The sequence below is a fragment of the Streptomyces cyaneochromogenes genome (genome assembly GCF_003963535.1).
In the GTDB taxonomy this organism is placed as follows: Bacteria; Actinomycetota; Actinomycetes; order Streptomycetales; family Streptomycetaceae; genus Streptomyces; species Streptomyces shaanxiensis.
Map to the genome: position 1 here is coordinate 5415697 of NZ_CP034539.1, position 57178 is coordinate 5472874.

The window sequence follows — 57178 nt, forward strand, 5'->3', positions numbered from 1 at the left end:
TCGTCATGGCGCGCAAGGGCTCGTTGCCGAAGACGAACCTCAGGCCCGACCACACCTCGCGCAGCGTCCCCGCCGGGGAGGCGCCCTCGGTGTGCTCCTCCCGCTTCTCCTTGTGCCGGATGGCGAGGATGGTCAGCGCGGACGCCAGGTAGGACACGGCTCCGGCCAGCACCGCGACGGGCGCGGTCAGCCACTGCACCAGCACACCGCCGAGCGCGGGTCCGCCGATGGTGGCGGCGGACTGGCTGGTGCCGAGCGCCGAGTTGCCGGCGGTGAGCTGCTCGCGCTCCACCAGCCGGGGCAGATAGGCCTGCCCGGCCACGTCGAACAGCACGCTGCCGCAGCCGGCGAAGAAGCCGAGCACGTACAGCCAGCTGATGCCGAGCTGGTCGGTCCAGTACAGGACGGGCACGACGGACAGCACGAGGGCGCGGGCGAGGTCGGTGGCGACGAGGATGTTCTTGCGCCGGACGCGGTCCACGAGCACGCCGGCGAACAACGAGACCAGCAGGTACGGCAGTTTGACCACCGAGGTGAGCAGGCCGACCTGCGCCGAACTGGCGGCCAGGGCCAGCACCGCGACCAGGGGCAGCGCGAACTCGGTGATCTGGGCGGCGAACAGGGAGGCGGTCTGCCCGGTCCACAGCCGGGTGAAGTCGGCGTTGCGCCAGACGCTGGGGGTGGGCGGCGAGGTGGCTTCCCCGACGGTCGCGGCGTCGCTCATGAGGTGCTCCTGTAAGAGGGGTTGGGGGATCGGGTCACTCAGCGACGACGCCGTGCGGGCGGCCGGCGGCCGCGTCCTCCAGGCGGCGCGCGACCTCGGGGACGTTGGGCTGTTCGAGCATGCTGAAGTGGTTGCCGGGCGATTCGTCGACCAGGAGGGTGCCGCCGACGCGCGGCTGCCAGCCCATGTGCCAGCCCTCGAAGAGCTCGGTCTCGGCGCGGATCAGCACCGCGTCGCCGCGCAGCGGCTCGCGCGGGGTGTCGCGGTAGGTGAGCAGGGCGCGGGCGTGCCGGGTGTAGAGCTGGACCAGTCGGCGCAGGTCCTCGACCGAGCGGGCGTCGGCCCGTTCGTCGCTGGTGCCCTGGGTGAGCCGTACGACGTGTTCGAGGCGGGCCTCGGGGTCGAGGGCCTCCAGTTCGGCCTCGGTGACGTCGAGCCTGCCGGCGAAGGCGCCGAGGATGGCGGCGGACTCGCTGGTGGCATAACGCGGCGGGACCGGGTCGTCGATGCTGGCGCTGATGATCGTCAGCATGCCGACCTCCTCGCCGGCGGCCTCCAGCTGTCGGGCCATCTCGTAGGAGACCATGCCGCCCATGCACCAGCCGCCCAGGAAGTACGGGCCCTCGGGCTGGCGGGCGCGGACCTCGGAGAGGTACAGCGCGGCGATGTCCTCGATGCTGTCCGGGCGGGGCACGTCGGGGCCCGCGTACTCCGGCGCCTGGAACGCGTACAGCGGGCGGTCGGGGTCGAGGGCGTCGACGAGTTCGGAGTAGCAGAAGACGCTGCCGCCCAGCGGGTGCACCAGGAAGAACGGGGAGCGGGTGCCGCTGGAGCGCAGCGGTACCAGGGTGGACGCGGCCTGCTGCCGCTCGCCGCTGACGATCTCGGCGAGCCGTTCGATGGTGCCGCCCTCGAACAGCGCGGCGACCGGCACCTCGGCGTCGGTGATCTCGGGCAGCCGCATGATCACGCGCAGCGCGGAGAAGGAGTTGCCGCCAAGGTCGAGGAAGGCGTCGGTGACCCCGACCTCCGGGACTCCGAGGACGTCCCGCCAGATCGCGGCGATGGCCTCCTCCGTGGGAGTGCGCGGCGCGACGAAGGCACCGGCGGCGGTCTCCTCACGGCCGGGGGCGGGCAGGGCGAGGCGGTCCACCTTTCCGTTGGGGGTGAGCGGAAAGGCGTCCAGCACGACGAAGGCACCGGGCACCATGTACTCGGGCAGCGAGCCGGCTGCCAGCTCGCGCAGCTCGCCCACGCTCGGCGCCGCGTCGCCCTCGGGGGTGAGGTAGGCGGCGAGGCGGACGTCGCCGGGCTGGTCACGACGTGCCATGACGACAACCCGGCCGACACCCGGATGCCGGGACAGCACGGTCTCGATCTCACCGAGTTCGATGCGAAAGCCGCGCACCTTCACCTGGTGGTCGGATCGGCCCAGGAACTCCAGCCGCCCGTCGGGCAGCCACCGGGCCACGTCACCCGTGCGGTACATACGGGCGCCCGCCGCGTCGGCGTACGGGTCGGGCACGAAGCGGTCGGCGGTCAGGTCGCCGCGCCGGGAGTAGCCGCGGGCCAGCCCGTCACCGGCGATGTAGAGGTCACCGGGGACGCCCACGGGGACCGGGGCGAAGGACGCGTCGAGGACGTGGACGCGGGTGTTCGCGATCGGGCGGCCCAGGGTGACCGGCTCGCCGGGGCGTACCCGGTCCAGGGCGGACCAGATGGTCGTCTCGGTGGGCCCGTACGCGTTCCACACCACCGGGAAACGGGCGGTCAGCTCCTGTGCCAGGTCCTCGGGCAGCGCCTCGCCGCCGGAGACCACCCGCAGCCGCTCGTCCTCGCCGAGTCCGGCCTCGACCAGCAGCCGCCAGCTGGACGGGGTGGCCTGCACGACGGTCGCGCCGGAGCGCTCCACGGCCTCGCGCAGCCGGGGCCCGTCCACCGCGATGTCGGCGGCGACGACCAGCTCGGCACCGGCGAGCAGCGGCAGATAGACCTCCAGGGCGGCGATGTCGAACGACAGCGAGGTGACCGCCAGCAGCCGGTCCTCCTCGGTCAGTCGGAGGTCACGGCCGAAGGAGAACAGCAGGTTGAGCAGCGCCCGGTGCGGGATCTGCACACCCTTGGGACGGCCGGTGGAGCCCGAGGTGTAGATCGTGTACGCGAGGTGTTCGGGGCCCGCGTACGGCAGCGGATCGGTCTCCGGCCGGTCCCCCGCGACCGTACGGTCCACCTCGACGACGGCGGTCCCGTCGGGCACCGCGGGCGGGGCGAGCCCGACGCCCGTCAGCAGCACCGGCACCCGGGCGTCGTCGAGCATGTACTCGAGTCGCTCGCGCGGATACCCGGGATCCAGCGGGACGTACGCGCCGCCCGCCTTCAGCACCGCGACCAGGGCCACGATCAGTTCCGCCGAGCGCTCCAGGTGGACGCCGACCAACGTGTCCGGGCCCACCCCGAGAGCGCGCAGTTCATGGGCCAGCCGGTTGGCCCAGGTGTTGAACTCGCCGTAGGTCAGGACGGTGTCGCCGAAGCGCAGGGCGGTGCGGTCGGGGTGCTTGGCGGCGCGCTCGGCGAGCAGCTCGGGCAGGGTGCGGTCGAGGTCCCAGCCGGCCTCGGTGTCGTTCCACTCGGTGAACAGCCGGTCCAGGTCGGCGGCGCCCAGCAGCGGGGTGGCGTGCACGGCCGCGTGCGGGTCGGCGACGAGCGCGGCGAGGGCGCCGGCGTAGTAGCCGCCGACGGTGTCGATCCAGGCGGCGGTGAACTCGGCGGCGTCGTAGTTGATCCGCAGCCGGACCTCGCCGGTGACCGGGTCGGTGCCGAAGTTGGCGGTGAAGGGGAAGTTGGTCTGCTCGAAGAACTCGCCGCCTGTGACGGCGAGTTGGTCGAGTTCCATGTCGTAGCTGCGGAAGCTGCGGTGGTCGACGACCGTCTCGAAGAAGTGCGACCGGCGCTGGTCCTGAAGCATCTGGGCCATCGGGTAGCGGCGGTGCGGCAGCGCGCCGCTCTCGGCGCCGTGGACACGCCGGGCCAGCTCGGTCCAGGTGGTGGCGGTGACGTCGACGACGAGCGGGAGGGTGTTGAGGAACAGGCCGACGACCTGGTCGCCGTCGGCGGTCTCCGGGCGGCCGTTGCCGACCAGGCCGGTGACGACCCGGCTCTGCCCGGACAGCAGCGACAGCACCCGCGCGTGGGCGGCGAACATCACCGACTTCACGGGCACCCGGGCCTCGGCGGCCACCGCGCGCAGCCGCTCCCCCAGCCCTTCGGGCAGCGGCACCTCGTGCACGCGGGCCTCGCGTACGGCGGCGAGTTCCGGGTCCGCCTGCCGGGGCAGCGCGGTGAAGTCGGTGTCCTCCAGCACGTCCGCCCAGTACGCGCGGGACTCCTCGCTCGCCAGGGCCTCCTGTTCCAGGGCCAGGAAGTCCCGGAACCGGGTCGCCGGGGCGGTCGCCGGGTCGGGCCGGTCGGCCAGCCGGGCGTCGTAGCCGGTGATCAGCTGGGAGGTGACCAGGGACAGGCTCCAGCCGTCCAGGATCGCGTGGTGGAAGCTCAGGTTGAGCCGGAAGTCGTCGTCGGCGAAGACGTGCACGTGCAGGGTGAGCAGCGGGGCGCTGGTCAGCGTGAACGGCGTCGCCTTCTCCCGTTCGGTCCAGGCGGCCACCCGCCGCTCCTGCTCGGCCGGTTCCAGGCCGCGCAGGTCCTCCACGGTCAGCGGTGGCTCGACGGACGCGTGCACCAGTTGCATCGGTCTGCTGAACCGGGTCAGGTCGAAGGAGCTGCGCAGGATGTCGGAGCGCTCGATCACCCCGGCCAGGGAGGCGCGCAGGACGGCCTCGTCGAACGGGCCGGACAGCCGGACGGCGGAGATGTCGTGGTAGGTGGGGGTGTTGCCGTCGGCATGGCTGTGGAACAGCATGCCGGCCTGGAGCAGGGTCAGCGGATAGGCGTCGATGATGGCGGCGGTGTCGGCGCTGTCGTCGTGGGACGGCACGGGGTTCCTTCCGGAGTGGGGCGCGGGGAGCCGGGGCGGGGTCATCGGGACGTGAGGCGGGCGAGGTCTTCCGGGGACAGCAGGCCGAACGCGGCGATCTCCTGGCGGGCGGATCCGGCACCGCTGGTTGCGGCGCTCTCGCTGTTCTCGGCCAGCCAGCGGGCGAGGTCCTCGACGGTCTGCGCCGCGAACAGCCGCTGGAGCGGGATCTCGTGACCGGCCTCTCGGGCCAGGCCGACGATCCGGACGGCGTGCATCGAGTCGCCGCCGATCTCGAAGAAGTTGTCCCGGGTGCCTACCCGGTCGAGGCCGAGGACGCGCTGCCACAGCCCGGCGAGCAGTTCCTCCTGCGGGGTGGCCGGGGCGATGTGCTCGCCCGCCGTCCCGGCGTCCCGGTCCGGGGCGGGCAGGGCCCCCCGGTCGACCTTGCCGTTGGGGCTGAGCGGCAGCGTGTCGAGCACGACGAAGGCACTGGGCACCATGTGCTCGGGCAGCCGCTCGGCGAGGGCGGAGCGAAGCGCGCCCACCGACACTTCCTGACGCTCGGTCAGGTAGGCGACGATCCGCCGGTCTCCCGGCCGGTCCTCGCGGACGAGCACAACCGCCTGCCCCACGGCGTCCAGGTCCAGCAACGCCGCCTCGATCTCGCCGAGTTCGATACGGAAGCCCCGCACCTTGACCTGGTGGTCGGTCCGGCCGAGGTACTCCACGTACCCGTCGGCGTGCCGACGGGCCAGATCCCCGGTGCGGTACAGGCGGGCGCCCGCCTCATCGGCGTACGGGTCGGGCACGAAGCGGTCGGCGGTCAGCTCGGGCCGCCCGCCGTAGCCACGGGCCAGCTGCACCCCGCCCAGATACAGCTCGCCGGGCACGCCGATCGGGGCGGGCCGCAGCAGGGCGTCGAGAACGTAGGTACGGGTGTTGGCGATGGGAGTGCCGATGGGGACGGCGGCGCCGGTCCAGTCGGGGCGGGAGGTCCAGCGGGTGACGTCGACGGACGCCTCGGTGGGGCCGTAGAGGTTCTCCAGGGCGGCCTGCGGCAGGGCCAGGTGGAATCGGCGGGCCAGGTCCGCCGGGAGGGCCTCGCCGCTGCACACCACAAGGCGCAGCGAGCCGCAGTCGGCGGCCCGCCCCGCCGCGAGGAAGGCATCCAGCATGGGCGGCACGAAATGGCAGACGGTGACCCGCTCGTCCCGCACCAGCCCGGCCAGGTGGTCGGGGTCGCGGTGCCCGCCGGGGGCGGCGAGGACCAGCCGGGCGCCCGTCAGCAGGGGCCAGAACAGCTCCCACACCGACACGTCGAAACTGATCGGCGTCTTCTGCAGCACGGTGTCCGCGCCGGTCAGCCGGTACGCGTCCTGCATCCAGCGCAGCCGGTTGACGATCCCCCGGTGCGGCACCTGAACGCCCTTGGGGCGGCCGGTGGAGCCGGAGGTGTAGATCACGTACGCCAGGTGGTCGGGTCCGGCGACCGGTTCGGGCTCGGTCCCGGGGAAGCCGTCCCCGGCCCGGTCGTCCACGGCGACGACGGCGATCCCGTCGGCGGCGAGCGCCTCGCCCCCGCCGGAACGCGCGAGCAGCACCGGCACCCGGGCGTCGGCGAGCATGAACGCCAGCCGCTCCCGCGGATACCCGGTGTCCAGCGGCAGGTAGGCGCCGCCCGCCTTGAGCACGGCGAGCAGGGCCACCATCAGTTCCGGCGAACGGTCCAGGTGGACGCCGACCACGGTGTCCGGGCCGACGCCGAGGCTCCGCAGCCGGTGCGCGAGCGCATTGGCACGGCCGTGCAGCTCGGCGTACGTCAGCTCGCGGTCCGCGAACCGTACGGCGACCGCGTCCCCGTGCCGGGCGGCGGCCTCGGCGAGCAGCCCGGTCAGCGTGTCGCCGGCCGGCCAGTCCACGGCGGTGTCGTTCCAGGCGTACAGGAGCCGGGCACGCTCGTCGGACCCGAGCGGGTCGATGCCGGAGAGCAGGACGGACGGGTCGGCGGCGACGGCGGTCAGCACATTGGTGAAGTGCTCGGCGAACCGCTCCACGGTGGCCGTGTCGAACAGCTCCACGTCGTGGTCGAGCCAGCCGATCAGCTCCCGCCCGGTGTCGATCATCCGCAGGTTGAGGTCGAACTGGCTGTTCGCGGCGGACACCTCGACGAGTTCGCCGCTGAGGCCCGGCACGTCGAGGGTGCCCAGCTCCACGTTCTGGAGGGCGAACAGCACCTGCACCAGCGGCCCGCGCGACAGATCCCGCTCCGGGACCAGCTCGCTCACCAGCCGCCCGAACGGAACGCGCTGGTGGGCGAGAGCCTCCAACGCGCTGTCGCGCACCCGGCCCACCAGTTCGCCGAAGGCGGGGTCGCCGTCGAGGTCGACGCGGAGCGGCAGGGTGTTGAGGAAGCAGCCGGGCAGGTCCTCGAACTCGGCCCGCGGCCGGTTGGCCACGGGCGTGCCGACCAGCAGCCGCTCCTGGCCGCTCCAGCGGGACAGCACGACGGCATAGGCGGACAGCAAGGTCGTGAACAGGGTCGAACCGTGCGCCCGGGACAGCTCGCGCAGCGCCGCCGAGGTGGCCGCGTCCACGGTGATCCGGCGGCGGGCGCCCCGGTGGGCGCTCACGGCCGGGCGCGGCCGGTCGGTGGGCAGCTCCAGCACCCGGGGGGCGCCGTCGAGATGCCCGCGCCACCAGTCGACCAGGCCGTCGAGGACGGGCCCGTCCAGGTCGGCGCGCTCCCAGCGGGCCACATCGGCGAACTGAAGTGCTGGTTCGGGCAGTTCATCGCCCTGGTAGGCGGCCGACAGCTCACGCAGCAGCACCCCGAACGACCAGCCGTCGAACCCGATGTGATGCACCGTCAGCGCGAGCACGTGATCACCGTCGCCGATCCGCAGCAGCGCCACCCGCAGCAGGGGGCCGCGCGTGAGGTCGAAGGGTTCCCTGACGCTGTCCATCGCGGCGGCCACGGCGGCCGCGTCCGGGTCGGGGCGGTCCGACAGATCCGTGGTGCGTACGACGACCCGGGCGCCGGGCACGGCCCGCTGGCGCGGGGTGCCGCCCGGACCGGCCTCGAACACGGTACGCAGGACGGCATGCCGCTCCACCACCGTGTCCACGGCCCTTTGCAGCGCCGCCGACTCCAGCGGGCCGCGCAACCGCAGCACGACGGGCATGTTGTAGGCCGCGTCGCCGGGCCGCAACTGCTCCTCCAGCCACAGGCGTTCCTGGGTCCAGGACAACGGCGCGGGCTCGCCGGGGTCGGTGCGCGGAATGTCTCCGTACGGGGCTGTGCCCGTGTCGTCCTGCTCGTCCAGCAGGGCGGCGAGGGCGGCGACGGTCGGATGCGCGAACAGGTCCTGGAGGGTGAGCCGTTCGGCAGCCGCACCGGGGAACTCCCGGCGCACCCGGGCCAGTAGCCGGGTCAGCAGCAGGGAGTGGCCGCCGAGCGCGAAGAAGTCGTCGGTGGCACCCACGCGTTCGCGGCGCAGCAGCACCCGCCACTGCTCCGCGAGCCGCTCCTGCACCGGCCCGTGCGGGGCGACGAAGCCGCCGGTGGCGGCCTCGGCCCGGTGCTCCAGGGCGCGCAGGGCGTCCAGGTCGGTCTTCCGGTTGGCGGTGAGCGGCAGCGAGTCGAGGACGACGTACGCGGACGGCACCAGGTGGCCGGGCAGCCGCCGGGCCAGCGAGCCGCGCACCTCGGTGAGGTCGGGAGCGGCCCCGCCTGTGGCTGTTGCCAGTCGGGGCACCAGGAAGGCCACCAGGCGGTGGTCGCCGTCGCCGTCCGGCAGCGCGAGGACGGCGCTCTGCCGGATCCCGGGCAGCGCGTCGAGCGCGGCCTCGGCCTCGGCGGGCTCCACCCGGTGCCCACGCACCTTGGCCTGCCGGTCAGCCCGCCCAAGGTGGTCCAGCAGCCCGTCCGGGCGCAGCCGGGCGAGGTCCCCGGTCCGGTAGACCCGCTCACCGGTCCGCCCGGGGAACGGATCGGGTACGAAGCCGGAGGCGTCCCCCTCATCGCCGTACCGGGCCAGGTACGGCGTCCGTACGACGAGTTCGCCGATCTCCCCCAGCCCGGCGGGGCGGTCACCGGCGAGAACCAGCAGCTGCACGCCCTCGATGCCCGGGCCGAGTGGCACCGGACCGGCCGGGATGGTGTCGGCCGGCGTTCCGGCCCGGTGGGCGAGGTGCGTGGACACGGCCTGCGGGGTCTCGGTGGCGCCGTAGAGGTTCAGCAGGTCGGCGCCCGGGGCGAGCCGGGCCCAGGCGCGCAGGGTGCGGCCGGTGAGGGTGTCGCCACCGAAGCCGACCAGCCGCAGCGCGGGCCAGCCGGCCGTCCCGTCCGCCTGGTCGGCCAGGGCACGGGCAAGGGCCGGGGTGAGGTGGGCGACGGTCGGGGCGGCCGTGCCCAGCCAATGGGCGAGGGCAGCGGTGTCCCGTACGTCGGCGGCAGGGAAGACGGCCGCCCCGCCCGCCCACAGCGGGGCGAGGACGTCCCGCAGGAACGGGTCGTGGCCGAGCCCGGACAGCACGGCGAACCGGTCGCCGGGACCGAGTTCGAAGGCGCGCGTGTACCAGTCGAGGAAGTGGGTGAGCGGGCGATGAGTGCCGACGACCCGGCGGGGCCTGCCGGTGCTGCCCGAGGTGAAGGCGACATAGGCGTCGGCGTCGGGACCGGGCACGGCTGCGGGGGCGCCGTGGGGCAGCCCGCTCAGGGCGCGGTCGAGGGTCTCACCGGGCTCGATGCGCAGCACCGGTCCGGTGACGAAGCGGGGCAGCGGCAGGCCGGGGGCGCACGAGATCCAGGCCCGGGGGGCGAGGGCCTCGGCGCGGGCGCGCAGCGCGTCGTCGGGGTGGTCCGCGTCAAGGACCGCGAAGACCGCGCCCGCCTTGACGGCGGCCAGGATCCCGAGGACGACGGCAGGATGCCGGGCGGCGTGCAGGGCGAGCACATCGCCGGGCCGGATCCCGCGCTCGTGCAGCAGCCGGGCCAGCCGGTCGGTGGTGCGCTCGATCTCGGCGTACGACCAGACGCGGTCGCCGGCGATCAGGGCGGGGGCGTCCGGGGTGGTCGCGGCGTGCTTGGCCAGCCGGTCGGCGAGCGGCTCGGGCGCGGCGGGCGCCAGGTCGGCGCCGAGGTCGGGCAGCAGGGTGGCGGACCGCGCGGTCGCCAGGTCGAAGTCCCGTACGGTGCGGGCGGGTTCGGCCGCCGCCTGGGAGAGTACGGCGCGGAACTGGCCCAGCAGGTCCTCGATCCGGCCGGCGTCGAAGAGACCGGCGTCGAACACCGCCTCCAGCGTGTAGCCGCCGTCGGGCCGGGCGCCGGCGTACAGGGTGAGGTCGAACTTGTTGTCGATGTCACCGAAGGGCAGCTGCTCCACCGTGCAGCCGGGCAGGACCGGGGCGCCGACCGGCGGCAGCATGTTGAAGAAGACCTGCACGAGCCGGCCCCGGGACAGATCACGCTCCGGCGCGAGATCCGCGACCAGCCTGCCGAGCGGCACCCGCTGCCGGGCGAATGCCTCCAACGCGTCGTCGCGGACCCGGCCGAGGAGTTCGGCGAACGCCGGATCGCCCGCCGCGTCCACCTTCAGGGGCAGGGTGTTGAGGAAGCAGCCGACCAGCTCGCGGTCACCGGGGCCGCGCGTGGACGCCGGGGTGCCGACGAGCATCCGCTCCTGCCCGCTCTGCCGGGCGAGTACGACACCGAACGCGGTGAGCAGCGTCATGAACGGCGTCGCCTCATGGGCACGGGCCAGCTCCCGCACAGCCGCCCCGGCCGACGCGTCCAGCTCCGACCGGACCCGGGCACCGCGATGCCCGCGTACGGCGGGACGAGGGCGGTCGGCGGGCAGTTCCAGCACGCGGGGCACCCCGTCCAGGTGCTCTCGCCACCACGCCACCAGCTCGTCGGCGCCCGCCTCGCCGAGCCGCTCGCGCTCTGCCCGCACGGCCTCGGCGAAGCCGCGCCGGAGCGGCTTCAGAGCGGCGCCGGGGTCGGCGTACAGCAGGGGCAGCTCGGCGAAGAGCACCGCGAACGACTGTCCGTCCGCGATCAGATGATGGGCCGACAGCAGGAGCAGGTGCGCGTCGTCGCCGTATCGCACGGCCACGACCCGCAGCAGCGGCCCGTGCCCCAGGTCGAACGGCTCGCGCACGGCCCGGTGCAGCGCCGCGTGCGCCGCCGCCTCCGGATCGGCGAGCCCGCGCACGTCCTGGATACGGACCGGCACGGTCACCGCGGCCGGCACCCGCTGCCGGGGCTCACCGTCCGCTGCCTCGAACACGGTGCGCAGGGCGTCGTGGCGGGCCACGAGGGCGTCCACGGCGGCCTGGAGTGCGGCGACGTCGAGGGGGCCGCGCACCCGCAGGATCACCGGCATGTGGTACGCCGTGTCACCCGGGCGCAGCTGCTCCTCGAACCAGATCCGCTCCTGCGTCCAGGAGAGCGGGGCGGCCAGGTGCGGGTCGGTCATGTGGGGTCTCCCGGAAGATCGGTGCGGCCGGTGAGGTCGGCGAGGCCAGTGGTGAACAGGGCCGCGGTCTCGGCCAGCGCGGCAGGGCTCAGCAGGCCCTCGGGCGCCGTGACGGCGCCGGTGAAGGACCTCCCGTCGTCCCAGAGTTCGCACGTCAGCTCGGTCTGGCAGCCGAGGGCGGGCGCGGGCAGCGGCGCGAACCGCACCCCGTCCGCCTCGGCCGGGGCCGCCACCCGCTGCAGCGCCAGCAGGTTCTGGTAGAGCGGGGCGCGGCCGGGTGCCGGGCGGGGGGCCAGCGCGGCGACCTCGTCGGTGCCGAGGGCGGTGTGCGCGAAGACCTCCAGGAGCCGCTCGCGGACCAGCGCCAGCAGCGCCGGGCCGTCCAGGGACGGGTCGGCGGCGATCCGTACGGGCAGGCCGTTGGCGAAGTAGCCGACGGTGCGCTCGTGGGCGGCCGCGCGGTCCTCCACGACGGTGCCGACGGCGAGGTCGTGCTGCCCGGTGACCTTGGCGAGCGCCCGCCACCAGGCGGCGAGCAGCGGCACGAGCACGGGGTGCCGCGCACGGGCGGCCGACTCCCGCAGCCGGGCGGTGTTCCGTGGACCGAGGTCCAGGTGGTGGGCGATGACGGGCCGCGTCCACACCTCCCGCATCCCGGGGGCCTCGCTGCCGGGCCACTCGGGCGCGGTGAGCCCGGCCAGCCGCCCACGCCAGAACTCCCGCGCCGCCGCACGGCCGGGACGCTCCGCGTCGACGGGCGGCACGGAGACCGGCTCCGGGGCGTGGCCCGCGTAGGCGGCGGCGAGGTCGGCCACGAGAATCTCCTCGGACCGGCCGTCGTACACGATGTGATGCACGGCGAGCAGCAACAGCCGCCGCCCGGCCGCCGGTTCGACGACACCGGCGGCGAACAGCGGGCCGCTTCCCACGTCTCCCACCAGGGCCGTGAGCTCACGGGTCAGGGCCTGCTCGGAGACCGTGCCGCTCAGCAGCGGGGGCGGCGGCGAGGTCTCGGCGGTCCTCCGGCGCGGGCGGCCGCCTTCGCGGGGGAAAGTGGTGCGCAGTGCCGGCTGGGCGGCGGCGACCGCGGTCAGGGCGTGCCGCAGCCGGTCCAGGTCGAGGGGGCCGGTCACCTCGACCCGGCTGACCGCGACGTGGCCGGGGGCGCCGGGGGCCAGCCGGGAGGCGAGCCAGAAGCGGCGTTCACCGGGGGACAGGTCGGCCGGGTCGGCCGGGGCGTCAGCGGCCGGATCGCCCGGGACCGCGTCAGCGGCCGGGTCCGCGGACCGCCGGCCGGCCGCGACTGCCTCCAGGGCGGCCACGTTCGGGTGCTCGTACACGTCACGGGCCGACAGCTGCACCGCGAACAGCCGGGAGAGCCGGGCGGCGATCCGCAGCACGTGCAGCGAACTGGCGCCGGACGTCAGCAGGTCGGAGTCGGGACGCAGTCCGGGCGCCGCGAGGATGGCCCGTGCCTCGCGCAGGGCGGGGCTGACATCCGCCCCAGCGGCTTCCACCGTCCCCGCCCCGGCCGTAACCCGCTCCCGTACCCACGCCTCCACCGCCCGCAGATCCGCCTTGCCCGTCGGCCCCAGCGGCACCGTTTGCAGATGCAGGAAGCGGTCGGGGCGCAGGTACGCCGGGAGGGTCTCGGCGGCCGTGCGGCTCAGGTCTGTCTCCGGCAACGGCGCCACGTCCTGCGTCGTGTACGCGCAGACCGTCCCCGTGACCGTGGCGTGGTCGTCTCTCAGCGGGACGAGGTAGGCGTGCCGGATGCCGGGCAGTGCGGTGATCCGACGTTCCACTTCGCCGGGTTCCACCCGGTACCCGCGGATCTTGAACTGTCGGTCGGCCCGGCCGACGTACGACAGTCGGTCCTCGTCGTCCATACGGACCCGGTCGCCAGTGGCGTACGCGCGCACCGTGCCGCGGCCCGGGAGGGCGACGGCGGCGAAGCGGCGGGCGTTCTCCTCCGGCCGGTCGAGGTAGCCGAGGGCGAGTCCGTCACCGGCCACCCACAGCTCGCCCTCGGTGCCGCGGGCCACGGGGCACCGGGTCTCGGGGTCGAGGACGGCGAGCACCGTGCCGCGGACCGGGCGGCCGACCGGGATGCCGTACGGGTCGGCGGTGTCGGCGCGGCGGATGTCGTGCGTGCTGACGAAGACCATGGACTCGACGGGCCCGTAGCCGTTGGTGACGCGCAGGCCGGGGTGGTGGTCGAGGAGGGCTGCGAGGTGCGGCGGGGAGAGCCGTTCGCCACCGCAGAGCAGATGCCGTACGCCGGTGAACGCTCCGGGATCCTCGTCGACGATCAGGTTGACCAGGGAGCTGGTGAGCCAGAGCGTGTCGACACCGTGTCCGGTGACGAGGGCGCGCAGCCCATCGGGGGTGATCAGCGGCTCGTCGGGGGTGACGCACGAGCCGCCGTTCATCAGCGGCCCGAAGACCTCCAGCGCGCCGGCGTCCCAGTACGGCGCGGCGAGCAGCGGCATGACCGTGCCGGGTCCGAACGTGGCGTATCCGCCGTCGACGAAGGTCCGTACGAAGGCCCGGTGCGGCAGGACGACACCTTTGGGGCGGCCGGTCGAGCCGGAGGTGAAGAAGACGCAGGCGGGGTCGTCGGCGCCGACGCCGGGCAGACCGGTGTCGGATGTTCCAGTCCTTGCGGCGCCGGTGCCGGGCAGCAGGACGGCCGGGGTCCCCGCCGGGAGCGGGGCCGCGCCGCCGGTCGTGTCGAGGACCACGCGCGCGCCGAGGTCCTCGATCACCTCGCGCACCCGCCGGGCGGGCCAGTCCGGGTCCACGGCGGCGTAGGCGGCACCCGCCAGCAGCACGCCGAGCGCGGCCACGGCGAATTCCGCGCCGGCCCGGGCGATCACGGGTACGAAGCCGCGCTCCGCGGCTCCGGCCTCGGTGAGCATGTCCCGTACCGCGCGGGCGCGGGCGACCAGTTCTGCGTAGGACACGCGGGCACCGCCCGGTCCGTGCAGCGCGGTGGCGTGCGGGGACCGGGCGGCCTGCCGCAGTACCGCCTCGTGAGCGGTGGCACCGGCGGGGACGGGCTGCCCCGGGCCGACTGCGACCGATGCATGTGGCCCCGTCATGACGGACGGGTCGCCGCGCCAAGCGCTTCCGCCAATTCACCGGGGGTCGACCGCAGTACGGCGGTGAAGTCGGCCTCGATACCCCAGAGCTCCTCGACGCGCTCGACCACCAATACCGCGTGATAGGAGTCGCCACCCTGCGACAGGAATGTCAGGTCATCGAAAATTTCGGTACCCAGGATGTCGGCAAGAAGCAGCCGGACGCTTTCCGTGGTGATTTCCTGGGCTGCGTCGAGTCTGTTCACGTCACTTTCTCCACTGCTCAGCGGGCCGATCGGACGAGGGGATTCCTAGCTCCAGCCGCTGTCGCCGAGCGGGGCGTCGACGGCGCTTGCGGAACCGGTGTTTCCGGCCACTACTGCCGCCGGCGCACCGTCCGCGCCCCGCGCGGCGACCGAGTGCACACCACTGGCAAGCCCGGCAGTCACCAGGAGAGCAAAAACGGCAAACATGGACTTCTTCATGGAAACTTCCCCCAGAATCGAGACACCGCATGACCGGCCGACCGTAAAATCAGCCCTTTCACGATGTTGTAATCCCGCCTGCATGGTCGTCCAGGGACGTCGTCCCGCATGATGATGCGAACAGGAAACTGCAGGGGGGACGAAATGGACAAAATCCTTGAATCCGATCCTTCGTTGCTTCTCCGGGGACTCTCGCCGGACCATATTCGGCTTTATCACTGGGGAGCGACCCAGGCCTTTTTCACGGCGAAAGAAGCCGCGATGGTCCTGGACATCAGCGAATCCGAGGCGGCCGAGGCCATCGAAGCCCTGAAGGGATTCCACCTGATCGGCCAGGTGAACGACTCGGAAAATCTCGACGGGATGTGCGACCGCGGCCCCTGGTGGCGCGCCGTCCACCCGCACTTGGCCACCGCCCACATGGCGAGCGCGGAATCACGGCTGCGCCGGCGGCTCTACGAGCTGGACGCGCGGCGCGACTTAGTGACCGCCCTCGCCTCGTCCTACCCGGCTCGCCCCCACCGCGGGTCCCAGCCGCCCGAGGCGATCGAGGTGGTCGACTCGCTCGACGACGTGATCACACTGATCGAGCAGGCCAGCGCCGAGTGCGAGCAGGAGATGATCACCTGCCAGCCCGGTGGCGGCCGTCCCACGGCGGAACTGGAGCAGGCCGTGGCCCGGGACACCGCGCTGCTGGGCCGAGGGGTGCGGATGCGCACGCTCTACCAGCACTCCGCCCGGCGGCACGCGCCCACCCAGGCCTATGTGGACCGGATCGCCCCCGCGGGCGCCGAGGTCCGCACGATGACCGACCTGTTCGGGCGGCTCATCGCCTTTGACCGCAGGATCGCCTTCATCCCCCACCATCAACGCCGGGGTGGGGCGGTGGTGCTGCGCTCCCCCGCCGCCGTGGCGTTCCTGTGCGAGGCCTTCGACCGCGCCTGGGACCACGCCACCCCGTTCTGCGGGGCCGAACGCACCGAGGCCGCAGTCGACGGCCTGCGCCAGGGCATCCTGCGACTGCTGAGCAAGGGCCTGAAGGACGAGGTGATCGCCCGCCGTCTGGGCATCTCGCTGCGCACCTGCCGCAAACACATAGCGGACCTCTTCCAGGAGCTGCACGCCGAGAGCCGCTTCCAGGCGGGCTACCTCGCGGCCACCCACGACCTGCTGCGGGACACCCCCTAGAGCCAATGCCGTTGTCTTGGTTTGCGGGCGTACGGTAAGGGTCTGCTGACCTGGGTGTATCCGCCGGAGTTGGTGGATCGTGCGGTGGCGGCCTTTGGTCGTAAGGAGCACCGCAGGCGTCTGCTGCCGGCCCGGGTGATGGTGTACTTCGTGCTCGGGCCGGCCCTGTTTGTCGTCGGCGCCGTATCTGGAGGTGATGCGGCGTTTGGTCGAGGGCAGGGCCCGCAGTCCGTAGCCGGCCTCCGCGGCCTGTTCGCCGAAGAAGCGCCGGGACCGATCTCCTGCCGCGTCAGGCGCCGTCCGGTGGACGACACCTCGGCCAGGATTCCGGCACAGCCGCCCAAACACTCCCCGGGGAATGACCCGCTCCATCCCGTCGTCCCCAGGTTCCTGACGGACTGTTGCCTTCCAAGCGGCCGTCGGCCCGGATCACCGCGGCATCGAGAGGTGGCCTCCGGGCTGGATGACCTTGTCCGCTCCGAGCGGGCGAAGCATCACAAGGGCAACTCCGCGCACCACAACGAGGAGCCCACGCGCGCTCTCAGCTTGGGAAGCGACGGCGCTTGCGTGGCCGTATGGCCGCTGACCTGGGTAGATGCGCTACGCAGCGGCAGGGGTGAGGGTCTTTTGGCACCGCTGGTGACCGAGGTTGTCCGCTCTGAAGGGCACGCTATGGGCACGACGGGCGAGAGGTGGACGACCATGGAGGCGCGCCCCCGCTGCCCCCGCCGCGGGACGTGGGCTCGCGGCGCACGACCTGCTTCCCGTGCGGGCGCTCATGGTCGATCGGGCGTAGTAGGTGTTCGAGCCGACCGGCACGCTTTCACGTGATCAGCTGGCACCGGGGACGGAATTTCCGGGCGCTTCATGCCCGGCCCGGCGGTACTCGGCGTTGATGCGCTGAGCTTCCTCGAGCTGGTCCTCAAGGATGACGATGCGGCAAGCGGCCTCGATCGGGGTGCCCCTGTCGACGAGCTCGCGGGCGCGCGCCGCGATCCGGAGTTGGTAGCGGGAGTAACGGCGGTGTCCGCCCTCCGAGCGCAGCGGCGTGATCAGACGAGCCTCACCGATGGCTCGGAGGAAGGCCGGGGTGGTGCCGAGCATCTCGGCGGCCCGCCCCATCGTGTATGCGGGGTAGTCGTCGTCGTCCAGACGATCACTGAGGGGGATATCTGCTGTCATGTCACCTCGTTGTGCAACGCGTCGAGGGGCCCTGGTGCCGTACGGCACCAGGGCCCCGAAGGAAATTCAACACCATCTGTCGGCCCTAATGCTGTGCCGACCTTCTGTTTCCGCTACCAGCCCTGCAGAAGGGGGGTGCGGGGATCGCGGCTGCGTGACCGGGGACCACCTTCCAATCCGGGGTCTTGCGGTACCCGGGGCGAGTGCTTCTCGGACCGGGCGATCCTGATGGCGTCTGCTCCTCCGTCCTTATCTCCGAACTTGATGAACTGGTACTTGCGGTACTGCTCGGTGGTGCTGTTGGCGGCCCCTCGACCTGCGAGCCGCCCAGTGCGGTCCTCAGCCCCGTCACCGTCCTGCGAAAACCTTGGCTTCGGGACTCCAGAACCGCACTGACCTGCGAACCTCATGTACTGCAACCCGCCAGTTCGTGTCTGCCGGGCTTCGCTCGACCGATGTCTACGAGAAAAAGGCTAACCGCGCCAGAGCTCAATGTCTACTCTGGCAAGAACAGATTTAAGCCTTGTGGGGGAACAGGTAGCTTGCGACCTGCAGCAACGGATGGCGGCCTGGCGGTCCAGCCGCGGAGAACGGACGGCGAGACAGCCGTGAGGGCCCTGCCGACACATGTCGGCAGGGCCCTCACGGGGATCCTGATGGCGGTTTGCCGCCCGTCCTCATCCGTCCAGGGCGGCGGCGCCGAGCAATGCCGACGCGGACTGGAGGGGAGAGGGGACAGGCACTGGCGTGGCGTCGGGGTGGGCGTGGCAGGTGAAGCCGAGGCGGGTCATGGCCCGGATGACTTCGCCGCCGGTGAAGTCGCGGCGGTCCTGTCGGGTGATGACCTGTCCGACCTGCTTGACGGGGTAGCGGCGGCGGCCGATGGTCACGGACTCACCCGTGATGAGCTCGGGCGTGATGCCTTTCATCGAGGCCAGCACTCCGCTTTTGGTCAGGTCGAACGGGTACCGGGCGATGACACAGCGCATGATGCCCTCACAGGGAAGAAGAACGGGCTGGGAGAAGGAGAACCGGCTGATCGGGGGAGGCGATCCGCGAGGACGTCCCGTAGCCGGATCTGGTCCGTGTACGTAGAACTGCCGCGGTGGACGGCGAGTTCGGCCAGGGTGATCGAGCCCGTGCACTGGTCGTCTCCGTCGCACAGGAGGAGGCACTCGACACCGGCACTGGCCATGACGGACAGGGCGACCTCGACGGTCATGTCGTCACTGACCCGAGGCCCGTCCGCCGCCATGTCGTCGGCGCTCATGGGGGAGAGGACCGCCTGTCGTCGCTGCGTCTGAACCGGTGTCAAAGCGGCCTCCTCGGAGTTGGGTGAGTGTCTGATCGATGCCCCTAGGCCGCCGGGTCGAAGGCGGGCCGCTGTGCCCTGCGCCGCTTCGCCTGTCCGGTGGGGCGCCCTTGGGCGGAGCGGTCGCGGCGGCCTCGGAACGAGGGAGGCGCGGAGGACACGGCACGGCGGGGGCGTGCCACGGCCGGTGCGGTGATGACGACAGGAACACCGGAAGGGGCCTGGGCGCCTGTGATGCGGGTCAGCTCCGCCTCACCGGACCGTACGGCGATGATCTGCGGGGTGATGCCGGCCGACGCCATCAGGCGGTTCATGCCGCGGCGCTGGCCGGGGGTCACCAGGGTGACGACGCTGCCGGACTCTCCGGCGCGGGCGGTACGGCCGCCGCGGTGCAGGTAGTCCTTGTGGTCGGTGGGCGGATCGACGTTGACGACGAGGTCGAGGCCCGCCACGTGGATGCCGCGGGCCGCGACGTTGGTCGCCACCAGTACCGTCACGTGTCCGGTCTTGAACTGGGCGAGGGTCCGCGTGCGCTGCGGTTGGGACTTGCCACCGTGCAGGGCCGCGGCGCGGACGCCGCTGTTCAGCAGGTGCTTGGTCAGCCGGTCCACGGCGTGCTTGGTGTCCAGGAACATGATCACGCGGCCGTCTCGTGCCGCGATCTCGGTGGTCGTACGGTGCTTGTCCGCCTCGTGCACGTGGAGCACGTGGTGCTCCATCGTGGTGACCGCTCCCGCGGACGGGTCGACGGAGTGGACCACCGGGTCGGTCAGGTAGCGGCGGACGAGCAGGTCGACGTTGCGGTCCAGCGTGGCGGAGAAGAGCATCCGCTGCCCTCCGGGGCGCACCTGGTCGAGCAGCGCGGTGACCTGGGGCATGAAACCCATGTCGGCCATCTGGTCGGCCTCGTCGAGGACGGTGATGGCGATGTCGTCCAGTCGGCAGTCGCCCCGGACGATGAGGTCCTTGAGTCGCCCCGGGGTCGCGACGACGACCTCCGCGCCGGCGCGGAGTGCACCGGCCTGTTTGCCGATCGACATCCCGCCGACCACGGTGGCCAGCCGCAGACTCACGGAGCGGGCGTACGGGGTGAGCGCGTCGGTGACCTGCTGGGCCAGCTCGCGGGTGGGTACGAGGACCAGGGCCAGCGGCTGTCGTGGCTCGGCGCGGCGGCCCGCGGTACGAGCCAGTACCGCCAGGCCGAAGGCGAGGGTCTTGCCCGAACCGGTGCGGCCGCGGCCCAGCACGTCACGGCCGGCAAGGGAGTTGGGCAGGGTCGCCCCCTGGATGGGGAACGGTACGGTCAAGCCCTCGTGACCGAGCGCGGCCAGCAGCGGCGCGGGCAGGGCGAGGTCGGCGAACGACTCGACGGCGGGCAGCGCGGGCGTGACCGTCACCGGCAGCGCGAACTCGCCCTGGGGTGCGCTCTGCCGGCGATCGTTGCCCTTGGAGCGCCGGGGAGCCCCCGAGCGCTTGGCGGCGGAACCCCGGGCGCGGTCGTTGGTACGGGTCGTGCGGGCGGTGCGTGCGCGGTTCAAGCGGAACCTTTCCTCGATGTGAGCACGTAGGCACGTAGCAAGGAATTTCCGCAGCAAAATGAACGGCGCAGAGAATCGCGAGAACGAGCCGGAGATGATGGGCGCCGAGTCGTATCGACGGGGGGGATACGTCACCCTTTGGTGATGGGGTGGGTCTTCCCGTCACGCGCCCTGAAATGCGGCGAGCTGGGGCCCGCACCCCAAGGTGCGGGCCCCAGCTGCGAAGTATGCGTTGCTGCCGGTGTCAGGCGGGAACGATGTTCTCGGCCGTCGGGCCCTTCTGGCCCTGCGCGATGTCGAACGACACCTTCTGGCCTTCCAGCAGCTCACGGAAGCCCTGGGTGGCGATGTTCGAGTAGTGGGCGAAGACGTCGGCGCCGCCGCCGTCCTGCTCGATGAAGCCGAAGCCCTTTTCCGCGTTGAACCACTTCACGGTGCCAGTAGCCATTTCATTTCTCCTTCGGAGACGATGTCCGGAATTCACCCTGTGCGGATTCCGCGTCGCCGTGCTGATTACCCCGTCGGAAAATGAACCTTCTGGCAACCACACCTGCAACTGAGATCGACGTTAGCATGACGCGGTCGGCTCTGCGTGGTCAATGATTCCGCTCGGGTTGGCGGTCCAGGAATACTCGCCGTGTGCCGCACCTATTTCTCACTTCACGGATACAGATATTGATCCGCACGGATGCAGTGTTCCTGCCGAACCCTTCCGGCCACAGGGCCACGACCTCCGTCGATGAGCTGTGCGCCGCTGCCATCGTCATCAACGGATGGGACAACGGCGAACGCGCCGGTACCTCACTATCGCGATGAAGGTCACATCGGCCCAGAAGAGACGACGCCGATGGCAGCGCGTGCGGTCCGGGCGCGGTCGGCTTGCTCGCCGATGACGCCGTGTCACGTCGTCCTTCGTGTGCGGCATCTCCTAGTCGGCGCGTTCGGCGGTCCAGGTGATGTGCGGGGGCTCGACTCGTGCGCACAGGGGCCCGCCCTGCCCGTCGGTCAGACCGAGGCGTCCGACCAGCAGCCCGTCGCGTGCGGCGGCGGCGAGTACGTCGGCGGGTATGACGTCGAGCAGGAGCTTGGCACGGCGGAACATCGTGAAGGTGCCCGACTCGTCGACCGTGCCCCACGACAGGTAGATGAACCGCCGGCCCAGACGGTCCTGCACGTAGGGGCCTTTGACCTCGGTGCCGGTCGGCGAAGCGCTCGTGGTGCACTCCAGGGTCCATGTCGCGGACGGTGCGTCGCCGGGCTGCGGCGCGAGGAGTTCGGCCGGACGGTCGCGACGTTGCACGGCGACGTGGATGTTGCCGTACGCCGGGACCGTGCCGTCGACGGAGGCTGGGCAGGCTAGGCCGGGCAGGTCGACGGCGTCGATGCGGATGCGCATGGCGGCCATCATCCCCCAGGGGGCGTGTTTGCCTCGTGCGTTGACCACGGGGCTCTCACATGCTCCTGCCGGGACGGTGGTGGTGCCGCCGAACTGACCGATGCACCTGCTGCACGCACAGGGGCGCGCCAGCCTCAAATCAGTGTGGACAAGACAACACCAGGCCACTGACCTGGGGTTCCATCATGGAGCGGGTGACGAGAATCGAACTCGCGCTCTCAGCTTGGGAAGCGACGGCGCTTGCGGGACAACACGGTAGGTGACCTGCGGCAATTCATCGCGTGCGTGTTGTCGCGCGAGCCTGGGCGCACCGCTGTCGACCGTGATTGTCCGTGCTTGAGGGCACGCGGTGGGCACGAGACCGAGGAACGGCGGACCGAGTCCCGTCTCGGCGGACTCTTCGCTCGACTCGGCCGGATGGCGTGTCCGGCGCGAGGTGCGCTGCGCAGTTGCACACTTCTCTGACGAGGCGTGCACCTGACGGTGTCCCGACCGCATCCGGGCCGACGCGGCGCTACGCCCCCGTCCGCCTCCGGGGCGGGCGTAGCCTCGAAGGCGCCGAGGGCTTCTCGTGTGCCGGCTCATGTGCCGAGTGCCGTTCTCGGCGAACGACGACGCCGGGCCGGACCCCGTCCGGGCCCGGGGCAGGGTTCGCCTCATGACCGCGCACATGCCGGACCGCCCGGCGACCGCCCGCCCCGGGATGCCGGGCCGGCACGGGACGCCTCCCGAGATACCGTCCCAGTCGCGGCGCCGACAGGGGGCGTCGCCCGACAGGGGCGAGTTCGTCCGGCCGCTGACCCGGCGCCAGGTCGACGACCGGATGTGGGAGCTCGGTGAGTTGTACGCTCACACCTCGTCGAGCGAGCCGGGGATCTCGGACCTGTCGGACCAGGCCGGGTCCGATGCCTTCCGGCAGCGGCTCGCGGGTCATATGCGGCGGCCGGGGTTCGAGCTGCTCGTCGCGGAGGCCGTACGCCCCTCGGGCGCCACTCACCTCACGGCATGTGCCTACGGCTTCCCCGTGCGCGGCGCCGGCCCCTGGTGGCAGGGCCTCGACGAGTATCTCCCGGAGAACCTGTTCCGCGTCGCCGCCTCGGGAAAGCTCTTCGCGGTCGCCGACGTGCTCGTGGCGAGCCGGGTGCGCACCCATGACCTGACCCGCGAGTGGAACATCGCCCGGCGCCTGCAGAAGCGGTTGCTCGGCGACCACATCGGCGCGCTCGGCGTCACCCTGGTCGACCGCCGTGACCTGGACACCTACCGGGCACTGCTGGCCTGGGGCTGGCGCTGTCTCCCGGCCGAGGAGCGCGGGGCGTCCCGCTTCGCTCCGCGCCGCCTGCTGGTGCTGGCGCTCCGCTGAAGGCGGCGGACATTCTCCGGGGTGTGGCCGCGCTACCGTGACGTCGCGGGGGAACAACATCAAGCCTCGCGAGGTCGCTCTCCGGTGTGCGAGGAGGGCACTCTCGCGTTGCCTGATGAGCGGCTGCTCCGGCACGTTGGCTGAACCGGAGAAGCCTGGGCTGGGTCAGTCCCCAGGGGAACGTTGCTGAACCGGTCCTGCACACCAAGTCCCCTGCCTGGCCGAGCACACACGTCTGGGGCGCGGTTCTCTCAGAACTTTCTGCTGCTGGACGCACCGGTGATCCTGACCGATCGGCGTTCGGTCACCGGTTCGGTCACCGGCCTTCCCGTCGATGGTCGTCGACAGCCCCCGGTTGGGTGGGGCGGGCCTGGCCCGTGCTGGTGTCGATCAGGATCTGCACGGCCTGCTTGGGGTTGTCGGCACGGACCGCTTCGGCCATCGCGGCCCGCGCCGCCTCGGGAGGCGTGTCCGGCGGAACCACGAGCAGGGAGAAGTAGTCCTGGTCTCCTCGAGTCACGAGCGCGGTGTCGTCGCCCAGGGAGAAGGCGTCGATGTGCACGACCCGGTCGTCGACCGTCATCCGCGTCGGCATCTCGTCCCAGGCCCCGGAGTCCAGGCCGATCCGGGTGACCGGCCCGAGGCGCTCGGTCAGTGCGCCGATCAGGCCGGGCAGTTCGGTGGCGAGGTGCCTCGAACGGGGCCACCACGCACCGTCGAGTATGCCCTGGCGCTCGTGGGTGGTGGTGAGCCGCAAAAGAGCCGTTCCGGGGCGCACCGACTCGTGTACACCGTCCGCGAGGAGCCCTTCCGGATGCGGGGTGGGGGAGTCCGGCATCGCGCTCATCTGCCTTTCCGGGTGGGGCGAGCCGTCGGCTGCCGGTGTCGGCGGTGGCCGAGCGGCTGCCCGGAGGAGGGCGTCCTGCGTCTTTGCCCTCCTGGTGTCCAAGCTACTCCTGCCGGTCTCGGGCGCGGTCGTCCACTGCCGCGGTCATGAGCGGCCCGGCCTCCTCCTCGGTGATGTCGGGCGGCACGACCAGCAGGTCCCAGCGGCCGTGGCCGGGGGCGAGCAGGACGACGGTGTTCGGCGCGTGCGGTGCGACGGCCCTGCGCAGCCGTACGACCTGGTTGCAGACGAACATCCGGCCCGGTGCCGCGGACCAGGCGGCTGAGTTCACCGTGACACTGGCGATGTGCCCCCAGGCGCGCGGCAGCGCGGCGAGCAGCGGGGGAAGCTCCGCCAGGAGATCGTAGGAGCGGGGCCACCACGCGCCGTCGAGGCGGCGGGGCAGGGTGCCGTGGGGCGCAAGGCGCAGCCGGAGGAGGGGATGGGAGGGCGGCGGTACGGGCGGGACTGTGGTGATCATGAAATTCCTTGGGTGGGCTTGTTGCGCGGGCGGGCCCGGGCCGGTCACGAGCGGCGGTGTGGCGGGCCGAGACGGGCCCTGGTTCACGGCCTGCACCCGGCTGAGCTGTGCGAGGAAGTGGATCGCGGTGGCCGACGGGTCGGCCCGGCCGGGCACTCGGGTGCCGGGACGCGGGCGGCGGCAGCCGCGGTGGCTGACCTGTGGCAGGCGTCAGGCGGGGCCGCGTCCGGATCGCGGGCGTCGAGGGCGGGCAGCGGGGCCTGTCATGATGCGGCACCTGTCCCGGGCGTCGAGCCGCCCGGTGTCGTCCTGCGCCGGGAGCGAAACCGGTTCGGTCACCGGTATGCGGCGGGCCCTCGGTCATTTCACCCTACCGGGCGCAGCGCAATACAGGGGTCACGGACCGTAACAGTTGTGGAAGAAGGAAAGGCCGGCTGAGGGGTGCTGCGGTGCACCGCCCTCGCCTTCCCACTGCTCCACCTGCTCCCGCTCCCACCGGGCGCCGTCCTGGTCGTGCCGACGCTGTTCGGCCGCGACGAGCGCGCTCGCGGTGAGGCGGAGCGCGGGGTCGGCCGCTGCCGTCATCAGCCGTGCGGCCGACGCCGCGTCGGTCCCGGGCGGGACGACCAGCAGATCCCAGTGGCCGACGCCGTAGGAGTAGAGGCGGATCGTGTAGGGGTCGAACCCGGACGCGAACCACGCGGTCTTCACTGTGTCACCGGCGGCAGGCAGGTCGCACGGCGCCTCCGGCCAGGTGCCGCGGCGCACGGCGAAACCGGGCAACCTCCCCCGCCTTGCGTCGAACGCGTCGGTGAGTATGGGCAGTTCGGTCATCAGATCGCGGGAACGGGGCCACCAGGCACCGCACACTGGGCCGGGCGGAATGGTCGGCGGGCGCAGCGCGAGCCGGGCCGGCAAGGGCGGGGAGAAGCGTTTCTGCTCGGGGGCCGCATGTTCATCGGCGCGCGATGCCATGTCGCGGTCCTGTCCCCGGGCCGCCGTACGACGGACCGGTGCCGTGGTGCGCCAGGAACGACGCCGACGGGCCGCGGGCGTACGGGGAACTCCCGGTGTCCGCCACGCTACTCCGCCCTGGCGTTCCCGGACCGGTCCACGGACGCGCGTCCGTGGCATGGCGGAAAACGGGCCTCCCCCGGGGTTCCCACCCCGGGGGAGGCGGGCCTAGGCTGACGCAGTCCGGCCGTGCGCAGGAGTTTGCCGGAACGTCCACCGTTTCGGCAGCCCATGGGCCGCCTGCTCCCCGGCATACCGGGCAAGGACCGATTCGCCGCCACCGCAGGACAGTTGGCCCTGGCTCTCCTCGCCCTCCGGCAGCCTGCTTCGGTCACCTTCACCTCCCCTCGTCGCGAGACCCGCGCGGTGACATCCCGCCTGCCGTCGTGGGTCCGATGTGGGGCACCCGGCTCCCGACGGCGCGCCCGAGAAGGGGGGAGCGGCCGCCAAGGGGGCCTCAGGTGGCCGCCGTCGGGGCCGGGCGACCGGCGGCGGCCGTCGGAACGGCCTGACACTCGCGACCGAACGCGTCCAAGAACCCGTATGCGCATACTTGTGAAAACCACGTAGGTGCACACGGCACGGAAGGCGGTCCACCAGTTCGCCAAGGACTATGTCCTCTTCTGCGGACCTTCACGGAGGACGAGATCGAGGGCGAGACCCGCGGCCAATGGTACGAACGCCAGATCCGGGGTTCGGCGAACATCGACGGCGGCCTCCTTTCCACGTCCTCTCCGGCAACCTCGGCCACCAGATCGAGCACCACGCCTTCCTGGACCTGCCCAGCAACCGCTACGCCGAGGCAGCGCCCCGGGTGCGGGAGATCTGCGCCCGGTACGGGCTGCCGTACGTCACCGGGCCGCTCCGGCGGCAGTACGCGTCGATGTGGGGGCGTGTACTGCGCCATGCGCTGCCGTAGGCAGGGCTGCCACGGACTCACCGGGTACGTCACCCGGCCCCTCCGCCGTGCTGTCGTGTCCAGCGGCCCACCGCTCGACGGGAGGTGGTCGTTCCCTGCCAGGCGTCCTGGGCGCTCGCATAGGCGGGGAACCGGCCGAGCAGGCCGCCACCCAGCAGGACGAGGTCGATCCCGGGACTGGTGTGAACGACGCGTATCCAACCCTGCCGGGCACGGCAGTCGTCCCACGCCTCGTGCAGCGGCCCCAGGATGCTTCCGTCCGTGAAGGTCACCTCACTGAGGTCGACTATGAGAAAGATGCGCCCGCATCCGGCGCGGGCGCCTTCGAGGGCGTGCACCAGGGGTGCCACGGTGGTCAGGTCCAGCTCGCCGTGGGCGCGGACCATTCGGCATTCGCCGAACAGCGCGGGCGCGCGGGGAGGCTCGGTCGGCTCGGTCGGGTCAGCAGGGTCGGTCGGGTCGGGATGAGGGCACATGCGCCCCATCTCCTCTGTTCGGGTGGAGCTGCACAGTGCGCAGAGCCTCTGTTGCGCGGAACTGGCTGCACGGAGAGGGCCGAGGCCAAAGGCGACCGCACCACGAGCCTACTGGCATGGGGCGCCGTCCGGGATGCCTTGCACGAACAGGGCAGAGTGGCGGGCGTGGCCGGCCGGGTGCTGGACCACCTGCCCTGACGCCGCCGGGAACCGGTCGCGAGTGGATTCGCTTGGTCACGGCGTCGGCAGGCGCATGGCGAGCAGGGCCACGTCGTCGGTGCTGCCGGGCGGCATACGGGCGAGCAGTTGGTCGCACAGCGTGTCCAGCGGTGCCTGCGCGAGCGTGAGGGCGTGGCGGCGCAGTCGGTCCAGGCCGGTGTCGAGGTCGCTGCCGGGGATCTCGATCAGGCCGTCGGTGTAGAGCAGCAGGGTGGAACCCGGCGGCAGGGGCTGGGCCGCGTTCGGTCGGCCCGTGCCGGTGACCATGGGAGCGCCGAGGACCAGCCCCTGTCCGGCTTCGAGGTACCGCGCGTGTCCGCCGGGGGTCAGGAGGAGGGGCGGCGGGTGTCCGGCGCTGGTCCACCGCAGTGTCCAGGGGCCGGTGTGCGGGTGGCCTTCGACCCGGGCGAGGACGAGGGTGGCCATGGGGACGGTGGTGATGGCCGGCATGGCGTCGTCGAGACGGTCGACGACGGCGCCGGGCGGTCCGGTGTGGTCCCAGGCCAGTGCGCGCAGGATGCCGTGCAGTTGGGCCATGCCGGCCGCCGCGGTCAGGTCGTGGCCCACGACGTCACCGATGACCAGGGCGAGCGTGCCGTCCTTCAGCTCGAACGCGTCGTACCAGTCGCCGCCGACCTGGGAGCCGGCCGGGGCGGGCTGGTAGCGGGCGGCCAGCCGCAGGCGGCCGGGCTGGGGCAGCGGGGCCAGCAGGTTGCGCTGCATGGCTTCTGCGACGGCGCGCTGGCGGCCGAACCGCCGTGCGTTGTCGATGACCAGACCGACCCTGCGGCCGATGTCGCTCACCACCTCCAGGTCCTCGGTGTCGAAGGGGTGCGCCGGGTCGGTGCGCACCAGCGTGAGGGCGCCGGTGATCTGTCGCTTGGCGCCCAGCGGCACCGTGATGGCGGACGTCGCGTGCACCGTCCGCAAGAAGTCGCTGTGGACGGCGGCCAGGGGAGAGGCGGGTGGTGCGGCAGTCTCCGCCTCGTCCCGCTCGTTCTGCAGCACGGGATCGCCTCCGTTCAGCACCTGGACCAGAGGTGAGGAGGCCGCTTCCCCGGTCTCGGGAAGGCGCTTGCGCCCGCTCTCCAGTCCGGCGTCCCGGCCCGCCGGACCGGTCACCGCCACCCGGTGGACCTGCCCGGAACCGGTCCGGAGGTCCACCGCCGCCCAGTCGGCCAGACGGGGAACCAGCAGGCGGCACAACCGGGCGAGGGCCTCGTCGGTCTCCAGGGTCTGCCCCAATACGTCGGTGATCTCCGCGACCAGCGTCAGCCGCTCGTTGAGGTCCTCCAGAGCACTTGTATAGGCCGCACGTTCCCGGCGCGCGCTGCGGTCACCGGTGATGTCGGTGAACAGCACGACCATGCCCTTGAAGAAGCCGCCGTCCGTCAGGGGGGAAGCGGACCAGGAGATCGTGACCAGACGACCGTCACCACGCAGATAGCGGTCGCCCTCCCCGCGCGCGGCGGCCCCCTCGGCCAGCGACCGGAGCAGTAGGCACCGCTCCCGCGGGAGTGTGCCGCCGTCCGTGGCCCGGTGCAGCAGCTCGTGCGCGTCCTTCCCGCGCATGGCGGCGGCTGCTCGGCCCAGCAGCCGTTCGGCGGCCGGGTTGAGCGCGAGGATCCGTCCGGCCGGATCCACCACCATCAGGGCTGTGCTCAGCTGCTCGACGACCTGCCGCCAGAAACCCGGCTCGGCCGTCCGCCCCGACCACCCCTCACCTCCCGCACCGGGCACCGCGTCCTCCACCACACCGCCCTCCAGTCATGGCAGCCACCCACCGAAGACCGCAGGCGCATCAGGGGAACCTTCACACCGGTAACCGATCGTCTCCGTCAACCGATCGTCTCCGTCAACCGATGGTCTCCCGACAGGAACCCGCTCGCATGGCCGACACGGGGACCTGCCCGCCCCCACCCCCGCCGTGCCGCGTGCGTACGGCCAGCGGCGGGCAAGCTGACGTTCGCCGTTTGCTCCCGGCCGGTACGTCATGCCGTGGTGCCGGAAGATCTCTCCCTCCTGCCCGGCCGGCGGCAAGTCGTCCGTATCGATCGAGGGGGCTTTCCGTGCCTGTCCCCTGGCGTAGGAGGCCTTGACGTAGCCCGGCCCGAGAACCGCGTCGTCGAGGGGGACGAAGACCAGGCGGTGGCGGGTGGACAGCCCGGTCCGGACGGTGGCCATGGCCGGTGCGTCGGTGACCGTGCCCACATGGACCGCTTCGAGCATGTCGATCCTGTGCTGTTTCGGGCCGACCACGTCACGGTTGCGCCACCCGCGGATGTCGGCCGAACGGATCACGCCGCGCTCCTGTCCGAGAGCTCCGCCGGTGGTGCAACGACCCCGGCGTACACACACCGGTCAGCCGCGATCCTCCTCCTCGGCCTCCATGAGCCGAATTCCCTGATGCGTCAGCATGACGGTCGCGGGTGTGTCTCCATGGGCCCAGCGGACCGTGACGAGCCCTTCCTCCACCAGATAGGTGCAGGCCGCGGCCAGATCCTGCTCGGGGATCGCCAGATCGTCACGCAGCTTGGCCCCGGAGACGTCAGGGAGGCCGCTGCCTTCCATGCCCTCGTACAGGGTCTTCATGATCGCTTCGCGGTGGTTCTTCCGCTGGTGCAGTGTTGCCATGGTCGCCGCCACTCGTGCCGGGCTCCGAACCCGTCGCCTCAGGCAAGGGGAAGGCCACAGGTCACCGACTGACTCACTCAGTTCACTCTACTCCGGGCCGGGCTCGGGGGACCCGCTCACGATCACCGCTCATGACCAAGGCTTTTCGTATGCCGTGTGACGAGCGGGCACCGCCGCTCCCGGCTTTCCCGGCCCCTCCCCGCTTCCGTCACGGGCCTGTTCCGCCGTCAATAGCCCGGTCGCGGTCATCGGCGGACCGGTGTCCGCGCTCGCGGCGGCCATCAGCCGGGCGGCCGATGAGGCGCTGGTCTCCGGGGGGACCACCAGGAGGTCCCAGCGGCCCGCCGAGTAGGACAGCAGAACGATCCCGTGCGGATCCAGCTCTGTGGTGAACCAACCGACCTTCACCACATGGCCGTTGACGAAGATCCTGGGCGGGATGACCGGCCAGTGGCGGGGGTTGACCGCGATACGGGTGATCCGCCCCCACAGCGGATCCAGCACGTCCGCCAGGGCGGGGAGTTCGGCCGCGAGGTCACGTGAGCGGGGCCACCAGGCGCCGTCCAGTTCGGCGTGCCCCGCGGAAGGACCCTCGGACCTCAGCGCGAGGCGCGCGGTCGGGGCCCTGAAGGGAACGGCCCGTAGCCGGGGATGAGAGTTGATCGCGGACATGGCGCAAACCTGTCTCCGGACTCCCGCGTGAGGGCAGCGGCCCGGTGTCGTCGCTCGCCGGGAACGACACCGACGTGGAGCCGATGTGCGAAGTGCTCCCGATGAGTTCACGCTACTCCCGAAAGGAGCCGGGCGGACCGGACGGCGTGCCACAGGCCGAACTGCTCCTCTGCCAGGAAAGCGTTGCCGGTCGGCCGTGGCGGGTCCTCGGGCAGGACCGCCGTCGGTACGGGGACGGCCGGGATGGCCGTGGTGTCGAAGTCGCCGGGACGATCCACGCGGCGAGGTCCCACAGGGGCAGCGGGACGGCGCGTGTGCTCAGGTATTCCCTCGCGCGGGTCCGCGCGACGAATGCCGATCATCTCTTTCCACCGTCCGGCGAACAGGGCAGGTGCGGACTGTTGCCTCTGGGACGAATGTCCGGGGCGGGGCGCATGGGGCCGTTTCCCATTGGCAGTACGGTCCGTTGGGCCTGCCCGAGGAGTAGGCTGAAATCACCGAGGATATTTCGCACACCGGCTTCCAGGCTCGTGTCGTTTTCGGCGATTGAATACGCCGGGCCGGTAGCAGCCGGCCCGGGGCAGGGTTCGCGCCATGACTGCGACCATTTCCCTCCCGCCGACAGCCGAAGCCGATGACCGTTCGCCGCCCTCCTCGTCCTCGCTCCGTCTGTCGCTGGCCCCCGCCGGCCCCGCACCGGCTCTGCTGGACGGTGCATGGTGGCCCCGCTCCCGCGACCTCGCGGCCGAACTCCCCGCCCTGGCCGCCGTACTGGATCTGTTGTGGGGACGGATCACCCGAGTCACGGTGAACCCCACCCACTGGCCGGTCGTACCGCGCAAGGTGCCTGTTGCCGGGCACGTGGTGAAGGTGGGCTGGTTCCTGGCCGAGCAGGACCCGCACGAACTGCTGGTGCTCTCGTACCGGATGGGCCGCTGGAACCTCCTGGTGGTCCCGCCGCGGACGGCTCCCGTCTCGGCCGCCTGGCTGATGGCCGCCGCGAGCGACCCACTGGGCACGTCGACCGCGAGCCGGTTGATGGAGGAGGCGGCGCGCCTGCGGACGGTGTACGAGGCCGACCGGGCCGTGGAAGCGGTCTGGGACTCCGAAGGTGGCCATGAGGCGCGCGATCCGGCCGCATGTCACCGGACCTCGATCGAGCCCGCCGCGCTGCCGCATCAGCTGACGGGGAGGTGAGGACCGTGGAGACATTCGTGACCGTGATCGTGATCCTTGCGATGATCGCCCTCGGGGTGCTCCTCATCCACCTGCTCAACTCGCAGCACAGTGACCGCATCGCAGCCTTCCACTACGGCCGCTCCGGTACGCCTGTCCCGGGCCTGGGCCCCTCGGCTCGGCGGAAGGGCCGCGGCCGGGCGAGAGCGAGCAGCATCGCAGGCCGCGGTGCCCGTCGTGACGACGGGTCCGACCGACCGAGCCGACCGAACCGACAGCACCGCCCGAACTGACATCACCGCCCACAGCCCAAGACCCCGGTCGCAGCACCGCACATGGCAGGCCGGGGTCTCCCATGTCCTGTGCCCGCGAGCCCGGGAACGGCACAAGGCTGACAGGGAGGCCGATGAGCAGTCCGTCCGAAGCCGATCGGCTGGTTTCCGACCCAGATCGGCCCACACCAACCCACACCGGCCCCCGCCGACCCGACCCGTTCTGCCGGCCGGGCTTCCAACACCGCCGTCCGGGCCTCGGGCGGCACCGGCACCCGTCCAGGACACGATGTCCGCCGAGCACGGACCTTCCGTCCGACCCATGGCGCATCCCGGACGACCGATCCGCGATCCGCAACCGCGCTCGCCAACCCGGGCTGCCGGAGCGGCCGTTCACCCCTCACCCGCCCACGTCCCGTATCCGCGGCATGCCACGAGGGCCGAACCCGGCCCGAAGCCTGTCCAGCCCCGCTGCAACCTCCGCTGGGCTACTTCGTACGTCGAACCGAGGAGCCATGCCCCTTCCACAACTGAACGTCCACCGGCACGACCACGCCACCCGCGCACTGATCACCCTCACCGGAGAGATCGACCTGGCCACCGCCCCGCTCGTGCGCGCCGCACTGGCCGCATGCCTGCGCGACGGAATCCGCACCGCCGACGTCGATCTCACGGCGGTCACCTTCTGCGACGCCGGCGGACTCAACGCCCTACTCACGGCATCCCGGCTCGCCACCGATGCCGGAACGACCCTCCAACTGCACTACCCGCCACCGACCTTGGCCCGCATCATCGAGATCACCGGCTCAGGCTTCCTGCTCCACGACCCCCACGCCGTTCGACCACCGTCGCCTCGGGCTCCCGCCGCCGCGGGCGGTGCGCGATGACGGCCCCGCTCCGACGTGAGCCGCCAGGGGGCGCACCGACTCCCGCCCACGCGGTGCGCCTGCGCCGACTGAACCGCTGGCAGGCCGAGACCCTGCGGGAGGACCTGGCCGATCTGTACGTGGAGTCCTCCCGTGCGCAGGCAGGCCGGCAGTACCGGGGCCGGGAGGCGTTTCTGCGGCGGCTCACCCGTGACATCCGGCGACCCGGATTCGCGCTGCTGATGGCAGAGGACAGCGCCTTCGCCGGGTGTGCCTATGGATTCCCCGTACCACGCGAGGGGACGTGGTGGAGGGGGTTCGACGGGACCCTCCCGCAGAGCGTCGAACAGCTCACCGCGTCCGGCCACGTCTTCGCGGTCACCGAGATCGTGGTGCATCCCCACACGGACGACCAGGACCTCGCCCGGCGGCTCCAGCAACGCCTGCTCGCCGACCATCACGCCTCGCTCGGGGCGACGCTGGTCGACCAAGCCGACGTTCCGGACTGCGACGCCTTTCTGTCCTGGGGCTGGCAGGACATAGGGGCGATCCGTCGCCCGCCGGATCCCACGGTCCTGAGGCCATGGGCTCCTGTGCTGCTGCGGGCCATGATCCTTCCCCTCGGCCCACGCACGACTGCCCGCCCGGACGGCCTCGCTCACGAGAACCGCACCCAACGGCCCGACTGACCACCGGCGTACCGCCGGGCCGGGTGACAGCAGGGTCGCGCAGACACCGCGCACGTACGGTGCCCACCCAGCACTCACAGGCAGCAGTTGCGAGAAGCCGACGCCGGAGGCCGAGAGGCCCGTGAGGCTTAGGTGATGTCGGCTCCGTGGCTCCGGCCGAGCAGCGGCTGGGGGCACGGTGATGAGCCTGCTCGGACTCGGCAGGAGGGACCTGGCCCCAGCGACATCACGCTGTTCGGGCAGGGCAGCTGATCTCGGTGATCACCGGGGCAGCGTCTGAGTGACGCGCCACAGCCGACGCGGCAGCTCGCCCTCCTCGAAGGCATGGACCTCGTTCAGGGTCCAGCCGTCGGCAAGGGTGTCAACGAGGGCGCGGTCGAAGAAGTGCACGGCGAAGCCGCCGTGCTCGTAGATGTCGTCACCGTGGGCGATACCGGTGCCGTAGTGGGAGTCGCCAGTGTGGCGGACGGTATAGACGAAAGCGCCGCCGGGCCGCAGCACACGGCAGACCTCGCTGACCAGGGCGCGGATCTCCTTCGTGGACAGGGCCATGCACAGCAGCATGTGCGCGAACACCGCGTCCACCGAGGCGTCCGAAAGGGGCAGCGGGTCGCGAACGTCGTGCACGGCGGTTGTCACGCGACCGGCCACCCCCTGCTGCCGGGCTGCGACCCGCAGCTGGTCGAGGCCGGTGGCGGAGAAGTCGGTGGCCTGGATGATGAAGCCCTCGCGAGCGAAGTAGAGGGCATCGCGGCCGTGGCCGGCACCCAGTTCGACGACGCGACGGGCCCCGGTAGCACGGAAGACGCCAGCGGCGTGGACGGCAGCTGCCGACGGCTCCTCCCCGTACATGCCGGGGTGGGCGGTGTAGGTCTGCTGCCAGTGCGCCCGCTGCGCGTCTGCCAGGTCCTGCCCGTCATCCGTCACAGATTTCCTCCTGCCCGGTGGCGGGCCGCGCGGGCCCGCGATTCGTTCCCTCCCAATCTAATCCATGATTCCCTGAATTCAGGATTGGCTGTACTGTCGTGATGTGCTGACCGTTGCCTCCGACATCGAAGTGCTGGCCCGCTTCGGCCGTGCGCTCGCCGACCCCATCCGCTGCCGCATCCTGCTCGCCCTGCGCCAGGCCCACGCCTACCCGGCCGACCTCGCCGACCAACTCGGCATCTCCCGCACCCGGCTCTCCAACCACCTGGCCTGTCTGCGCGACTGCGGCCTGGTCGTCACCACGCCCGACGGCCGCCGCACCCGCTACGAACTCGCCGACGAACGCCTCGGCCGCGCCCTCGACGACCTGCGCGCCGCAGTGGTCGCGGTGGAGGCCGACAAGACCTGCCCGGACGCGGACACGAAGGGCTGCTGCTGATGACCGCGATATCCCTCGGGCCCTCCCCAGCCCGCCGCGAGGCGCTTGCCCGTCGGATACGGCTGCTGGTCGCCGTGACCATCACCTACAACGTCATCGAGGCCATCGCGGCCCTGACCGCGGGCACACTCGCCTCGTCCACCGCGCTGATCGGCTTCGGCCTGGACTCCGTCATCGAGGTCTCCTCCGCCGCCGCGGTCGCCTGGCAGTTCTCCGCCCGCGACCACGCGGTCCGGGAAGCCCGGGAGCACAGGACGCTGCGGATCATCTCAGTCTCGTTCTTCGCGCTCGCCGCGTACGTGACCGTCGACGCCGTCCGTGCCCTGGCCGGCACCGGCGAGGCGGACCGCTCCCTGCCGGGCATCGTGCTCGCCGCCCTCTCCCTGGCGGTGATGCCGTTCCTGTCCGCCGCCCAGCGTCGCGCCGGACGGGAACTCGGCTCGGCCTCCGCGGTCGCCGACTCCAAGCAGACCCTGCTGTGCACGTACCTCTCGGCCGTGCTCCTGGCGGGTCTGGTCCTCAACGCCACCCTCGGCTGGTCCTGGGCCGACCCCGTCGCCGCCCTGGCCATCGCCGCCATCGCCGTCAAGGAAGGCCGCGACGCCTGGCAGGGCAAAGGCTGCTGCGCCCCGACGGCTGTTCCCACGTCCACCCCGTCGAACGACGACGCGGACGCGTGCGGCTGCCAGCCCGGCTGCACCTGCTGCTCATGAACATCTCGTTGCAGACCACCCTCGCCCCCGTCCGAAGCGCCGATACTGCCCGGGGGATCGACAAGCGGGGGCGACGGTGGACCGGATATGGGCAGGAGGGCTGGCCGCCGGCCTTCTGATCGCGACCGTGACCGCCCCGGTCGGCGTGTCCGGGGCCGTGTTCCTTCTCCCGGTCCAGCTCACCGTCTTCGGCGTGCCCAACCCCGCCATCACCCCGACCAACCTGCTGTTCAACGTCGTCGCCGGACCCGGCGCCCTGTGGCGCTACCGCCACGGCGGCGCCCTGCGCGGCGACCTCGCCAGACGCCTGGTACTGGGCACCCTGCCGGGTGTCGTCCTCGGTGCCGCCATCCGCGTCTTCGCCCTCCCCGGCCCTGACGTCTTCCGGCTCCTGATCGCCGCCCTGCTGCTGCCGCTCGGCCTGTGGCTGTGCCTACGAACCCTCACCCCGGCCCACCACCGCCCGCCGCTCGCAGGTGAGTTGTCCGCACACACGCTCACCGGCCTTGCTCTGGCGGTCGGAGTAATCGGCGGAATCTACGGCATCGGCGGCGGCTCCCTGCTCGGGCCGATCCTCGTCGGACGCGGCCTGCCGATCGCGCGCGTCGCCCCGGCCGCGCTCGCCGCCACGTTCGCCACCTCCATCGTCGGCGCCGCCGCCTACGCACTGCTTTCGCTGGTGAGTCCAGGAGACGTCGCTCCTGACTGGTGGCTCGGGCTCGCCTGCGGCACCGGCGGACTGTTCGGCGGCTACATCGGCGCCCGCCTCCAACCCCGCCTTCCCGAACGAGCCCTACGCCTCCTGCTCGGCACCCTCGCCGCAGTCCTCGGCGCGCTGTACGCCTCGCAGAGCCTGAACTGAGCAGCCAAGAGCAGAGCCTGTCCTGACAAGCTGTCGGACTGCCGACGACCGCCCCCTTCGTCAGCAACGCGAACTTCCGCTTTGCGTACGCGATTTCACCAAGTCGACGCCATAGCGTGGTGCAGGTCACACGAAGTATGTCTCGCTATTCGAGATGGTCAACTGGATTGCTATGGGAAAGCGCCCGACAGTGGCGCTCAGGGCGCCCCTTTGCTGCGGGTTAGGGCACGCGGAGGATGCAAAACCCCGACCTTTCGGGCTCGGCATGACTCGGCTCGCAGGCGGGCTGAGTGGCCGCATCGCGACTGCACACGTCGACGCCGTGCCCCGTGTACGTGGTCCGCTGCGCGTCGAGCCTTCACCCCGGGCTGCGGCAACAGGGGCTCCCGGTGCTCGTTGACCTCGATAACCCCCGAGCTGCGGCGAAGCTCTGCCTGTATGCGCCAACCGCAACGCGATCACCCGGATCAGGGCCCTGTTCGACAGACCAACCCGTTGATCAGGTGCGCGGATGGCTTCTCGGTATTGATTAGTCGGTGGCTTCGACTCCCTGATCAACTCCGCGGCCCGGAGATTCGGTTGTGCCTGAACCCAACCGGACAGAAGGGAGCGGGGCCATGTCCCGTTCACTCCGCAAGAGATTCGCCGGCGCCCTGGCCGTCGCCGCCATGGTGGGTGGGTCGCTGACCCTGACCGCCACTGAGGCTGGTGCCGCCACCTTCCCTCCGCCTCGTCCCATCCCGCACGCCGCTTGCAACTCGCCCGTCTTCACCGCCTGTGTCGCGATCTCCAACCACAGCGTGGACGCGCACAGCTGGCGTATCAGTGTCACCGAGCCCAACGGCCACCGGTGGAACCGGTGCCTCCAGGGCAACCAGCCCGGCGAGACGAGCTACTACCCGAGCGTGTGGTTCTCCAACAGCGACCAGGTCTCGCTGACGGCCTTCCGCGGCGGGAGCTGCGAGGGATGGAGCCAGAACGACGACTGGTGGGGCGACTGGCGCTCGACCGAGGACCAGTACCACCTGATCGTCGTCAACAGGCACTGACCGCCGTACACCGCTCGCACCACCGGACCCTCTCCCCCCCCGTTGCCCCTCTCCCCGCAAGGAGCCACCCAAGTGCGTCCCCACGCTCTGACGACCCCCGCAGCAGAGCCCACAGTGAACGAGAAGCGCAGGAACCGCCGCTGGCCGGCGCCGGTGCTGAGCCTGGGTCTCGCCCCGCTCATCCTGCTGGCCTCGCCCGGCTCCGCCTCGGCGGACACCTGGTGCTGGAAGCCGGACGGCTACGACATCCGCAAGGGCGACACCACCTGGGCGAAGCCCCAGACCCAGGCCGCCAACACCTACCAGGACTGGGTGTGGCGCGGACCCACTTTCCGCTGCCCCACGAACTCACCCGGCTGCGGCTACCGCTGGGACGAGACGAAGACGACGGGCTGGCAGTGGTCGGTCGGCGTCAGCGTAAGCAACCCCGTCCCGTGGCTCAACCAGGTGCTGGCCAGCATCACCCCCTCCTACGGCCGCAACGGCTCCACGTCCACCACCTTCAGCTTCAGCACCAACCTGAACCCGGGGCAGTACGCCCAGCCGATCCAGGTCGTGGAGCGCCGCTGGACGAAGGGCACCTTCGTCGGCGCCTTCCGCACCGACCACTCCGGCTGCGGCAGGGGCGAGGAGCGGTACTGGTGGGACGGCAACCACGAGTGGGGCACCTGGCAGGCCAACCTCAAGGTCAACGACTACGGCACCTACAACATCTGGAACTGACGCCCCCAAGCCGGCCCGGCCCCGGTGTCCCTGCACCTGCACCGGGGCTGGGCCCCTGCCCGTTCGACCTCCGAACTCGTGAGGACCCCCAGCCGTGCACTCGCGCCGTCTCCCCCGCACCGCCCTTCCCGCAGCCGCCGCCGTCCTGTGCGCTCTGCTGGCCTCCTGCTCCTCAGGCAACGCATCGTCGGACGCCGCTGCGTCCCCGAGCGGGGCCGGTCAGGTGACGACCGTCTCGCCCGAGCCCACCGCCACCCCCGCCGTCACTTCCTCGCCCAAGACCCTGCCGCCTTCCCACCTGTGCACCGTCCTCGACCGGTCCGCCGCCCGGCAGGTGCTGACCGACCCGAAGCAAGCTCCCCGCCTCGCGCCCGACAAGGGCACGGCTCCGGACTCGTGCAGCTACACCTCCGGTGACGGGACGGCCATGCTGACCCTCAACCCGTCCGCACGCTCCTACGACGCCGAGGTCTCCGCCTCGCACAACCTGGTCCGCGACCCGGCGTCGGCGGGCATGCGCGACGTGAAGGTCACCGAGGTCACCGGCCTGGGGCAGGGCGCGTTCAGTGAGACCGTCCAGGTGGTGCAGCCCAAGCAGGACGTCGCCTACGTGGTGTGGCGCGCGGGTTCCAAGGTCTGGGTGCTCACCCTCGCGGAGACAGCCGGGGCGAAGGGCGCCGACCGCCTCGTATCGCTGGCCCGGCAGATCACTCCCCGGCTCCCGCACTGACCCCGCAGGCCCGCCGATAGGGCGCGTCCGTCACGTACGTCCGCCACTGTTCCCGCGTCAGGTCGGTGCCCGCCCGGGCGCAGACCCGCTTGATCGCCCATTCGGGAGCGATGTCGTACCGCTGGCGCGGCGCGTGCAGGCTGCCCGCGTACAGGGTCGTGCCATCGGGGGAGAAGGCCAGGGACTCGATGCCGTCGCCGGGAGTGGTCAGCGGGCTGCCGAGGGGCTGGCGGGTCGCCACGTCCCACAGCTGCACGCTGCCCGCGTCGCCGCCCACCGCCAGTGTCCGGCCGTCGGGGCTGAAGGCCAGCGCGTTCACCGCCTGCGGGCGGTCACCGAGCGGCGCCGGGAAGACGTCGCGCAGCACACCGGCACGCCGGCTCGCTGTCCCGTCCCACAGGGCGACCCGCCCTATGTCGTCGCCGACCGCGAGCAACGAGCCGTCGGCCGAGAACCCCACCGCGCCCACATGCGCACCCTGCACCAGGTCGCGGCTCGCGACCTCGGCCGACGGCAGCCTGGCGAACCGTGCATCACCGACCAGCAGCCCACCGTCGGGGCGGACGGCCAGGTGGACGCTGGCCAGGTCCGCCAGCACCGCCGTCCTGCGGCGAGCCGCGGTGTCCCACGCCTCGCCGTACAGGTCGCCGCCGGGCCGGACAGAGGAGCGGGCGGCGTACAGGGTGCGTCCACCAGGTCCGAGAGCGGTCTTCACCACCGCGTCGCCGGGCAAAACCATGGTGGAGCGGACGCGGTGACGGGCGACGTCCCACACCGTGAACGACTGCGCGACGACCTCCCGGCCGGGCTCCGAGACGCCGTACGCGAGCGCCGTGCCGTCCGGGCTGAACGCCAGTAGGGCGAGGGGGTGGTCAGGGATCCTCGGGTCGGGATCGCGAGGGACGGGCACCTTCACCGGGGGCAGGGTGCTTATCAGCCGGTCGTCGGCGGTGGCGCGGAGCCGGAAGAGGTAACGGCCGCCGGAACGCTGGGCCGTGGCGTACGTACGGCCGTCGGGGCTGAAGCACACCCCGTCCAGTGGGGTGCCGCGCCAGGATGGGGTGACCGCCGGGCCGAGGTCGAGGGTGTGGACGGTGTTTCCCTCCAGGTAGCGCAGGGTGCGGCCGTCCCGGTCCCAGGCAAGGCCGCTGTGGGGGCGCTGGTTGTGCAGGGAGTGCCGGGAGACGGGCGATTCGGGGGCCGTCAGCCGCCGCACCTGGATCTCCTCGCGGTCGGCCGTCGCCAGGAAGGCGCCGTCCGGGCTGAAGGAGGCCTCGTGCACCACGTTGCCGTCGAGTTCGGCGATCCGCCGGCCGGTCCTGGTGTCCCAGACCCGGAGCCCGGTGTCGGAGGCGGCGGCCAGCCGGTCTCCGCGGAGCGCGAGGACGGTCGTGTTCGCGTCCGCGTCGCAGATGCGGTCCTTCTGCCACTCGCCGGGCAGGGCACGGCGGCCGGGGATGTCCCACAGCTGCGGGGCCTGCCCGCCGGAGCAGACGGCCGCGCGCCGTCCGTCCGCGCTGAGCGCGGTGACCGTGATGCCCGGTGCCGGGGCCTCGAACAGCACGCGGCCGTCCACGAGCGAGCGCAGCCGCACCCGGTCGCCCTCGGTGACCAGGAAGGTGCGATCGTCGCCGCTGAAGCTGACGTCGGTGAACTGCGGCAGCGGGTCCGGACCGCCGGTCCAGTGCCCGGTGGCGGTGTCCCACAGCCGTATGCCGTCGGGGCGGCTGATCACGAGCACCCGCACGTCCGGGCTTGCCCCGAGCACCAGGCCGTCCGGCAGCCGGCCCGAGCCGGTGCGGTGGCGCGTTCTCACGTCCCAGGTGCGCCAGGTGCGGTCGGCGGGGCTCATCAAGGTGCGGCCGGAGGCGGAGAGGGAACGCCAGGCGGAATCGCCGGGCACGGGGTCGGTGAAGGTGTCCGTCTCCTGCTGGGCGAGGGAACCGAGCAGGGCGCGGCGGGTCTCGGGCAGCTCGGCGATGCGCCAGGAGGCCGCGCCCAGCAGCAGTGCGGTGCGGGGGTCGGTGGTGCGCAGCGCGTCTGCCACGTCGGCGACCTGGCGGGCCGCTTCCTGGTTCTGCTGGCGCTCGTTGTCCTTGTATACGTCCCAGACGGCGACGGCCGTCAGCAGGGCTACGGCCAGTACGGCGGACAGCGACACGGTCAGGAGCCGGTGCCGACGGCTGATCCGGGCAGCGGCTTTGCGCTCCGCCTCGCGGGCGTCCAGCGCGGCGGCCAGGAAGGCCCGCTCCGTCATCGTCAGCGCCGCGTCCGTGTCGCAGTGCGGGAAGAGCTCCTCGGCGCGGGCCAGGCGGGTGCCCCGGTACAGGGCGCCGGGATCTCGGTCGTGTTCCAGCCAGGCGCGGGCCGCGTCCGCGAGCATCCGGTGGTGGCGAAGCCGTTCGCGGTCCTCCTCGATCCAGCCGTGCAGCCGGGGCCAGCAGGTGATCAGCGCCTCGTGGGCAAGCTGGACTCCGTCCTCATCGGCGGTCAGCAGCCGGGCCCGGGTCAGCCGCTCCACCACCATCGGTACATCCGGTTCATCCCATTCATCCAACTCCGCGCGGGACAGGGGGCGGCGGGTGTCGGGGGTGCCCTGGCCCGGCTCCACCATCCGCAGCAGTAGCTGCCGTGCCGCGCGCGCCTGAGCCGGTGACAGGTCGCCGTACGCCTCCTCCGCGGTGGCGGCGATCGCACCTCGCACCCCGCCGGCGGCCTCGTATCCGGAGAGGGTGAGCATGCGGCTCTTGCGGCGGCGCCAGGTCTCCAGCAGGGCGTGCGAGAGCATCGGCAGCCCGCCGGGCTCGTCGAGAACCTCGTCCACCAGGCGGGCGGTGAGCGTCCGCTCGACGCGGCACCCGGCGGCCCGGGCCGGTCCGGTCACCGCCGCCCGCAGTTCTTCCGCCGTCATGGGGCCGAGAAGCAGCCCGGCGCCGCGCAGGGCGTCCGCGAGGGCGCGGTGCTCGGCGCAGCGGGCGTAGAAGTCGGCGCGTACCGCGACGAGCACGCGCAGTCTGCTGTCCGGGGTGCGGGCGGCGAGCAGCAGGTCGATGAAGCGGGAACGTTCCTGCGGATCGCGGCAGAGGGTGAAGACCTCCTCGAACTGGTCCACCACCACCCAGCCTTCCGGTTCGTGCTCGGCAGGGTTCAGCAGATGGCCGTACGTCGTGGCGGGCCTGGCTCCGGGGGTGAGGATCCGCAGGGCCGCCGCGTCGCCGCGGGCCGCGATCTCCTCCTGCAGCCGGGGGATCAGCCCGGCCCGCAGCAGGGACGACTTCCCGCTCCCCGAGGGGCCGAACAGCACCGCGAACCGGTGCTCGCACACCAGCTCCCCGACCTCGTCGACCACCCGGTCCCGGCCGAAGAACAGATGCCGGTCGTCCGGCTCGAACCGGGCCAGACCGCGGTAAGGCGCGGGCGCATCCTCGACGTCCTCCACCGGAGCACCGGTCGCCTCCGCCTCGGCGGCCTTCCAGCGCAGCTCCCACTCGGTGGGATCGCCCCCGCAGGCGCGCACATAACCCCGGACGACGGCGAGGGACGGCAGCCGTTCACCGGCGGCAGCCAGTGACAGGGCGGTCGCCGAGAAGCCCGCCGCCTTGGCCATCGTCCGATACGAGGGACTTCCGGCGGCCTTCCGCAGCTCCCTGAGCTCATGCGCGAGCCGCTGAACGGGTCCCGCCGCCGGGTCCACCGGTCTCTCGGGACGCCCCATGACACGCACCTCCGTATATCCTGGACGTCTTGGTGGAGGCCAGGCTGCGCGGCCTCGGTCTGGGGGGCTTCGGCAGCGTTCACGCCCCCCCGTGAGCAATCCCTACGAAGAGCCGGGGCTCTAGAGGATCCCGCATTCGTTGGCGCGGGTGAGTGCCTCGATGCGGTTGCGGGCGCCCAGTTTCTCCAGTGTTCGTTGCACGTACGTCTTGACTGTGTTCCGGGTGAGGCCGAGGGCCTCGGCGATCTCCGGGTTCGTCTCGCCCATCGCCATGCGGCGCAGGATGTCGTACTCGCGGCGGGTCAGTCCGCGCTCCCTGAGCCGTTTGGCCAGCAGGACATTCACGTCCTGTTCGAGGCTGGTGGAGATGACGCGCTCGCCGGCGTTCACTCGCCGGATGGTGTCCACCAGATCGGATCGCTCGGTGTCCTTGAGGATGACCGCGTGCGCTCCAGCGTCGAGGGCCGCGTTCAGCGCGGCGTGCTCGGGATACGCGGTGAAGATCACGACTTTGACGCCGGGGCGGTGGGCGCGTAGTTCACGGACCACTTCGGGGGCGAGCATGTCGGGCAGGCGCAGGTCGAGGAGGACGACGTCCGGGCGCAGGAGCTCGACCGCGGTGACGGCTTCTCGCCCGGAGCGGGCGAATCCCGCGACGGCGATCCACGGGGTGTTGCTGAGGGCCACCGTGACGCCGTCCAGGACGATGGGATGGTCGTCGACGACCAGGACGCTCACTTTCTCCTGGTCGTCTGTCGTCTCCCGGGGCAGGGGCTGCTGACCCGACTCCTCCCGGTTCATGCGGGGACCCACGCCTGTACCGTGACGCCGCCGTCCTCGTTGCGGCCCACGCTCAGGCGTCCGCCCACGCGTGCCAGTCGTTCGGACATGGCCTGCATACCCAGTCCTTCCGAAGTGTTCCCGGTCGGAAGCCCCACGCCGTCGTCGGCGATCCGCACCGTGACCCCGCCCCTGCCGGCGAACACGCTGACCACGACGGACTGTGCCTGGGCGTGCTTCTCCACGTTCAGCAGGGCCTCCCTCGCCGCGGCGACGAGCGCCCTGACGTGGGCCGGCGGCAGCGGCGGCACATCGGTGACCGTGATGAGCCGGGCAATGATGCCGGTGCGCTCCTGGAAGGCCCGGCAGTCGCCGCGCAGCGCCACACAGCCGGCGATCCGGTCCGGCGGAGCGTTCAGCGCGTGCAGCGACGTGCGCAACGCGGCTGCCGCCTCCACCGTCTGCTGCTCCAGGTCGCTGAGCCGTCCCTGGAGCGCGTCCCCCGGGGGTAGTTCCTCGGCCAGCCTGCGGATGCCCGCGCCGATCGTGAAGAGCATGGCCCCGACGGTGTCGTGGAGATCGAGGGCGACCCGTCGACGCTCCTCGTGTACCGCGATCTCGGCGGCGTGCCGGGCCCGCTCCGCGACGACCACCGCGGCCGCCGCGCGGGCAGCGGCCTGTTCGAAGAGCTGTGTCGCACGGTCGTCGTACGACGCCGCGTAGCGGTTGGAGCCGTACAGCACGCCGAGCAGCCGGTCCTCGTGGACCATCGGAACGGCGATCATCGAGGTCATTCCCTCGGCCTCCACCACGGACTTGAAGTGGTGGGTGATGCTCTGGGCGTGCTGGTAGTCGCGCACCCACTTCGGTGTGCGCTCGGCGAGGACCTGGCCGCCCAGGCCACAGCCGACCGGGACCACGAGGCCGTCCACCCTGTCGGTCCGCACGTTCAACGGGTGCCTCAGAACGATCTCGTCCGGGCCTTCCGGTTCGCCGACCCAGGCTGTGTCCGCGCCGCACACGGTGGGCACCGTCGCCACGATCCGGCGCATCGCGGCGGGGCCGTCGAGCAGGGCGAGGATCTCCCTGTAACCCTCGGTGAGCTCGAACAGCTCGTCAGATAGCGGCTGTCGATGCTGTCCGCCCACCAGACCAGTCATGCTCGGGCACCTCCCTGCTCGGCCCTTACTTTCCCATGGTCACTGGTTCCGTTTCCGGACGCCATCTCCATTTGGAGACCTCCGCATGGGGCTGTCGGGCGTCCTCGGGCCCGCCCAGGATGCGTCGGTACCCCAGGCCAGCCGCCCCAGACGGAAACGCAGCCCTCATGACACATGGCGCCACCCCTTGTCCCGACCACCGCGATCCCTGGCACGAACGACGCGCGGAGCCTTGGAATCGCCGGGACGAGCGGGTCGACGACCCCGTGGCCGACCTGCTCGCGTTGCGCGCCAGACGGCTTGGGCCGGTTCGGCCTGTCACGGCCGCTGTCCTCGGACTCTTCCTGCTCAACGCCGTACTCGCCGCCCTGGCACCGGAGTTCATGGGCATGGTCCTGGTCGGCCGGCTGTCCGTCGGCCTCGCCGGTGGCCTGGCGCTGTGTGCCGCCACCGCGGCCGCCGTTCGCTGGTACGCCCGTTACTCCGCCGCCTACGTCGACCCCGTCACCGAGGAGCTGAAGCGCCATGCGGGGGGTGCCCGATGAGCCTCGCCCTCGAACTGATGGCCGCCCCTTCCTTCCACGTCTTCACCGTCTTCGCGCCCTTCGTCTGCTGCGCGCTGTTCCTGGCCGTGCTGGTCATCTCGGGAGACGGCACCGACGGCGCCGACGGCGGCTTCTACCTCGGCGACCGGCGGCTGTCCCCGGCCCGGGCCGGGCTGGCCCTCTTCGGCAGTTACATGTCGGCCGCCACCCTTCTCGGTACGCCGGGTCTGGTGGCGTTGACCGGCTACGACGGCATGATGATCTTCCTCTTGGGGCCTGTCGTCAGCTGGATCGTCATCCAGTTCCTGATCGCCGAGCCGTACCACAGCACGGGCCGCTTCACGGTCGGGGACTGCCTGGCACGGCGGCTGAACCCGCGTCCGGTGCACGCGGCCGCCGGCCTGGCCACGCTCGTCATCTGCCTGCTCTACCTCATCCCCCAACTCGTCGGCGCCGGCGCCCTGGCCGCACCGGTGCTGGGTCTGACCGGGGTGGCGGCCGAGCGGAGCATGGTCGCTGCGCTCGGCTTCGTGATGATCCTTTACGTGGCCATCGGCGGCATGCGGGCCACCACCGTCGTACAGCTGCTGAAGGCGGGTCTGCTGGTGGGCGGTGGCCTGCTCCTGGCGTTCGGGGTGCTGTCCGAGGCCGGCTGGAACCCGGGCGAGGTCCTGCACCGGGCGGCGGTCAACAGTGGTGCCGGTGACCGGTTCCTGAATCCCGGGGCTGCCGTCGGGAGCGATGCGGTCAGCAGGGTGGACGGGTTGAGTCTGCAGCTGGCCATCGTGCTCGGCGCGGCCGGACTGCCCCATCTGCTGATGCGCATCAGTGCGGTGCCCACGGCGCGCGCGGCGCGCGGAACGGTCCGCTGGGCGGCTCTCCTCACCCTCGCGTTCTGCCTGCTGGCCGCGGTCATCGGCCTGGGGGCGGGAGCCCTGGTCGGACCGGCCCGCATCACGCGTGAGAGCCCGAGCGGCAACACCGCCACGTTCCTGCTGGCGGACCAGCTGGGCGGCACGGTGTTGCTGACCGTGATCTCCTGCGTGGCCTTCATGACGATCCTCGCGGTGGTGTCGGGGACGACACTCGCCGCGTGCGCCGCCGTGGCGCACGACCTGTACCAGGCTGCCTTCAGGCAGGGTCGGGCACCGGAGAGCCGGGAGGTCGGCTTCGCCCGCATCGCGGCCGTCCTGATCGGGGTGATCGCCACGGCGCTGTCCATGTACGCCCAGGACATCAACGTCACCACCCTGGTCGCGCTGGCGTTCGCCGTCGCCGCGTCGACCGTGTTGCCCGCGCTGCTGTACACCCTGTACTGGAGCGGATTCACGAGCAGGGGAGCGTGCTGGACCCTCTACGGAGGGCTCGTCTCCAGCCTGACACTGTGGGCCCTCTCGCCCGGCCTGTCAGGGAGCCCCACCTCGCTGCTGCCGAACTCGGACTTCGCCCTCTTCCCGCTCCGGTACTGCGGAATCGCCTCCATCCCCCTCGGGTTCCTGCTCGGCTGGCTCGGCTCCTTCCTCGACCACAGACAGCCTGATGTCCGGAAGTTCGCCGACCTCCAGCACCGCGTCGCCGTGGAGAACTCGACCGGAATCTCGCGTACGGGGCCCGGCGTCGCGAGGACCACCCCGGGCGACCCGGGCTCCTTCTTCACGGCCCGCTAGCCACACAGCCGTACCGCTTCATCCGAGGAGACACCCATGCTCAACCTCGCCGTCCTGCTGGAAAACACCGCACGCGAGGCGCCCGACCGCGACGCCGTGGTGCTGGGGGGCACACGGCTGACGTACGCGCAGATCGACACCGAGGCGAACCGGGTCGCGGCGGCACTGTCGGCCCACCGCATCGGCCCCGGCGACCGGGTGGCCCTGAGCTGCCCCAATCTGCCGTACTTCCCCATCGTCCACTACGGCATCCTCAAGGCCGGCGCGACCGTCGTACCTCTGAACGTCCTGCTCACCGAGCGGGAGATCGCGTACCACCTCCAGGACTCCGGAGCGACCGCCTACTTCTGCTTCGAGGGCACTGAGCAACTGCCGATCGCCGAGGCGGGGGTGCGGGCGTTCGAGTCGACGCCGGGCTGTGAGCAGTTCGTGCTGCTCCCCGGCACGCCCTCCGGTGCGGCCCGGCCGGAGAACCCGGGGACGACGACGCTCGCGGAGTTCACCGACGGGATGCCCGCCGCGTTCGACACCGTGCAGACGGCGGAGACGGACACCGCGGTCATCCTTTACACCAGCGGCACGACCGGCGCCCCCAAGGGTGCCGAGCTGACACACAGCAACATGGTCCACAACGCGCTGATGGCGAGCCGCCTGTTCGCGATGGTGCCCGACGACGTCCAACTGCTGGCGCTGCCGCTGTTCCACTCCTTCGGGCAGACCGCGCAGCTCAACGCGGGATTCGCGACCGGCACCACCATCGTGCTGATGCCGCGCTTCGACGCCCGCGCGGCGATCGAGGTCATGGTGCGCGAGCGCATCACCTTCTTCGCCGGTGTGCCGACGATGTACTGGGCCCTGCTGAACTGCGAGGACGTCACCGGATGCGACCTGGCCGCGATCGCGGAGAACCTGCGTCTCGGCGTCTCGGGCGGATCAGCCCTGCCCGTCGAGGTGCTGAAGGGCTTCGAGGAGCGCTTCTGCGTGCCCATCCTCGAAGGCTACGGACTCTCCGAGACCAGCCCCATCGCCACGTTCAACCGCATCGACCGGCCCCGCAAACCCGGCTCGATCGGGTTTCCGGCGTGGGGCGTCGAGGTGAGCGTCGTCCGCCCCGACGGCACGGAAGCAGACATCGACGAGCCCGGTGAGATCCGGATCCGCGGCCACAACGTGATGAAGGGATACCTCGACCGGCCGGAAGCGACGGCGGAGGCCGTCGACGAGCAGGGCTGGTTCCGTACGGGCGATGTCGGCAGGCGGGATGCCGACGGCTACCTCTACATCGTGGACCGCACCAAGGACCTCATCATCCGCGGCGGCTTCAACGTCTACCCCCGCGAACTCGAGGAAGTTCTGCTCACCCACCCGGCCGTCAGCCTCGCGGCAGTGGTCGGCGTGCCCCACGCCAGCCACGGTGAGGAGGTCAAGGCCTTCGTGATCCGCAAGCCCGGAGTCACGGCCACAGAGGCCGACATCGTGGCCTGGTGCCGGCAGAACATGGCGGGCCACAAGTACCCGCGCATCGTCGAGTTCCGGGACGGACTGCCCATGACCGCGACAGGCAAGATCCTCAAGCGCGAGCTTGCCGATCGACCGTCGGCCTGACCTCCATGGGGCGCCCTGAGACGCCGCTGGATCCCGGTGCCGGCCCGACAGCCCGCTTCGCCGACGAGCTGCGAGCCCTGCGCCGGGCGGTCGGCAGTCCCACGTACCGGCTCATGGCCCGGCGGACGCACCTCTCGGTGACCGCCCTTTCGCAGGCTGCCTCCGGCAAGCGGCTGCCGTTGCTGGAGGGTCGCCGAGGTGGCCGCGGCCGACCGTGGGGACGGCGACGAGCCGTACCTGGGACTGGCGCGGTTCGAGGCCGGCGACCGGAGGTTGTTCTTCGGGCGAGAGAGGCTGATCGAGGACCTTCTGGCGCTTGTGCGGGAGCACCGGTTCGCGGCACTGCTCGGCGCGTCGGGCAGCGGAAAGTCCTCTGCCCGCCGGAGCGGCCGCGATCTTCACGACGCGGCCCGCCTGAACCAGGGCGGTACGGCGGACCGGGGGGACGGCTGCGAAAGGCCGTCTACCCGGTCAGGGGCCCCGTGCGGAGGGGGGAACCGCGCGGGCCCTCTCCCTACGGGCCACGTGCCACGGGGCGGTGCCCGTCTGCAGATGGAGACCTCCGACTGGAGCTTCCGCACGGTTCCCGACGGGCGCAAGATCGCTCTGTGTAACAGAGGGTGACGTGGCGACGGGGGCTCGGATGCTTCTGAAACGCACTATGCAGGTCGGCCGCTATGGCACCGAGCACGGTCGGCGGATGACCGGCGATGAGGGCCGGGCCGACGTCGACGCAGAGGAGCGGCCTTCCCGCCCGCTCCGCCCCGGCCCGCGGCCGGCGAGGGTCTCGCCCCTCGTGACGGAGCTGCTCGACCGGCACTGGGCGCCCGTCCTGGAGTACGCGACGCTGTGCACGAATTCCCCCCAGGCCGCCAAGGCCCTCGCGCAGGCGGCCTTCCGGCGGCAGCTCGACAGCGCGGCCGGGCCGACCTTCCCGTGGCGCTGCCATCTGCTCGGCGCCGTCATCGAGACCGCTGAGGAGTGGGATGCCGACGAACGGCGCTTCGACCTGCGGGAGGGCCTGCGCACCGAGGCGGACGGGCAGGAGCCGTCCGCGATGGTCCTGCGGCGCGACCGGCATCTGCTCCTCCATGGCTTCCAGCAGCTTCCCGAACAACTGCGGTCGTTGCTGTGGCACACCGAAGTCGAGGCAGAGGACCTTGCGGAGGCCGCCTCCCATGCCGGACTGGACCTGGCCACGGCCCGCGCCAAACTTCGCGGTGCCCGCGCCCGGTTACGTGCCGTGTGCCGTCAGGCCCACCTCGACTTCGCGCCCGAGGAGGACTGCCGCCGCTACAACCGCCTCATCGACGTCGCCACCGACCGCAGTCAGGTCACGGAGGCCGTGCCGGACCTGCACCACCATCTGACGGAATGCGCGTACTGCCGAGCCGCCACGAACCAGCTCGACCAGACACCGGAGCGCCTGCCCTTGCTGCTCGCCGAAGCGGTGCTGGGCTTCGGCGCGGAGGACTACCTCACCCTCTGCCGAGCCCGACGCTCGTATGCGTCCACGGCGGTGCCCGCATCCCATGCGCCGCCACAAGCCCGGCCCTTGTACACGCCAGTGGCCCGCGCGACGATGCGCAGGGCTCGACGGGCAGCTCGTCGCCGAGCGGGCCTCCTCTTCGGCGGGATCGTCATCACCTCGGGGGTCCTCATAGGAGCAGTCACCGGAATCCTCCTCAGTGGCTCCCTGACCGGCCCCGGGGCCGATGCCGGGACAGCGGAACCCACCCCCACGCAGACCACGTCCCCCCAAGCCACCCCCGTCGGCAACCCGCCGACCCCGGTCCTGAACGCCCGCTTCCACAACGTGGCGACCGGTCTGTGCCTCGACATCGGGAACCGTGACGCGGTCGCAGGCGCCACCGCGGTGACCTCCACGTGCGCGCCCGTGGCCACCCAGTTGTGGGACTTGGGCCCGGACGGGCTGCTGCGCAGCCATGCCGACCCGGGCCTGTGCCTGGACTCGGCAAAAGTCTTCGAGCTCGAAATGCGTCCGTGCCCCGAGGCCGCCGATGACTGGGCCGCGGACTTCCAGTTCGTCCTGTCGGACGGCGGACTGCTCATCCCGGGCCGGAACAGTCGACTTGCGGTGACGCCGGCCGCCACTCGCCAGGTGGTGGGTGTTCCTGTCGTACTCAGGGAACTGGACGCGTCATTCCCGAGTGGGTTCGAGCGCTGGCTGACTGAAGCGGGCCCCAGGCCGTGAATGAATCAGGCCCATCCCTTCCGTGCTCATACGGGAACCCACGCCTGGACGGTGGCTCCGCCGTCCTCATTGCGGCCCATGCTCAGCCGTCCGCCCACCCGTGCCAGACGCTCGGACATGGCGGCCACGCCCAGCCCCTCACGTGTCCGTCCGGCAGGAGGGAGGCCCACACCGTCGTCGGCAATCTGCACGGTGACCCCCTTGGAGGCGGCGAACACACTGACCACGACGGATCGAGCCCGGGCGTGTTTCTCCACGTTCAACAGTGCTTCCTTCGCCGTGTCGGTGAGCGCTCTGACATGCGCTGACGGCAGTGGCGGCAGCTCGGTGACGGTGATGAGCCGGGCGACGATGCCGGTACGTTCCTGGAAGGCCCGGCAGTCGCCGCGCAGGGCCACCCCCAGCGCGACCCGGTCCGGCGGAGCATTCAGCGCGTGCAGCGACCCGCGCAGTGCGGCTGCGGCTTCGGCCGCCTGTTGTTCGAGGTCGCTCAGTCGACCGTGGAGCGTGTCTCCCGGGGGCAGTTCGGCGAGGAGACCGCGGATGCCGGCGCCGATGGTGAAGAGCATGGCCCCGACGGTGTCGTGGAGATCGAGGGCCACCCGCCGTCGTTCCTCGTGCACCGCCACCTCGGCAGCATGCCGGGTTCGCTCGGCGACGACCGCCGCGGCCGCCGCTCGTGCGCCGGCCTGCTCGAAGAGCTGTGTCGCCCGGTCGTCGTACGACGCCGCGAACCGGTTGGCGCCGTACAACACGCCCAGCAGCCGGTCCCCGTGCACCATGGGTACGGCGATCATGGCGCCTACGTCCTCGGCCTGCACCACGGGGTTGAAGTGGTGGGTGATGGTCGCCGCCCGCGTGTAATCCCTCACCCACAGCGGGCGGCGTTCGACGAGAACCTGCCCGCCCAGTCCACGGCCCGCCGGAATGACAAGTCCATTGACCTCGGGCGAGCGGATGTTCAGCGTATGCCTCAGGACAAGACTGTCCGTGCCGTGGGGTTCACCGACCCAGGCCGCGTCGACGCCGCACTGGACGGGCACGGTCTCCACAACCCGGCGTATCGCGGCGGCACCGTCGAACAAGGCGAGAATCTCTTTGTACTCCGCGGCGAGTTCGAACAACTCGTCGGGCGGCGGTGGCCTTTGTTGTTTTCGCACCACGGCAATCATGGTATGGCGCCTTCCAGGGGTCGAACAGGTCCAACCGGCCGGTAACAAAAGGGCTTTCAGTGTCGACTGCCGGCAGAACCTTGTTTCGGCTCTACGGCGGACCTTTCGGATTTGCCCCATTCTCGGCTGGCGTGGAGCGTGGTGCTGGTCGGGAAATGCCCCAGGGCATGGCAAATGGGACTCGCTGGGACGCAACTGGGTCGAAGCAAGGGGCCACAACCATCCCGACCTCGTTCGTTCTCCAACGCCATCTCCATATGGAGACCTCCGTCGGACAGGACGGAAAGTCCTTTGGCGGTCCGCCACTTAATGACCTTATCGAGCGTGAACCGCTGCCCGGACGACGCCCGAGGGCTGGCGTTCTTGCGGCTGTCCGAAGATTTCTGTCCGTCCAGCGATGGGGCGAATGCAATTCGCTGACTTTCGAGTGTCTGCCGGGTCCGACCGTCAAGCACTGGAGGTCCGTCCTGTGGACTGAGCTTCCAGGCACGGAGATGTGAAGCCCTGCTGGCCTCCGAGGTGCCTGGATAGCCGGCGCAGCGCAGGGGGCAGTGTGCGATTGTCAGTGGCTTCCCGTATCACTCGGTGTGCAAACGATCAGCGGCCGCGGGAGCCAGACCAGTGGGTGGGGTACATGACTGATCAACCGGTGTTCGTGCTGGGCGAGGAACTGCAGCCCCTGGAGCTTGCCGGGTTCGAGACCGAGGCGGAGTTCCAGGAGCTGCTCGCGCGCCACCCACGTGTATTGGACTTCGGCTCGCTGGCCGATGGTCGGCCGCTGCGGCTGGTGCTGGTGGCCCGGGAGATGGGGGTCTCGACAAGCACGGAACGCGGCCCGGCGTACTGGCTCGACCATCTCTTCGTCGACGCCGACGGCGTGCCGACCTTGGGGGAGGTCAAGCGGGCGACCGACACCCGGATCCGGCGCGAGGTCGTCGGCCAGATGCTGGACTACGCGGCGAACGCGGCCCGTTACTGGCCAGCCGCACTTCTGCAACGCTCCTTCGAGGACACCCGCGCCAAGGACGGCCGGTCACTGGAGGAGGCGTACGGGGACCTCCTCGGCGAGCGTTCCGCCGAGGAGTTCTGGGTGATGGTGGAAGAGCGGCTGACGGCCGGGCAGATGCGGTTGCTGTTCGTCGCCGACCGCATTCCGCTGGAGCTGCGGGCGATCGTCGAGTTCCTGAACCGGCAGATGCGGCGAACGGATGTGTACGCCGTCGAGCTGACCCAGTACCGAGGCGGCGGAGACCTCCGGGTCCTCGTCCCCCGCATTCACGGGGAGGTTGCCACGGCGGCGAAGTCTCCCTCTGACGGCCGCACCCGGCGGAAGACCACCCGGGCAGACATGGACGCGGCAATACAGTCGCGCCCCAATCCGGAAGTACGGCGCCTCGCGACCGCCCTGCTTGATCACGTATTCGCGTTCGGAGATCGCCGGTCTCAGCCGTCGAGGTGTCTCGCAGGAGAGGCTTCCGAAGGGCTCGGTTCCTTCCGGGATAGGTCTTCGGCGCGACCGTTTGACTCTGCATCTGTGAGATGCCGCTGCGCATTGAGGAAGTCGACTTTGATGAGCGCGCTGACTATCGTGCCGGCGCACGCAACGACGGCACCGACCAGACCATCCACGACCTGCTGCGCTGGCAGGTGCGGGTTCGGCACGATGTGGGACCGCCACGAGGTACGGGTGCGGCGCGGCGAACACAAGCACTTCCGGCGCCCTGAGGTCGGCGACCTGACGCTGGTCATCGACGTCATGTGATTCGGCGACGACGGCCAGCGGATGACGGTCTACCAGGCCGAGCCCCGCAGCGCCGACGAGGCGGCGCTCGGGAAGCTCGCCGCGCGCTGACCGGGTCCACCGATGCCGCCGTCATCGGATGACCGGCCGCCTGAGCGAGCCAGCAACCCCGCCCAAGGGCTGTCGCCGAGAGTGACCAGGACGAACCGGCGGCGCGGCGGGTCGGACACGAACGGCCGCCACGCCATCCCCGCGTCCGCTGTGAAGCTGTTCCGGCTTCGCAGGCCCACCAGGTTCTCGCTGGTGCGCAGGTGGCGGCAGTACAGCGCCTGGCTGTGCGCGTCGACGATCCGCAGCTGCGGCGTCCAGCCGTGGCCGGCGAGGTGGGCCAGGACGTCCTCGGCGAAGCGGCGGTTGCGCTCGGCCGGGAACCACAGGAGCTCCTGGTCCGCCAGGTCGGCCCAGGACAGGGCGGTGTGCTCGGCCAGCGGGTGGCCGGGGCGCAGCACCACGCCGTGCGGTTCGTCGTCCAGGGTCAGCGCGGCCAGGCCGTCGATGGGGTGGAAGACGCGCATCACCCCGAAGGCCAGGGCGCCGGTCCGCAACAGGTCGAGCTGCCGCTGGGAGTCGGCCTCGTCGAACTCGACGGTCAGGGAGCCGTCGTCGGCGAAGATCTGCTCGACGCGGGCCAGCAGGTGCTCCGGAACCGTTCGGCAGACCCCCACCCGGACCGGGCGGCGCGCGTCGCGCGCCTGGGCCAGCGACGCCTCGATCTCGGCGAGGGCGCGGATGGCGGTCGCGTACAGGATCCGGCCGCCCTCGGTCAGCTCCATCCCCTTGGGCCTGCGGTGGAACAGCGGGGCGCCGACGCGGCGTTCCAGGGCGCTGATCTGCTGGCTCAGGCTGGGCTGTGCGATCCGCAGCACGCGCGCCGCCTCGGTCATCGTGCCTTCCTCGGCGACGGTGACGAAGTAGCGGAGATGGCGAAGTTCGACGCCCCGGTGGTCGTGCACGGCCGCTCCTTCCTCTCGTGATAGGCCCGAGCCTATGGCTTGCCTCCGCACGGCTATTGGCATGAGTCGGATCTCGTGGGTTTTCCTGAGGCGGCCGTCCACGGCCTCGTCGGTCCGGTGATCAATCTCTGAGAGCTGAGGAACCACCTATGAAGATGGCCGAGTTCCCCGCGTCGGCTGCGCGGGACAGCGTGGCCGCGGCCCTGGCGGAGGACAGGGCTGCCGACGACATCACCACCTTGTGGAGCGTCCCAGCAGGCCCGATCGCCACCGCCGAGATCAGTACCCGCCAGCCCGGTGTCGCCGCCGGACTGCCCGTGGTCCACGAAGTCTTCGCCCAGACCGACGCCGAGGTCGAGGTCGAGACTTTGGTCGCGGACGGCGTGCGGCTGCGGGCCGGGGACGTCCTGGTACGGCTGACCGGATCGGCGCGCAGCCTGATCACCGCCGAGCGCACGGTGCTGAACTTCCTGCAGCGCCTGTGCGGCATCGCCACTGTCACCGACGGCTTCGTCCAAGCCGTGGCCGGAACCCCGGCGCGGATCCTGGACACCCGCAAGACCGCCCCGGGGCTGCGGGCGCTGGACAAGTACGCCGTCACCGCGGGCGGCGGCAGCAACCACCGGCTCACCCTGGCGGCGATGGTCCTGCTGAAGGAGAACCACATCGCCGCGGCGGGCGGGGTGACCGCGGCGATCAATGCGGTCCGGAAGGGAATGGCCGATTCCGGGACGAGCGTGCCGATCGACGTCGAAGTGCAGACCGTCGCGCAGGCCCGCGAAGCCATGGAAGCGGGAGCCGGCTGGCTCATGCTCGACAACATGGAGGTGGCCGACATCGAAGAAGTGATGCGAATGAGGGCCGGCCGTTCCGGCGGTTCGGAGATCCTCCTGGAGGCTTCCGGCAACGTCACCCTGGACCGGGTTCGCGCCATTGCCGATGCCGGCGTCGACCTCATCTCGATCGGCGCCCTGACGCACAGCGCACCCGCGCTCGACCTGACGATGCTGATCACGATGGACGCGGCGCCATGCCCGAGGTGACGATCGTCGACGCGTGCCGGCGGCAGGGTCAGGGTGGCAGTCCGACCGCCGTTGTCGACGACGCGCCCTTCACCGATGCCGAGCGACGGCGCATCCCTGCCGTGACAGGCACCTCGCACGCGGTCTTCATCACTGCGGTGGACGGCGAGGATCAGGCTCGACCGTCGTATCGGCTCCGGTTCTTCACCGGCGAAGGCGAGTTGCCCGCCTGCGGTCACGGCACAGTCGCCGCACTGGCGCTGCTCGCTCTGCGCTACAGCGGCGACGCCGATTACCGGGCCGCGCTGCACACCACAAGTCGCGTATTCGAAGGCTGGGTGAAGCGAGAACACGACGACCTGACGGCCACTTTCGACCCGGGCACGATCAGCCCGCGGGACGCCGGGGAACCCGAACTCCCGGCGATCGCGACCGCCCTCGGCCTGACGAGCGAAGCCCTTCCCGACGGCGCCTGCGTGGCCTCACCCGGCCGGCCACGGCTCCTGTTACCCGTGCGATCGCGCACCGTGCTGGCCGAACTCCGTCCGGACTTCACGGCACTGCGCCATGCCTGTGACCGCTACGGACTGCTGGGCTGCTACGCCTACTCGATCCCCGATGCGGACGGTCGGGCGGCGGCCCGGATGTTCGCCCCGTCGATCGGCGTCCCCGAGGATGTCGCCAACGCCAACAGCACCGCATGTCTGGCCGCGTATCTCGCGGATCAGGGCGTCACCGGCATCGCGGTCGACATGGGCGATCACCTCGGCCATCCGTCCACGATCACGGCCAACGCACAACGCAGCGCGTCCGGCACCCTGATCCGCCTGGGCGGCGCCGCACAAATCGCGCGCGCCGTCCGCCTTCCCCGGCTCGGCTGACACGAAGGCGACTCGCGGTGGTCAGCAGACCGACAAGGACGGCCGCCGACGCTCGTCCGGGACCAATCCGTAAGTCAGATGCACTCATCCCAACACTGGAGGTTCCATGCCCAAGGGCTACTGGGTCAGCGTCTACCGCACCATTTCAGACCCTGAGAAGCTGGCTGCTTACAACAAGCTGGCCCGCCTGGCCGTCGATCCCGCGGGCGGCCGGACCATCGTCCTTGGCGGTCGGGTCGTGGCGTACGACGCCGGAATCGCCGAGCGCACCGTCCTGGTCGAGTTCGACAGCTTCGAGCAGGCGGTCGCGGTGCGCGACAGTGCGGCCTACCAGGAGGCGCTGGCCGCCCTCTCCGACGGCGTCGAGCGCGACTTCCGCATCGTAGAAGGCATCGACTGACCGAGGCCCAGTCGGATCTTCACTGAAGCTATGGCAGAGAGCACCACTCGCTTTGAAGCCGGGCCTCCCGTTCAGAGGCCCGGCTTCGCGCTGCGGTGCCTTGTTCTGGTGTCCATTTCCCGTCACTGCCCGCAACTGGTGAGGGTGATCTGTCCTCGGAGCCAGTCACTTCCGCACATTGGTCAGTGAGTGACGCGGGCCCTCGTCAGAAGGTAAACGGGGCGAAGGGGCGAACCGCTTGGATCATGAGGCCGAGCAGTCGGTCGAACTCGGCCCGTTCGTCCTCGGTCATGAGCTGGACGGCGTTGCCGAGGGTTGTCTGGGTGAGCTGCTCCATGAACGGGGCGAGGAAGAGCTGGAGGGCTTCCGGCGCTTCTTCCACGGTGCGCATGTACTCCTGGTACCGGATGAGCCGTTCGCGCATCTCTTCGAATTCGACGCTGGTGGCCGGTTGTTCGGTGGGAGTCAGGGACGGGGCGGATGGAGGAGGCGGCGCCGCTCCCGCGGTCTCGGCCCTGCTCGGAGCCCCGTGCGTGGGCGTATTCGTGCAACTTAGGGCACACAGAGGGCACGGAGCCCTCGAATTGGACTAAGGGCTGTCCCGTAAATGATCTCCGGTTCTCGGTGATGCGGTCTCCCGTTGCGTGGCGTCGCCCGCCTATCCGGCGAGGGCGAGGTTGTGCAGGCTGGCGATGCCACGCATGGCGTGGTGGACGCCGTCCCCTCTGAGTCGGCAGTCGCGCAGGATCTTCCAGCCCTTCATCCGGGCGATGACATGCTCGACGCGAGCGC

General features: G+C 71.3%; 50 protein-coding genes and 2 pseudogenes (2 of these 52 running past the window's edge). 23 read left to right on the forward strand and 29 right to left on the reverse strand.

What is annotated here, in order from left to right:
- The 6 genes in view from EJ357_RS24600 to EJ357_RS48430 are tightly spaced (at most 45 nt apart) and all read right to left on the reverse strand, a layout consistent with a single transcriptional unit that may run on beyond the window.
- Positions 1-724, reverse strand: the 5' portion of a protein-coding gene (locus tag EJ357_RS24600; protein WP_126393707.1) for an MFS transporter. The gene continues 614 nt to the left of window position 1, outside the view; 724 of the gene's 1338 nt are visible here — the first part of the coding sequence; it begins with the start codon at positions 722-724; its stop codon lies beyond the left edge, outside the window.
- Between the two features lie 34 nt (positions 725-758).
- Positions 759-4715, reverse strand: coding sequence for a non-ribosomal peptide synthetase (locus EJ357_RS24605; RefSeq protein WP_175647506.1), 3957 nt, complete (start codon positions 4713-4715; stop codon positions 759-761).
- 41 nt (positions 4716-4756) lie between these two features.
- Complete coding sequence (locus EJ357_RS24610; protein WP_126393709.1) at positions 4757-11176, reverse strand: non-ribosomal peptide synthetase; 6420 nt, start codon at positions 11174-11176, stop codon at positions 4757-4759.
- Positions 11173-14280, reverse strand: a complete 3108-nt coding sequence (locus EJ357_RS24615) for an AMP-binding protein (protein ID WP_126393710.1) — start codon at positions 14278-14280, stop codon at positions 11173-11175. Before EJ357_RS24615 ends, EJ357_RS24610 begins: the two co-directional genes overlap by 4 nt.
- Positions 14277-14525 carry a phosphopantetheine-binding protein gene (locus EJ357_RS24620; RefSeq protein ID WP_175647507.1) on the reverse strand — a complete coding sequence of 83 codons (249 nt, stop codon included), beginning with the start codon at positions 14523-14525 and terminating at the stop codon, positions 14277-14279. The genes EJ357_RS24615 and EJ357_RS24620 overlap by 4 nt, the downstream gene beginning before the upstream one ends.
- 45 nt (positions 14526-14570) lie before the next feature.
- On the reverse strand, positions 14571-14744 hold the full coding sequence (locus tag EJ357_RS48430) for a hypothetical protein (protein WP_175647508.1): 174 nt from the start codon (positions 14742-14744) through the stop codon (positions 14571-14573).
- A 261-nt stretch (positions 14745-15005) separates the two neighbouring features.
- Between EJ357_RS48430 and EJ357_RS24625 the strand changes: the two genes are divergently transcribed.
- Positions 15006-15932 (forward strand): helix-turn-helix domain-containing protein, encoded by a 927-nt coding sequence (locus EJ357_RS24625; RefSeq protein WP_175647509.1) that lies wholly within the window; start codon positions 15006-15008, stop codon positions 15930-15932.
- An 84-nt stretch (positions 15933-16016) separates the two neighbouring features.
- Positions 16017-16763 (forward strand): transposase domain-containing protein, encoded by a 747-nt coding sequence (locus EJ357_RS24630; protein ID WP_267132862.1) that lies wholly within the window; start codon positions 16017-16019, stop codon positions 16761-16763.
- Here EJ357_RS24630 and EJ357_RS24635 read toward each other — a convergent pair whose 3' ends face one another.
- The 6 genes from EJ357_RS24635 to EJ357_RS24660 all read right to left on the reverse strand — a co-directional run bounded on the left by EJ357_RS24635 (position 16764) and on the right by EJ357_RS24660 (position 21360).
- Positions 16764-17114, reverse strand: a complete 351-nt coding sequence (locus EJ357_RS24635; RefSeq protein ID WP_126393714.1) for a helix-turn-helix domain-containing protein — start codon at positions 17112-17114, stop codon at positions 16764-16766.
- 677 nt (positions 17115-17791) lie between these two features.
- On the reverse strand, positions 17792-18103 hold the full coding sequence (locus tag EJ357_RS24640) for an SCO5918 family protein (protein ID WP_126393715.1): 312 nt from the start codon (positions 18101-18103) through the stop codon (positions 17792-17794).
- Complete coding sequence (locus tag EJ357_RS49515) at positions 18067-18384, reverse strand: CBS domain-containing protein (protein ID WP_228472579.1); 318 nt, start codon at positions 18382-18384, stop codon at positions 18067-18069. Before EJ357_RS49515 ends, EJ357_RS24640 begins: the two co-directional genes overlap by 37 nt.
- A gap of 86 nt (positions 18385-18470) precedes the next feature.
- Complete coding sequence (locus tag EJ357_RS24650; RefSeq protein WP_126393716.1) at positions 18471-19964, reverse strand: DEAD/DEAH box helicase; 1494 nt, start codon at positions 19962-19964, stop codon at positions 18471-18473.
- Between the two features lie 244 nt (positions 19965-20208).
- Positions 20209-20412: a cold-shock protein gene (locus EJ357_RS24655; protein ID WP_028799214.1), complete on the reverse strand. Its 204-nt coding sequence runs from the start codon at positions 20410-20412 to the stop codon at positions 20209-20211.
- 480 nt (positions 20413-20892) lie between these two features.
- On the reverse strand, positions 20893-21360 hold the full coding sequence (locus tag EJ357_RS24660; RefSeq protein WP_228472580.1) for a DUF5990 family protein: 468 nt from the start codon (positions 21358-21360) through the stop codon (positions 20893-20895).
- A 658-nt stretch (positions 21361-22018) separates the two neighbouring features.
- On the opposite strand from EJ357_RS24660, the gene EJ357_RS24665 reads away from it, so the two are divergent.
- On the forward strand, positions 22019-22723 hold the full coding sequence (locus EJ357_RS24665; RefSeq protein WP_126393717.1) for a hypothetical protein: 705 nt from the start codon (positions 22019-22021) through the stop codon (positions 22721-22723).
- 316 nt (positions 22724-23039) lie between these two features.
- On the opposite strand, the gene EJ357_RS24670 is transcribed toward EJ357_RS24665, so the two are convergent.
- From EJ357_RS24670 to EJ357_RS24680, 3 genes are all read right to left on the reverse strand, one after another.
- Entirely contained in the window at positions 23040-23561 is a 522-nt protein-coding gene (locus tag EJ357_RS24670) for a DUF5994 family protein (protein ID WP_126399950.1), read from the reverse strand.
- A gap of 112 nt (positions 23562-23673) precedes the next feature.
- Positions 23674-24090 carry a DUF5994 family protein gene (locus tag EJ357_RS24675; protein ID WP_126393718.1) on the reverse strand — a complete coding sequence of 139 codons (417 nt, stop codon included), beginning with the start codon at positions 24088-24090 and terminating at the stop codon, positions 23674-23676.
- Between the two features lie 396 nt (positions 24091-24486).
- Positions 24487-25065 (reverse strand): DUF5994 family protein, encoded by a 579-nt coding sequence (locus tag EJ357_RS24680; RefSeq protein ID WP_126393720.1) that lies wholly within the window; start codon positions 25063-25065, stop codon positions 24487-24489.
- 709 nt (positions 25066-25774) lie between these two features.
- Between EJ357_RS24680 and EJ357_RS24685 the strand changes: the two genes are divergently transcribed.
- Positions 25775-26023, forward strand: coding sequence for a fatty acid desaturase (locus EJ357_RS24685; RefSeq protein ID WP_407698415.1), 249 nt, complete (start codon positions 25775-25777; stop codon positions 26021-26023).
- Between the two features lie 29 nt (positions 26024-26052).
- On the opposite strand, the gene EJ357_RS24690 is transcribed toward EJ357_RS24685, so the two are convergent.
- The 6 genes and pseudogenes from EJ357_RS24690 to EJ357_RS48435 all read right to left on the reverse strand — a co-directional run bounded on the left by EJ357_RS24690 (position 26053) and on the right by EJ357_RS48435 (position 30302).
- Positions 26053-26499 (reverse strand): STAS domain-containing protein, encoded by a 447-nt coding sequence (locus EJ357_RS24690; protein ID WP_175647511.1) that lies wholly within the window; start codon positions 26497-26499, stop codon positions 26053-26055.
- Positions 26500-26733: 234 nt separating this feature from the next.
- Positions 26734-28473, reverse strand: a complete 1740-nt coding sequence (locus tag EJ357_RS24695; RefSeq protein ID WP_228472581.1) for a SpoIIE family protein phosphatase — start codon at positions 28471-28473, stop codon at positions 26734-26736.
- A gap of 192 nt (positions 28474-28665) precedes the next feature.
- Positions 28666-29019: pseudogene (locus tag EJ357_RS24700) on the reverse strand (PRC-barrel domain containing protein); the annotation flags it as partial.
- Positions 29020-29079: 60 nt separating this feature from the next.
- A complete protein-coding gene (locus EJ357_RS24705) occupies positions 29080-29352 on the reverse strand; it encodes a hypothetical protein (RefSeq protein ID WP_126393721.1) in 273 nt (90 codons plus the stop codon).
- A gap of 129 nt (positions 29353-29481) precedes the next feature.
- Positions 29482-30024, reverse strand: a complete 543-nt coding sequence (locus EJ357_RS24710) for a DUF5994 family protein (RefSeq protein ID WP_175647512.1) — start codon at positions 30022-30024, stop codon at positions 29482-29484.
- A 107-nt stretch (positions 30025-30131) separates the two neighbouring features.
- Positions 30132-30302, reverse strand: coding sequence for a hypothetical protein (locus tag EJ357_RS48435; protein ID WP_175647513.1), 171 nt, complete (start codon positions 30300-30302; stop codon positions 30132-30134).
- Between the two features lie 316 nt (positions 30303-30618).
- On the opposite strand from EJ357_RS48435, the gene EJ357_RS24715 reads away from it, so the two are divergent.
- The 4 genes from EJ357_RS24715 to EJ357_RS24730 all read left to right on the forward strand — a co-directional run bounded on the left by EJ357_RS24715 (position 30619) and on the right by EJ357_RS24730 (position 33027).
- Entirely contained in the window at positions 30619-31221 is a 603-nt protein-coding gene (locus EJ357_RS24715) for a DUF5994 family protein (RefSeq protein ID WP_126393723.1), read from the forward strand.
- 5 nt (positions 31222-31226) lie between these two features.
- Complete coding sequence (locus tag EJ357_RS24720) at positions 31227-31493, forward strand: hypothetical protein (RefSeq protein ID WP_126393725.1); 267 nt, start codon at positions 31227-31229, stop codon at positions 31491-31493.
- 494 nt (positions 31494-31987) lie between these two features.
- Entirely contained in the window at positions 31988-32359 is a 372-nt protein-coding gene (locus tag EJ357_RS24725) for an STAS domain-containing protein (protein WP_126393727.1), read from the forward strand.
- The gene (locus EJ357_RS24730; RefSeq protein ID WP_175647514.1) at positions 32356-33027 is read left to right on the forward strand and encodes a hypothetical protein; all 672 of its coding nucleotides are present in this window, start codon (positions 32356-32358) and stop codon (positions 33025-33027) included. Before EJ357_RS24725 ends, EJ357_RS24730 begins: the two co-directional genes overlap by 4 nt.
- 261 nt (positions 33028-33288) lie before the next feature.
- Here the strand turns inward: EJ357_RS24730 and EJ357_RS24735 are convergent, their stop codons facing one another.
- The gene (locus EJ357_RS24735) at positions 33289-33954 is read right to left on the reverse strand and encodes a class I SAM-dependent methyltransferase (RefSeq protein WP_126393729.1); all 666 of its coding nucleotides are present in this window, start codon (positions 33952-33954) and stop codon (positions 33289-33291) included.
- Between the two features lie 103 nt (positions 33955-34057).
- Here EJ357_RS24735 and EJ357_RS24740 point away from each other — a divergent pair, with 103 nt between their 5' ends.
- The 6 genes from EJ357_RS24740 to EJ357_RS24765 all read left to right on the forward strand — a co-directional run bounded on the left by EJ357_RS24740 (position 34058) and on the right by EJ357_RS24765 (position 38470).
- A complete protein-coding gene (locus EJ357_RS24740; protein ID WP_126393731.1) occupies positions 34058-34393 on the forward strand; it encodes an ArsR/SmtB family transcription factor in 336 nt (111 codons plus the stop codon).
- A complete protein-coding gene (locus tag EJ357_RS24745) occupies positions 34393-35106 on the forward strand; it encodes a cation transporter (RefSeq protein WP_126393733.1) in 714 nt (237 codons plus the stop codon). The genes EJ357_RS24740 and EJ357_RS24745 overlap by 1 nt, the downstream gene beginning before the upstream one ends.
- A 76-nt stretch (positions 35107-35182) precedes the next feature.
- A complete protein-coding gene (locus EJ357_RS24750) occupies positions 35183-35968 on the forward strand; it encodes a sulfite exporter TauE/SafE family protein (RefSeq protein WP_126393735.1) in 786 nt (261 codons plus the stop codon).
- A gap of 617 nt (positions 35969-36585) precedes the next feature.
- Positions 36586-37017: a hypothetical protein gene (locus tag EJ357_RS24755; RefSeq protein ID WP_126393737.1), complete on the forward strand. Its 432-nt coding sequence runs from the start codon at positions 36586-36588 to the stop codon at positions 37015-37017.
- Between the two features lie 72 nt (positions 37018-37089).
- The gene (locus EJ357_RS24760) at positions 37090-37740 is read left to right on the forward strand and encodes a hypothetical protein (protein ID WP_126393739.1); all 651 of its coding nucleotides are present in this window, start codon (positions 37090-37092) and stop codon (positions 37738-37740) included.
- A gap of 94 nt (positions 37741-37834) precedes the next feature.
- Positions 37835-38470, forward strand: a complete 636-nt coding sequence (locus tag EJ357_RS24765; RefSeq protein WP_126393741.1) for a hypothetical protein — start codon at positions 37835-37837, stop codon at positions 38468-38470.
- Here the strand turns inward: EJ357_RS24765 and EJ357_RS24770 are convergent.
- The 3 genes from EJ357_RS24770 to EJ357_RS24780 form a co-directional block, all read right to left on the reverse strand.
- Positions 38448-42185, reverse strand: coding sequence for a WD40 repeat domain-containing protein (locus tag EJ357_RS24770; RefSeq protein ID WP_126393743.1), 3738 nt, complete (start codon positions 42183-42185; stop codon positions 38448-38450). The genes EJ357_RS24765 and EJ357_RS24770 overlap by 23 nt on opposite strands.
- A 120-nt stretch (positions 42186-42305) precedes the next feature.
- Entirely contained in the window at positions 42306-42998 is a 693-nt protein-coding gene (locus tag EJ357_RS24775; protein WP_228472582.1) for a response regulator, read from the reverse strand.
- Entirely contained in the window at positions 42983-44125 is a 1143-nt protein-coding gene (locus EJ357_RS24780; RefSeq protein ID WP_126393745.1) for a GAF domain-containing sensor histidine kinase, read from the reverse strand. Before EJ357_RS24780 ends, EJ357_RS24775 begins: the two co-directional genes overlap by 16 nt.
- 167 nt (positions 44126-44292) lie before the next feature.
- On the opposite strand from EJ357_RS24780, the gene EJ357_RS24785 reads away from it, so the two are divergent.
- The 5 genes from EJ357_RS24785 to EJ357_RS24800 all read left to right on the forward strand — a co-directional run bounded on the left by EJ357_RS24785 (position 44293) and on the right by EJ357_RS24800 (position 50157).
- Positions 44293-44670 carry a DUF485 domain-containing protein gene (locus tag EJ357_RS24785; protein ID WP_175647515.1) on the forward strand — a complete coding sequence of 126 codons (378 nt, stop codon included), beginning with the start codon at positions 44293-44295 and terminating at the stop codon, positions 44668-44670.
- The gene (locus tag EJ357_RS24790; protein ID WP_126393749.1) at positions 44667-46337 is read left to right on the forward strand and encodes a solute symporter family protein; all 1671 of its coding nucleotides are present in this window, start codon (positions 44667-44669) and stop codon (positions 46335-46337) included. Before EJ357_RS24785 ends, EJ357_RS24790 begins: the two co-directional genes overlap by 4 nt.
- Before the next feature lie 36 nt (positions 46338-46373).
- On the forward strand, positions 46374-47942 hold the full coding sequence (locus EJ357_RS24795; protein WP_126393751.1) for a long-chain-fatty-acid--CoA ligase: 1569 nt from the start codon (positions 46374-46376) through the stop codon (positions 47940-47942).
- A 198-nt stretch (positions 47943-48140) separates the two neighbouring features.
- Positions 48141-48566: an nSTAND1 domain-containing NTPase gene (locus tag EJ357_RS50550; RefSeq protein ID WP_323377639.1), complete on the forward strand. Its 426-nt coding sequence runs from the start codon at positions 48141-48143 to the stop codon at positions 48564-48566.
- A gap of 76 nt (positions 48567-48642) precedes the next feature.
- The gene (locus EJ357_RS24800; RefSeq protein ID WP_175647516.1) at positions 48643-50157 is read left to right on the forward strand and encodes a ricin-type beta-trefoil lectin domain protein; all 1515 of its coding nucleotides are present in this window, start codon (positions 48643-48645) and stop codon (positions 50155-50157) included.
- 26 nt (positions 50158-50183) lie between these two features.
- Here the strand turns inward: EJ357_RS24800 and EJ357_RS24805 are convergent, their stop codons facing one another.
- Positions 50184-51320: a GAF domain-containing sensor histidine kinase gene (locus EJ357_RS24805; protein WP_175647517.1), complete on the reverse strand. Its 1137-nt coding sequence runs from the start codon at positions 51318-51320 to the stop codon at positions 50184-50186.
- Between the two features lie 643 nt (positions 51321-51963).
- Here EJ357_RS24805 and EJ357_RS24810 point away from each other — a divergent pair.
- The gene (locus tag EJ357_RS24810) at positions 51964-53091 is read left to right on the forward strand and encodes an MmyB family transcriptional regulator (protein ID WP_228472583.1); all 1128 of its coding nucleotides are present in this window, start codon (positions 51964-51966) and stop codon (positions 53089-53091) included.
- Positions 53092-53120: 29 nt separating this feature from the next.
- Here the strand turns inward: EJ357_RS24810 and EJ357_RS24815 are convergent, their stop codons facing one another.
- Positions 53121-54083, reverse strand: a complete 963-nt coding sequence (locus EJ357_RS24815) for a LysR family transcriptional regulator (protein WP_175647518.1) — start codon at positions 54081-54083, stop codon at positions 53121-53123.
- Between the two features lie 149 nt (positions 54084-54232).
- On the opposite strand from EJ357_RS24815, the gene nadC reads away from it, so the two are divergent.
- The 3 genes from nadC to EJ357_RS24830 all read left to right on the forward strand — a co-directional run bounded on the left by nadC (position 54233) and on the right by EJ357_RS24830 (position 56386).
- A complete protein-coding gene (nadC, locus tag EJ357_RS24820) occupies positions 54233-55126 on the forward strand; it encodes a carboxylating nicotinate-nucleotide diphosphorylase (RefSeq protein WP_228472584.1) in 894 nt (297 codons plus the stop codon).
- Positions 55114-55986, forward strand: coding sequence for a PhzF family phenazine biosynthesis protein (locus EJ357_RS24825; RefSeq protein WP_126393758.1), 873 nt, complete (start codon positions 55114-55116; stop codon positions 55984-55986). The genes nadC and EJ357_RS24825 overlap by 13 nt, the downstream gene beginning before the upstream one ends.
- Before the next feature lie 106 nt (positions 55987-56092).
- Entirely contained in the window at positions 56093-56386 is a 294-nt protein-coding gene (locus EJ357_RS24830; RefSeq protein ID WP_126393760.1) for a DUF1330 domain-containing protein, read from the forward strand.
- A gap of 205 nt (positions 56387-56591) precedes the next feature.
- Here EJ357_RS24830 and EJ357_RS24835 read toward each other — a convergent pair whose 3' ends face one another.
- Both EJ357_RS24835 and EJ357_RS24840 read right to left on the reverse strand, forming a co-directional pair.
- Complete coding sequence (locus tag EJ357_RS24835) at positions 56592-56810, reverse strand: hypothetical protein (protein ID WP_175647519.1); 219 nt, start codon at positions 56808-56810, stop codon at positions 56592-56594.
- 234 nt (positions 56811-57044) lie between these two features.
- Positions 57045-57178: pseudogene (locus tag EJ357_RS24840) on the reverse strand (transposase) (it continues 633 nt past the right edge of the window).

What these genes read in the sequence shown, in the direction of transcription:
- EJ357_RS24755 (WP_126393737.1), top strand. Translation starts at nt 36,586, where the DNA reads ATGTCCCGTTCACTCCGCAAGAGATTCGCCGGCGCCCTGGCCGTCGCC.
- EJ357_RS24800 (WP_175647516.1), top strand. Translation starts at nt 48,643, where the DNA reads ATGACCGGCGATGAGGGCCGGGCCGACGTCGACGCAGAGGAGCGGCCT.
- EJ357_RS49515 (WP_228472579.1), bottom strand. Translation starts at nt 18,384, where the DNA reads ATGAGCGCCGACGACATGGCGGCGGACGGGCCTCGGGTCAGTGACGAC.
- EJ357_RS24725 (WP_126393727.1), top strand. Translation starts at nt 31,988, where the DNA reads ATGCCCCTTCCACAACTGAACGTCCACCGGCACGACCACGCCACCCGC.
- EJ357_RS24770 (WP_126393743.1), bottom strand. Translation starts at nt 42,185, where the DNA reads ATGGGGCGTCCCGAGAGACCGGTGGACCCGGCGGCGGGACCCGTTCAG.
- EJ357_RS24640 (WP_126393715.1), bottom strand. Translation starts at nt 18,103, where the DNA reads ATGCGCTGTGTCATCGCCCGGTACCCGTTCGACCTGACCAAAAGCGGA.
- EJ357_RS24625 (WP_175647509.1), top strand. Translation starts at nt 15,006, where the DNA reads ATGGTCCTGGACATCAGCGAATCCGAGGCGGCCGAGGCCATCGAAGCC.
- EJ357_RS24670 (WP_126399950.1), bottom strand. Translation starts at nt 23,561, where the DNA reads ATGCCGGACTCCCCCACCCCGCATCCGGAAGGGCTCCTCGCGGACGGT.
- EJ357_RS24675 (WP_126393718.1), bottom strand. Translation starts at nt 24,090, where the DNA reads ATGATCACCACAGTCCCGCCCGTACCGCCGCCCTCCCATCCCCTCCTC.
- EJ357_RS24785 (WP_175647515.1), top strand. Translation starts at nt 44,293, where the DNA reads ATGACACATGGCGCCACCCCTTGTCCCGACCACCGCGATCCCTGGCAC.
- EJ357_RS24705 (WP_126393721.1), bottom strand. Translation starts at nt 29,352, where the DNA reads ATGGCAACACTGCACCAGCGGAAGAACCACCGCGAAGCGATCATGAAG.
- EJ357_RS24685 (WP_407698415.1), top strand. Translation starts at nt 25,775, where the DNA reads ATGGTACGAACGCCAGATCCGGGGTTCGGCGAACATCGACGGCGGCCT.
- EJ357_RS24825 (WP_126393758.1), top strand. Translation starts at nt 55,114, where the DNA reads ATGCCCGAGGTGACGATCGTCGACGCGTGCCGGCGGCAGGGTCAGGGT.
- EJ357_RS24745 (WP_126393733.1), top strand. Translation starts at nt 34,393, where the DNA reads ATGACCGCGATATCCCTCGGGCCCTCCCCAGCCCGCCGCGAGGCGCTT.
- EJ357_RS24710 (WP_175647512.1), bottom strand. Translation starts at nt 30,024, where the DNA reads ATGTCCGCGATCAACTCTCATCCCCGGCTACGGGCCGTTCCCTTCAGG.
- EJ357_RS48430 (WP_175647508.1), bottom strand. Translation starts at nt 14,744, where the DNA reads ATGAAGAAGTCCATGTTTGCCGTTTTTGCTCTCCTGGTGACTGCCGGG.
- EJ357_RS24830 (WP_126393760.1), top strand. Translation starts at nt 56,093, where the DNA reads ATGCCCAAGGGCTACTGGGTCAGCGTCTACCGCACCATTTCAGACCCT.
- EJ357_RS24715 (WP_126393723.1), top strand. Translation starts at nt 30,619, where the DNA reads ATGACTGCGACCATTTCCCTCCCGCCGACAGCCGAAGCCGATGACCGT.
- EJ357_RS24780 (WP_126393745.1), bottom strand. Translation starts at nt 44,125, where the DNA reads ATGACTGGTCTGGTGGGCGGACAGCATCGACAGCCGCTATCTGACGAG.
- EJ357_RS24615 (WP_126393710.1), bottom strand. Translation starts at nt 14,280, where the DNA reads ATGACGGGGCCACATGCATCGGTCGCAGTCGGCCCGGGGCAGCCCGTC.
- EJ357_RS24730 (WP_175647514.1), top strand. Translation starts at nt 32,356, where the DNA reads ATGACGGCCCCGCTCCGACGTGAGCCGCCAGGGGGCGCACCGACTCCC.
- EJ357_RS24665 (WP_126393717.1), top strand. Translation starts at nt 22,019, where the DNA reads ATGACCGCGCACATGCCGGACCGCCCGGCGACCGCCCGCCCCGGGATG.
- EJ357_RS24790 (WP_126393749.1), top strand. Translation starts at nt 44,667, where the DNA reads ATGAGCCTCGCCCTCGAACTGATGGCCGCCCCTTCCTTCCACGTCTTC.
- nadC (WP_228472584.1), top strand. Translation starts at nt 54,233, where the DNA reads ATGAAGATGGCCGAGTTCCCCGCGTCGGCTGCGCGGGACAGCGTGGCC.
- EJ357_RS24810 (WP_228472583.1), top strand. Translation starts at nt 51,964, where the DNA reads ATGACTGATCAACCGGTGTTCGTGCTGGGCGAGGAACTGCAGCCCCTG.
- EJ357_RS24635 (WP_126393714.1), bottom strand. Translation starts at nt 17,114, where the DNA reads ATGACAGCAGATATCCCCCTCAGTGATCGTCTGGACGACGACGACTAC.
- EJ357_RS24835 (WP_175647519.1), bottom strand. Translation starts at nt 56,810, where the DNA reads ATGCGCGAACGGCTCATCCGGTACCAGGAGTACATGCGCACCGTGGAA.
- EJ357_RS24655 (WP_028799214.1), bottom strand. Translation starts at nt 20,412, where the DNA reads ATGGCTACTGGCACCGTGAAGTGGTTCAACGCGGAAAAGGGCTTCGGC.
- EJ357_RS24795 (WP_126393751.1), top strand. Translation starts at nt 46,374, where the DNA reads ATGCTCAACCTCGCCGTCCTGCTGGAAAACACCGCACGCGAGGCGCCC.
- EJ357_RS24610 (WP_126393709.1), bottom strand. Translation starts at nt 11,176, where the DNA reads ATGACCGACCCGCACCTGGCCGCCCCGCTCTCCTGGACGCAGGAGCGG.
- EJ357_RS24690 (WP_175647511.1), bottom strand. Translation starts at nt 26,499, where the DNA reads ATGTGCCCTCATCCCGACCCGACCGACCCTGCTGACCCGACCGAGCCG.
- EJ357_RS24660 (WP_228472580.1), bottom strand. Translation starts at nt 21,360, where the DNA reads ATGCGCATCCGCATCGACGCCGTCGACCTGCCCGGCCTAGCCTGCCCA.
- EJ357_RS24680 (WP_126393720.1), bottom strand. Translation starts at nt 25,065, where the DNA reads ATGGCATCGCGCGCCGATGAACATGCGGCCCCCGAGCAGAAACGCTTC.